This is a genomic window from Agriterribacter sp. (assembly GCF_035497235.1).
Classification (GTDB): Bacteria; Bacteroidota; Bacteroidia; order Chitinophagales; family Chitinophagaceae; genus Agriterribacter.
On the sequence record NZ_DATJEB010000007.1, the window covers coordinates 1 to 52,036 of the forward strand.

General features: G+C 41.8%; 42 protein-coding genes and 1 pseudogene. 35 read left to right on the forward strand and 8 right to left on the reverse strand.

The window, feature by feature from the left end; translation table 11 throughout:
- Positions 1 to 524: 524 nt before the first annotated feature.
- The 4 genes from VL121_RS01935 to VL121_RS21625 all read left to right on the forward strand — a co-directional run bounded on the left by VL121_RS01935 (position 525) and on the right by VL121_RS21625 (position 2,078).
- Complete coding sequence (locus tag VL121_RS01935) at positions 525 to 1,058, forward strand: dihydrofolate reductase family protein (protein WP_325401594.1); 534 nt, start codon at positions 525 to 527, stop codon at positions 1,056 to 1,058.
- Between the two features lie 150 nt (positions 1,059 to 1,208).
- The gene (locus tag VL121_RS01940; RefSeq protein ID WP_325401596.1) at positions 1,209 to 1,502 is read left to right on the forward strand and encodes an RNA polymerase alpha subunit C-terminal domain-containing protein; all 294 of its coding nucleotides are present in this window, start codon (positions 1,209 to 1,211) and stop codon (positions 1,500 to 1,502) included.
- Positions 1,503 to 1,717: 215 nt separating this feature from the next.
- A complete protein-coding gene (locus VL121_RS21620) occupies positions 1,718 to 1,873 on the forward strand; it encodes a hypothetical protein (protein ID WP_414635393.1) in 156 nt (51 codons plus the stop codon).
- Positions 1,839 to 2,078 carry an alpha/beta hydrolase fold domain-containing protein gene (locus VL121_RS21625; protein ID WP_414635394.1) on the forward strand — a complete coding sequence of 80 codons (240 nt, stop codon included), beginning with the start codon at positions 1,839 to 1,841 and terminating at the stop codon, positions 2,076 to 2,078. The genes VL121_RS21620 and VL121_RS21625 overlap by 35 nt, the downstream gene beginning before the upstream one ends.
- A gap of 284 nt (positions 2,079 to 2,362) precedes the next feature.
- Here the strand turns inward: VL121_RS21625 and VL121_RS01945 are convergent, their stop codons facing one another.
- Positions 2,363 to 2,551 carry a hypothetical protein gene (locus VL121_RS01945; RefSeq protein ID WP_325401598.1) on the reverse strand — a complete coding sequence of 63 codons (189 nt, stop codon included), beginning with the start codon at positions 2,549 to 2,551 and terminating at the stop codon, positions 2,363 to 2,365.
- 35 nt (positions 2,552 to 2,586) lie between these two features.
- Here VL121_RS01945 and rimO point away from each other — a divergent pair, with 35 nt between their 5' ends.
- The 6 genes from rimO to VL121_RS01975 all read left to right on the forward strand — a co-directional run bounded on the left by rimO (position 2,587) and on the right by VL121_RS01975 (position 11,294).
- Positions 2,587 to 3,900, forward strand: coding sequence for a 30S ribosomal protein S12 methylthiotransferase RimO (gene rimO, locus VL121_RS01950; protein WP_325401600.1), 1,314 nt, complete (start codon positions 2,587 to 2,589; stop codon positions 3,898 to 3,900).
- A gap of 124 nt (positions 3,901 to 4,024) precedes the next feature.
- Positions 4,025 to 4,627, forward strand: coding sequence for a TetR/AcrR family transcriptional regulator (locus tag VL121_RS01955; RefSeq protein WP_325401602.1), 603 nt, complete (start codon positions 4,025 to 4,027; stop codon positions 4,625 to 4,627).
- A 203-nt stretch (positions 4,628 to 4,830) separates the two neighbouring features.
- Positions 4,831 to 5,445 (forward strand): TetR/AcrR family transcriptional regulator, encoded by a 615-nt coding sequence (locus tag VL121_RS01960; protein ID WP_325401604.1) that lies wholly within the window; start codon positions 4,831 to 4,833, stop codon positions 5,443 to 5,445.
- 46 nt (positions 5,446 to 5,491) lie between these two features.
- Positions 5,492 to 6,931, forward strand: coding sequence for a TolC family protein (locus VL121_RS01965; RefSeq protein ID WP_325401606.1), 1,440 nt, complete (start codon positions 5,492 to 5,494; stop codon positions 6,929 to 6,931).
- Positions 6,932 to 6,947: 16 nt separating this feature from the next.
- Complete coding sequence (locus VL121_RS01970) at positions 6,948 to 8,024, forward strand: efflux RND transporter periplasmic adaptor subunit (protein ID WP_325401608.1); 1,077 nt, start codon at positions 6,948 to 6,950, stop codon at positions 8,022 to 8,024.
- A 75-nt stretch (positions 8,025 to 8,099) separates the two neighbouring features.
- Positions 8,100 to 11,294, forward strand: coding sequence for an efflux RND transporter permease subunit (locus VL121_RS01975; protein WP_325401610.1), 3,195 nt, complete (start codon positions 8,100 to 8,102; stop codon positions 11,292 to 11,294).
- A 107-nt stretch (positions 11,295 to 11,401) separates the two neighbouring features.
- Here the strand turns inward: VL121_RS01975 and cysQ are convergent, their stop codons facing one another.
- The 5 genes from cysQ to VL121_RS02000 all read right to left on the reverse strand — a co-directional run bounded on the left by cysQ (position 11,402) and on the right by VL121_RS02000 (position 18,204).
- Positions 11,402 to 12,169: a 3'(2'),5'-bisphosphate nucleotidase CysQ gene (cysQ, locus tag VL121_RS01980; RefSeq protein WP_325401612.1), complete on the reverse strand. Its 768-nt coding sequence runs from the start codon at positions 12,167 to 12,169 to the stop codon at positions 11,402 to 11,404.
- Between the two features lie 4 nt (positions 12,170 to 12,173).
- Complete coding sequence (locus VL121_RS01985; RefSeq protein ID WP_325401614.1) at positions 12,174 to 13,178, reverse strand: sulfotransferase family protein; 1,005 nt, start codon at positions 13,176 to 13,178, stop codon at positions 12,174 to 12,176.
- Positions 13,179 to 13,184: 6 nt separating this feature from the next.
- Complete coding sequence (chrA, locus tag VL121_RS01990) at positions 13,185 to 14,426, reverse strand: chromate efflux transporter (protein WP_325401616.1); 1,242 nt, start codon at positions 14,424 to 14,426, stop codon at positions 13,185 to 13,187.
- Between the two features lie 120 nt (positions 14,427 to 14,546).
- Positions 14,547 to 15,158 (reverse strand): adenylyl-sulfate kinase, encoded by a 612-nt coding sequence (gene cysC, locus VL121_RS01995; protein ID WP_325401618.1) that lies wholly within the window; start codon positions 15,156 to 15,158, stop codon positions 14,547 to 14,549.
- A 55-nt stretch (positions 15,159 to 15,213) separates the two neighbouring features.
- Positions 15,214 to 18,204: a glycoside hydrolase domain-containing protein gene (locus VL121_RS02000; protein ID WP_325401620.1), complete on the reverse strand. Its 2,991-nt coding sequence runs from the start codon at positions 18,202 to 18,204 to the stop codon at positions 15,214 to 15,216.
- A gap of 187 nt (positions 18,205 to 18,391) precedes the next feature.
- Here VL121_RS02000 and VL121_RS02005 point away from each other — a divergent pair, with 187 nt between their 5' ends.
- The 13 genes and pseudogenes from VL121_RS02005 (at position 18,392) to VL121_RS02065 (ending at position 35,749) form a co-directional block, all read left to right on the forward strand.
- Entirely contained in the window at positions 18,392 to 19,009 is a 618-nt protein-coding gene (locus tag VL121_RS02005) for an RNA polymerase sigma factor (RefSeq protein WP_325401622.1), read from the forward strand.
- Between the two features lie 52 nt (positions 19,010 to 19,061).
- Positions 19,062 to 20,138, forward strand: coding sequence for a FecR family protein (locus VL121_RS02010; RefSeq protein ID WP_325401624.1), 1,077 nt, complete (start codon positions 19,062 to 19,064; stop codon positions 20,136 to 20,138).
- Between the two features lie 101 nt (positions 20,139 to 20,239).
- Complete coding sequence (locus tag VL121_RS02015; protein ID WP_325401626.1) at positions 20,240 to 23,644, forward strand: TonB-dependent receptor; 3,405 nt, start codon at positions 20,240 to 20,242, stop codon at positions 23,642 to 23,644.
- Between the two features lie 36 nt (positions 23,645 to 23,680).
- Entirely contained in the window at positions 23,681 to 25,216 is a 1,536-nt protein-coding gene (locus VL121_RS02020; RefSeq protein ID WP_325401628.1) for a RagB/SusD family nutrient uptake outer membrane protein, read from the forward strand.
- 79 nt (positions 25,217 to 25,295) lie between these two features.
- A complete protein-coding gene (locus VL121_RS02025) occupies positions 25,296 to 26,777 on the forward strand; it encodes an arylsulfotransferase family protein (RefSeq protein ID WP_325401630.1) in 1,482 nt (493 codons plus the stop codon).
- 588 nt (positions 26,778 to 27,365) lie between these two features.
- Positions 27,366 to 27,569 (forward strand): hypothetical protein, encoded by a 204-nt coding sequence (locus tag VL121_RS02030; RefSeq protein ID WP_325401632.1) that lies wholly within the window; start codon positions 27,366 to 27,368, stop codon positions 27,567 to 27,569.
- Positions 27,566 to 28,012: a universal stress protein gene (locus VL121_RS02035; RefSeq protein ID WP_325401634.1), complete on the forward strand. Its 447-nt coding sequence runs from the start codon at positions 27,566 to 27,568 to the stop codon at positions 28,010 to 28,012. Before VL121_RS02030 ends, VL121_RS02035 begins: the two co-directional genes overlap by 4 nt.
- A 142-nt stretch (positions 28,013 to 28,154) precedes the next feature.
- Complete coding sequence (gene glgP, locus VL121_RS02040) at positions 28,155 to 30,695, forward strand: alpha-glucan family phosphorylase (protein WP_325401636.1); 2,541 nt, start codon at positions 28,155 to 28,157, stop codon at positions 30,693 to 30,695.
- Positions 30,696 to 30,891: 196 nt separating this feature from the next.
- Positions 30,892 to 33,285, forward strand: coding sequence for a phosphoenolpyruvate synthase (ppsA, locus tag VL121_RS02045; RefSeq protein WP_325401638.1), 2,394 nt, complete (start codon positions 30,892 to 30,894; stop codon positions 33,283 to 33,285).
- Between the two features lie 10 nt (positions 33,286 to 33,295).
- Positions 33,296 to 34,051 (forward strand): SDR family oxidoreductase, encoded by a 756-nt coding sequence (locus VL121_RS02050; RefSeq protein ID WP_325401640.1) that lies wholly within the window; start codon positions 33,296 to 33,298, stop codon positions 34,049 to 34,051.
- Positions 34,052 to 34,171: 120 nt separating this feature from the next.
- Positions 34,172 to 34,573, forward strand: coding sequence for an ATP-binding cassette domain-containing protein (locus VL121_RS02055; protein WP_325401671.1), 402 nt, complete (start codon positions 34,172 to 34,174; stop codon positions 34,571 to 34,573).
- A 20-nt stretch (positions 34,574 to 34,593) separates the two neighbouring features.
- Positions 34,594 to 34,953 (forward strand): annotated as a pseudogene (locus VL121_RS02060) (ABC transporter permease); the annotation flags it as partial.
- A 211-nt stretch (positions 34,954 to 35,164) separates the two neighbouring features.
- A complete protein-coding gene (locus VL121_RS02065; protein WP_325401642.1) occupies positions 35,165 to 35,749 on the forward strand; it encodes a flavodoxin family protein in 585 nt (194 codons plus the stop codon).
- A gap of 22 nt (positions 35,750 to 35,771) precedes the next feature.
- On the opposite strand, the gene mgtA is transcribed toward VL121_RS02065, so the two are convergent.
- A complete protein-coding gene (mgtA, locus tag VL121_RS02070; protein ID WP_325401644.1) occupies positions 35,772 to 38,282 on the reverse strand; it encodes a magnesium-translocating P-type ATPase in 2,511 nt (836 codons plus the stop codon).
- Between the two features lie 347 nt (positions 38,283 to 38,629).
- Here mgtA and VL121_RS02075 point away from each other — a divergent pair, with 347 nt between their 5' ends.
- The 7 genes from VL121_RS02075 to VL121_RS02105 all read left to right on the forward strand — a co-directional run bounded on the left by VL121_RS02075 (position 38,630) and on the right by VL121_RS02105 (position 44,447).
- Entirely contained in the window at positions 38,630 to 38,782 is a 153-nt protein-coding gene (locus VL121_RS02075) for a hypothetical protein (RefSeq protein WP_325401646.1), read from the forward strand.
- A 47-nt stretch (positions 38,783 to 38,829) separates the two neighbouring features.
- A complete protein-coding gene (locus VL121_RS02080; protein ID WP_325401648.1) occupies positions 38,830 to 39,678 on the forward strand; it encodes a hypothetical protein in 849 nt (282 codons plus the stop codon).
- A gap of 37 nt (positions 39,679 to 39,715) precedes the next feature.
- On the forward strand, positions 39,716 to 40,645 hold the full coding sequence (locus tag VL121_RS02085; protein ID WP_325401650.1) for a 1-phosphofructokinase family hexose kinase: 930 nt from the start codon (positions 39,716 to 39,718) through the stop codon (positions 40,643 to 40,645).
- Positions 40,646 to 40,727: 82 nt separating this feature from the next.
- Positions 40,728 to 41,807 (forward strand): efflux RND transporter periplasmic adaptor subunit, encoded by a 1,080-nt coding sequence (locus VL121_RS02090; protein ID WP_325401652.1) that lies wholly within the window; start codon positions 40,728 to 40,730, stop codon positions 41,805 to 41,807.
- Positions 41,804 to 43,063 (forward strand): ABC transporter permease, encoded by a 1,260-nt coding sequence (locus VL121_RS02095; RefSeq protein ID WP_325401654.1) that lies wholly within the window; start codon positions 41,804 to 41,806, stop codon positions 43,061 to 43,063. Before VL121_RS02090 ends, VL121_RS02095 begins: the two co-directional genes overlap by 4 nt.
- A gap of 3 nt (positions 43,064 to 43,066) precedes the next feature.
- Positions 43,067 to 43,747 (forward strand): ABC transporter ATP-binding protein, encoded by a 681-nt coding sequence (locus VL121_RS02100; protein ID WP_325401656.1) that lies wholly within the window; start codon positions 43,067 to 43,069, stop codon positions 43,745 to 43,747.
- 184 nt (positions 43,748 to 43,931) lie between these two features.
- A complete protein-coding gene (locus VL121_RS02105) occupies positions 43,932 to 44,447 on the forward strand; it encodes an acetate--CoA ligase family protein (protein ID WP_325401658.1) in 516 nt (171 codons plus the stop codon).
- A 388-nt stretch (positions 44,448 to 44,835) separates the two neighbouring features.
- Here the strand turns inward: VL121_RS02105 and VL121_RS02110 are convergent, their stop codons facing one another.
- Positions 44,836 to 45,486 carry a hypothetical protein gene (locus VL121_RS02110; protein WP_325401660.1) on the reverse strand — a complete coding sequence of 217 codons (651 nt, stop codon included), beginning with the start codon at positions 45,484 to 45,486 and terminating at the stop codon, positions 44,836 to 44,838.
- Between the two features lie 527 nt (positions 45,487 to 46,013).
- On the opposite strand from VL121_RS02110, the gene VL121_RS02115 reads away from it, so the two are divergent.
- From VL121_RS02115 to VL121_RS02135, 5 genes are all read left to right on the forward strand, one after another.
- Positions 46,014 to 48,035, forward strand: a complete 2,022-nt coding sequence (locus VL121_RS02115; RefSeq protein WP_325401662.1) for a sensor histidine kinase — start codon at positions 46,014 to 46,016, stop codon at positions 48,033 to 48,035.
- On the forward strand, positions 48,032 to 49,093 hold the full coding sequence (locus tag VL121_RS02120) for a response regulator (protein ID WP_325401664.1): 1,062 nt from the start codon (positions 48,032 to 48,034) through the stop codon (positions 49,091 to 49,093). Before VL121_RS02115 ends, VL121_RS02120 begins: the two co-directional genes overlap by 4 nt.
- A gap of 737 nt (positions 49,094 to 49,830) precedes the next feature.
- On the forward strand, positions 49,831 to 50,505 hold the full coding sequence (locus VL121_RS02125) for a BON domain-containing protein (protein WP_325401666.1): 675 nt from the start codon (positions 49,831 to 49,833) through the stop codon (positions 50,503 to 50,505).
- Between the two features lie 107 nt (positions 50,506 to 50,612).
- A complete protein-coding gene (locus VL121_RS02130) occupies positions 50,613 to 51,650 on the forward strand; it encodes a zinc-dependent alcohol dehydrogenase family protein (RefSeq protein ID WP_325401668.1) in 1,038 nt (345 codons plus the stop codon).
- 44 nt (positions 51,651 to 51,694) lie between these two features.
- Positions 51,695 to 52,036, forward strand: a 342-nt coding sequence (locus tag VL121_RS02135) for a P-loop nucleotide/nucleoside kinase family protein (RefSeq protein WP_325401670.1), incomplete at its 3' end; no start/stop codon positions are given.

Here is a 52,036-nt window from a genome sequence, read left to right on the forward strand (position 1 = left end):
ACTTTAAAGACAATAAAAAGCACGGCAAATGGATTCGGTATGATAAGCAAGGAAATTTAGAATATGAAGAATCATTTGAGAACGGAAAAATTAAAAAATAAACACTCACAATTTCGATAACAACGGACAAAAATAACTACTCAATATGGGGTTTATGCAAGTTGGGATTGACAAACTAAGCTTCAGCAAATTGCAAATCGGGGCAAGACGGATGAGCATTCAGCCCCATATCGCTATCAGGTTCGGTTTCGGCAGACGGCATTCTCGTTGGCGGTCATTGTAAACGAACACCACAGAGCTGATGCAATACAAAGCAATAAAACCCTGTGTAGAATTAGAGTCCTTTATCCAATCCGATCGGGAACTGAAAGGGCCTGAACACGGCAGACAATGGGAACGAAATTTTAAAACATACATGACGGTTTCACCAAAAGAATATTCAAACACAACTTTAATTTGTCGTTTTTCCAAAGCAGAAATGGGTGTTCTGTATTAATTTTGAAAAAAATTAAAATAAAAGACAAATGCGTAAATTATTACTTTTCATTGCCACAAGTTTGGACGGTTACATTGCAAAACCTAATGACGATCTGAGCTTCTTGAAAGTAGTGGAAAAAGAAGGCGAAGATTATGGTTATGCGAAATTTATCTCAACGATTGATACCATTATTATTGGCAGGAAAACATATGATTATGTGCTTAAAGAAATCGGTTCTTCTCATTATGATAATGGAGAAAGAGACGTATACGTGATAACAGGAACCCCAAGGACAGGTGTTGGCAAAATACAGTTCTACACCGGAAATCTAACTGAATTAGTACACAAACTAAAAAGCGAAAACGGAAAGAATATTTATTGTGACGGAGGGGCAGAAATAATAAACGAACTTTTAAAAAATGACTTGATTGATGAATGCACTATTTCGGTTATTCCAATACTGGCAGGTAATGGAACAAGACTGTTTAAAGAAGGAAGACCTGAGCAAATGCTGGAATTTGTGTCTGTAAAAACATTTGATACCGGGTTAACACAATTGCATTACAAACGTAAAAAATAAACAACGAACCTCGAACGCCCGGCTTTCTTCAGGCGGGGCGGTACGTAGTGTAACCGGCTAATTGCAGTTCTGTGAGAACGTAGGGGTGAAAATGCCCTGCGTGACTTGATTAACGGGTATTGTAATAAATGACACCTCAACAAAACAGCCATGCAAATAAAAAAGGGAACTTTAAGAACTTGCGGCAAGGGGCATGAATACTATAAAAGCAGCGACTGCCCAACCTGCCCGGTTTGTGAAGCAGGGAGAAAACCTCAAAACGGATTTTTATCTTTACTTCCGGCGCCTGCAAGAAGAGCATTAGAAAATAACGGAATAACTACATTGAAACAGCTTTCAAAATTCAGCGAAAAAGAATTAATGCAGTTTCACGGTTTCGGAAAGCATTCAATCCCTAAACTTCGGACAGCATTGGAAAAAGAAAATCTGGCCTTTAAGAGATGATAAACGAGTTTCATTTATTTTAGCATTTAAGTATTTCCATACATTCAGCCATACAGGGCAGTGGTAAAGTTTGACAATCATGTCAGAACATGCCAAATGAAAAAAAGTATTCTATTTTTATTTCTCCTGTTTATAATTGTACCCCACGGATTTTCTCAAATCAATCCTGCTATTGATGTTTTTCCCGAAGGCACAGTTTTGAAGGGTAACATACCGTGCAACGCAGATACCCTGCAAAAGGTAAGTTGCCGTTAGTGATTCTGATACATGGGGATGGTTGGTTGGTCAATGATAAATACGCCGGCCTTGGTTATATGAAAAAGACGGTAGCGGAAAATAGTTGGCAGCGGCTTTGCCCTGGCTTCTATTGATTACCGGTTCAGTACACAGTCCGTTTTCCCTGCCCCGATACAGGATTGCAATCGTGCCGTTTCATTTTTATATGATAATGCTGATAAGTACGGGGTTGATAAAAAACGCTTTGCCGTTATGGGTTTTTCGGCAGGCGGACATCTGGCTTTATTGCCGGGATTATTTAAAAACAAAGATGTTGAAGCATTTTTTTATGCCAGGTAGCAGCAAACCGTTTAGCTTCTGATTATTCATGGCCAAAAAGATGAACTGGTTTCTCTAAAACAATCACGGCTGCCGGGTGCATGGTTAAATGTGTACGGCGTACAGAATGAGCTTATTATAGTAAAAGACGCGCCATATTTTGGAAGCATGTTCAATATAAATGAGGTAAGAAATAAGGTCATGCGTTTTCTTAAAGCGCAACTGAGTTAAAAGATATTCGCCTCGTTTAGCGGTTACCCGGGCAAATCAAAGTTCAGCGGAACGGTATATGAAAACATGGCAAACTACCCTGCACGGCAGGAAAGGCTAACAAAACATTTCCTTACGCCATCGCTTTCCTGTTTACCTCGTTGACTATAGTGTTGTATACCACGAATGCACGAATTATTAATTGGGCTCTCCGTTATGGTATATTTCGCAGTGGCAGATGCGTTTCTGTCTATCAGTATAGCAACAATTTGAAATGTAACCATGCGTACAGCCAATATTATGTAATTTCGCCGTTCGTATGAAGACAAAAACACTCCGGAAAGACAAGGTGAACATCATTACCCTTGGTTGCAGTAAAAATGTGGTAGACAGCGAAGTATTGAGCGGGCAACTGATGGCTAATGATATTAATGTGGTACACGAAAGTAAAAAAAGCGACCACAATATTGTGGTGATCAATACCTGCGGGTTTATAGATAAGGCCAAGGAAGAATCCATCAATACCATCCTTGATCACGTAAACCTTAAGAAGAAGGGAAAGTTGGATAAGGTATACGTTACCGGTTGTTTAACCGAACGCTACCGGCAAAACCTGGAAGAAGAGATTCCCGAAGTAGACGCCTGGTTTGGCACCATGGAACTGCCATTGATCTTAAAAAAATTTGAAGCTGATTATAAAGCGGAATTAGTTGGTGAGCGCTTATTAAGCACCCCCGGCCATTACGCCTATATGAAAATATCTGAAGGCTGCAACCGTACCTGCTCTTTTTGCGCTATTCCCTTAATGAGGGGGCTGCACGTTAGTAAGCCGGTGGAGCAATTAGTGGCGGAAGCGGAAGGGCTGGTGCGCAAAGGCGTTAAAGAAATTATGCTGATAGCCCAGGAACTTACTTATTACGGGCTGGATATTTACAAAAAAAGAGAATTGCCGCGCTTATTGCATGCACTGGCAGATGTGAAGGGATTGGAATGGATCCGCCTGCATTATGCCTATCCCTCCAAATTTCCCCTGGAAATTATAGACGCTGTGAAAGAAAGACCCAATATTTGCAATTACCTTGATATGCCTTTGCAGCACAGCAGCAACAAGATGCTGAAGGCCATGCGGCGCCAGATTACGAAAGCCGAAATGGATGATTTAATAGGGGAGATCAGGAGCCGCATTCCGGATATTTGCCTGCGTACTACGCTCATTGCCGGTTTTCCGGGGGAAACGGAAGCCGATGTGGACGATATGAAAGGTTTTTTGCAGCAGCATCGTTTCGACAGGGTAGGCATTTTTACGTATTCGCATGAAGAAGGCACTTCGGCTCATGCGCTGGAAGATAATATTCCTCATGCGGAAAAAGAGCGCCGGGCACAGGAAATAATGGAAGTGCAGCAGGAGATCAGCTACGAAAAAAACCAGGAGAAAATAGATAAGGTTTTTAAAGTACTGGTAGATAAAAAAGAAGCCGGCCGTTATTTGGGCCGTACCGAATTTGATTCGGTTGAAGTAGACAATGAAGTGATTATTACTGCCAGCCGTAAATTAACACCAGGTGAATTCGTGAACGTAAAAATTACCAAAGCATACGATTATGATTTGGAAGGAACCGTAGTAGAAGCTTAGGAAGCATATTTTTTGCAGCGGCTTACGATTTTATGGTAATAGAAGCCTGTTCAAATTCGGGGCAGATATATTTCATAATATAATGTGAATCTCCGGCCAAATGAACAGGCATTGAAACTGAACTATGAACCACGATCAAAAAAGAGAAGCGATTATCCTGGCGGCTGAAAAAAGGTTTGCCCATTTTACCGTAAGTAAAACCACTATGGCCGAAATAGCCCGCGACCTGGGTATTTCCAAGCCATTACTATACTATTATTTCCCCGATAAGCTGAACCTGTACGCGGCCGTTATTAACAATATTATCAGCAGGCAGCAGCAATTGGATGCTAGCGGGTTTGTTCCTGATGAAGACCCGCTGAAACATATCATCGTTTATCTTAAAAAAAGAAAAGACTTTATTCTGCAATATTATAATATTGTTGAGTTTGTTAAAACGGCCATTGAAAAATCGCCCGATGAACTGAAATCTATCTTTAATGCTGCGCGGGTATCCGAGTTTAAAAATGTGAAAACAATTTTTAATAAGGGCAAAAAAAGTGGCGTCCTTACCATGAAGGATGTAACCGCTACTACCGAACTCTTTCTCAACTGCCTGGAAGGCCTCAGGCATATATTACTCCAGCAAAACGGCGGAACCATTTTTCCCGGCAAAGAAGCATTTGAGCTGATTTTTACTAAAGAAAAAGAATTCGCAACTATTTTCCTCAAAGGTTTAATGACTTAAATAAGCAGCCTGGCTGCATAGCTGATTACCAGGGAGTTGCTGTAAAAATAACCCGGAACCATTAGAGAAAGGGGTACTGCTCCCGTTGTTTTACTACAGCAGCTTAACATTTTATTTTTTGAAAAAGTAACCGGGTTCCGGTTTTTATTCTTAATTTTGACTTTTAAATCAAAATAGTCAAATGGTAAAATAGTCAGCTTTAAATGAAAACAGGAATATCCATAAAACAGGAAAGCATTATTGAAGTGGCTTTAAAGCGGTTCATTCATTTTGGATTTGGTAAAACCACTTTTACCGATATCGCCCGTGATTTAGGCGTTTCCCAGCAAAACCTGTATTATTATTTCCCCGATAAAAAAAAGCTGGTTGCGGCTGTAATGAATAGTGTGATAGCGGAATATATGGAGCGGCTGACCCGTATGCTTTCCGAAAAAAAATCGCTGGCAGAAAAAATGAAGGGGCTGGTTGCGGCCAAGGAATTTTTTTTTGAAAAGTACTATATGCTTTCTGCCGACCATGCGCAGGAATTTTTTTATAACCACCAGGAACTGGCGGAACTGATGGAAGACCTCAAAAAAAGACAACAGCAATTAGTTGAAAAGGAACTGGAAGCGGCCATGCATACCAGAGAAATTAAAGCGGTGAACATTCCCCGTACAGCTTCCCTTTTGCTGGATACCCTGGCGGCTATGCAGGATGTATTGCGCTGGCGTATTATGATCCCCGATCATACAGCCATAGCTGAAGTATTTAAAAATCAAAAAGAATTGATTGCCATTTACGTGGCAGGTCTTAAGTCGTGCACATGCGGCAATTAATTATAGGCAAAGCAGAAAACAAACCTGTTATTATTAAATCAAAAAAATGAAACCAAGTAAACGTACCGTAAACATTCCGGTAGCCGGCCATATTGCAGCGGCGTATCCTGGCTACCGGGTAAGCACGCACATAAAACGGGGCTTATTGCTGCTGGTGTTAGTGTTATACTTTTTTAAAGGAGTAAAGGCCCAGGATACCGTTAAAACGCTCAGCCTGAAAGAAGCGCTGCAAATGGCCCTGCAGGCAAATCAAACAGCCCGTAAGGCTAAGCTGGATATTGAAAACAGCGTATACCAAATTGATGAGGTACGCGCCGGCGCTTTACCCCAGGTTAATGGCAGCGGTAATATTACCTATAACCCGCTCCTGCAGCAAAGCGTTCTTCCGGGCGATGTGATTGGCCAACCGGGAAAAGCCCTGCTGGTGAGTTTTGGTCAGAAGTGGGTATCTGCAGCGGGTATCAGTTTAACCCAGAGCTTGTTTGATCAGTCTTTATTTACCGGCTTAAAAGCTGCTAAGGGTGCAAAGGAGTATTATGAGCTTAATGGCCAACTGGCCGAAGAACAGGTTATTGAACTGGTGGCAACAGCATATTACAATGTGCTGGTGCAGCGTCAGAAAATTGGAGTAATTGACAGCACCATCAGCAATATTAAAAAATCGGAGGCTATCATTAAGGGGCAATATGAAAGCGGGCTGGGCAAACAAATTGATGTAGACAGAATTGCAGTAAATATCGCTAACCTGGAAAGTCAAAAACTGCAGTTGCACAATGCCGTTGTTATAATGGAGAATCAACTGAAATATGTAACAGGTATAAATATCCGGCAACCCATTCAGCTTTCGGCTGTTGCATTACACCAGGTACAGCCGGAAGCGCTGGAATTACAGTCAACGCTTGATATTGACGGACGTACCGAATTTCAGGCGCTCAAAAAACAGGAAGAACTACTGCATTACCGGAAAGCGGCATATAAAGCCGAATATTATCCATCTCTTTCTTTATCGGGTAATTACAATTACCAGGGTATGGGCAACAGGTTCCCTGTTTTTAAAGGACCAAACCAGGGTGTAAACTGGTTTGATTACAGTAGCGTGGGCGCATCGCTTAAGATACCCCTTTTTAATGGTGGGGCTACGCGTTCCCGCGTCAGGCAGGCAGATGTAAGCTTAAGAAAATTAAAGGAAGATATGGCGCAAACCAGCCTTGCCCTAAACCTGTCTTTTGAAAATGCAAAAATCCAGATCAATAACAGCGTCATCATCTTAAATAACCAGAAAAAGAATGTGGAACTGGCGCAGAAAGTATATCGCAATACCCAAAATAATTACAACCAGGGCTTAGCCTATTTAACCGACCTGCTTCAGTCGGAAAACGCGGTTACAGAAGCGCAGAACAATTATTCTGCCGCTTTGCTGGATTATAAACTGGCCGAAGTACAATTAATAAAAGCGCAGGGAAAACTTAAAACATTACTCAACTAAATCAATACTATTCTTTATGAGCAGCAAAAAAATTATGCGCACCCTTACCACCCTTGTTATAATCGCGGCGGCATTTGCCGGAATAAGCTGGGTGCTTACTAACAATAAAAAGAAAAACGATGAAAAAACGGCTATCGTGGCCCGGCGCAATACGGAGGTTGCCGTTAAGGTGGCAACTGCTGAACAAAAATCTGTAAATATGGATTTTACAGCCAACGGAAATTTTACGCCGGTTCAGCAATTGAACTTCGCTTCGGAAACTGCGGGCAGGGTTATTCATGTGCTGGTGAAAGAAGGTGAAAAAGTAAAGAAGGGGCAAACGCTTGCCGTAATTAAAACCGATGGGCTGCATGTGGATTTACAAAGCGCGGAAGAGCAGTATCAAAATGCGCTGCGGGATAAAAACCGGTTTGAAAATGCTTTTAAAACAGGTGGTGTAACGCGGCAGCAATTAGACCAGGCAGAGCTAACATTGAAAAATGCGGCGTTTCGTGTAGCGCAGGCTAAAATAAAAATTACAGATGCCAATATACGCGCCTCTATTAACGGAACAATCAATAGGCGGTTTATTGAACCCGGCGCTGTGTTAAACCCGGGTACGCAGTTGTTTGAACTGGTAGATGTTTCGAAGCTTAAATTAAAGGTTCAGGTTAATGAAGCGCAGGTTGCGCAATTGAAAACAGGAGATAGGGTTCAGGTAAAAGTGAGTGTTTTTCCCAACAAGGTTTTTGAAGGTGTGATTGGTTTTATTGCAGCCAAATCAGATGACGCGTTAAACTTTCCTGTGGAAATTGAAATGACCAATACCACAGGCGCCGGGGTAAAAGCCGGGATGTTTGCTACGGCTATGTTTCATTTTCCTGCTGCAGCTACATCGCTTGTTATACCAAGAACCGCGTTTACCGGCAGTGTGAGCAGCAACCAGGTTTTTGTGCTCACTAATGAAGGTACAGCCCGTTTACAGCAGGTTGTTGCGGGCAGAATTACAGGAAACGAAGTGGAAATACTTAGCGGACTGCGTGAAGGAGATAAGGTGATTATTAGCGGACAGGTAAACGTAAGCAACGGGTCTAAAGTTGCAGTAATACAATAATCCGCAGAAATAACTACCTGTTGCGTAAATAATAAATCTATAGGCCACAGCAGGAAACATTTTAAAAATAACAGGATGAAAATTGCAGAAATATCAATAAAACGGCCTTCCCTGGTTATAGTACTGATACTCGTACTAACATTGGGTGGCATATTATCTTATCAGTCGCTGAACTACGAGTTACTGCCCAAATTTTCGCCGGCTGTAGTATCGGTTACTACCATATATCCGGGAGCATCACCGGGAGAAGTGGAGAATACCGTGTCAAAAAAAATTGAAGACGCGGTATCCTCCATGGAGAGCATTAAAAAACTTGAAACGAAGTCATTCGAAAGCCTCTCCATTGTCATCATCACATTAAACAGTGGCGCCGATGTGGATTACGCGTTAAATGACGCGCAACGGAAAGTAAACAGTATTTTAAAGGATTTGCCGGATAATGTAGATCCTCCTTCCCTGAACAAGTTTTCGCTGGATGATTTACCGGTGATGACGCTTTCCGCTTCTTCCACGCTGAATGAAACCGATTTTTTTGACTTGATGGATAAGCGAATTGCTCCCGTTTTATCCAGGGTGCCCGGTGTGGCAAAAATTACTTTAATTGGCGGGCAGGAAAGAGAGATACAGGTTAGTGCAGATGCCGCGAAACTGGAGGCTTATGGTTTATCGTTATTGCAGGTGCAGAACGCGGTGCTTTCCGGCAACCTCGATTTCCCTACCGGTAGCGTACAAACGCGGGAGAGCGATATACTGATCCGCTTATCCGGTAAATACCAATCGGTTGATGAATTAAGAAACCTTGTAGTGGCCACCGGCAAGCAGGGAGCGCAGATCCGTTTAAGCCAGGTGGCGGATGTGCAGGATGCACAAAAGGATGTTGAAAAAATAGCCCGTGTAAACCAGCAGAGCGCCATTGCCCTGCAGGTAATAAAACAATCGGATGCCAATGCCGTAGCCGTTAGCAAATTAATTAAAGAAAACATTTCAAAGCTGCAGACCAATTATAAGCAGTCGGGTTTAACGATGTCGGTTGCCAACGATAGTTCTGACTATACCCTGGAATCAGCCAATGCGGTAATATTCGACCTGGTATTGGCCATTATCCTGGTAGCTTTTGTTATGTTGTTCTTTTTGCATAGTGTAAGAAACGCGTTGATAGTGATGGTGGCCATTCCTGTATCCCTGATCGCAACGTTTATTGGCATGTACCTGCTGGGGTACTCGCTTAACCTGATGTCGCTGCTGGCACTTTCGCTGGTAGTAGGTATATTGGTGGATGATGCTATTGTGGTGCTGGAAAATATATACCGCCACATGGAAATGGGTAAGAACAGGGTAAGGGCAGCGTATGATGCCACAAAGGAGATAGGGTTTACCGTTACCGCCATTACGCTGGTAATTGTAGTGGTGTTTTTGCCTATAGCGCTCAGTTCGGGTTTGGCCGCAGATATCCTGAAAGAATTTTGTATAACCGTGGCAATTGCTACCATGCTTTCCCTGGCCACATCCTTTACCATTGTTCCCTGGTTGTCGTCCCGTTTTGGAAAGCTGGAAAAAATTACCGGGAAGAATTTATTTGGGAGAGTTATACTCGCGTTTGAAAGCGGGTTGGAAAAATTTACCCAATGGGTATCGGGAATATTAAAATGGAGTCTTGCGCATAAAAAAACTACGCTTGTACTGGTGTTTAGTTTGCTCATTGCTTCCTTTGGCCTGGTAGGCGGTGGTTTTATTGGAGCAGAGTTTTTTGCCAAGAGCGACAGGGGTGAATTTTTGGTACAGATAGAACTGCCGAAAGATGCTTCCATTGAACAAACCAATGCCCTGTCGCAAAAGGCGGAGGACTACCTGCGCGGTAAAAAAGAGATTATACGGTTGATTACAACAGTGGGACAATCCAGCGATGGTATGGGGGGCACACAGGCAACTCCTTACAAGTCGGAGATTGCTGTGCAACTGGTACCCAAAAATCAGCGGGCAGACGATGCTAATATTTATGCTGCAAAAATGAAAATGGAGCTGGAGCCCGTGTTAACAGGCGCCAAAGTAAAAACAGTGCCTGTAAGTATACTGGGGTCGGCAGAACGGGCGCCCCTGGCTTTGGTAGTTACTGGTCCCGAACTCGACAGCATTATGGTATATGCCAATGAGGCAATGGATGAGCTGAAGAAGATTAAGGGCGCTACGGAAATGAAATTATCTGTAGAGGCAGGTAATCCTGAAATTGAAGTGCGGGTAGACCGTGATAAGATGGCCGCGCTGGGCCTTACGCTTTCTACAGTAGGCGCTACCATGCAAACCGCTTTTAGCGGTAATACCGATAGCAAGTTCAGGCAGGGAGAATACGAATACGATATTAATATCCGTTACGGAAGTTTTGACCGCAAAAACATCCGGGATGTTAAGCAGTTGCTTTTTATTAATGATAAAGGAAACCAGGTACGCTTAGAGCAGTTTGCCAGTGTAAAAGAAGGATCGGGTCCCAGCCAGTTAGAAAGACGGGATAAAAGTACTTCGGTAACGGTAGAAGCGCAAACGGTGGGTAGGCCAACCGGTACTGTTGCCGCGGAGTGGCAGGCCGCATTGGATAAACTGTCGCGGCCTACAGGTGTGAGTTATGTATGGAGCGGGGATATGGAGAACCAGAGTGAAGGCTTTGGTTCGATGGGCATTGCCCTGATTGCAGCCATATTTTTGGTATATTTTATTATGGTGGTTTTATACAACAGCTTCGTTTATCCGTTAGTGGTATTGTTTTCTATTCCATTAGCCATTATTGGAGCGTTACTGGCACTGGCGCTTACCAATAACTCTTTAAACCTGTTTACCATTTTAGGATTGATCATGCTGATTGGCCTGGTAGCTAAAAACGCTATTATATTAGTTGACTTTACCAACCAGCGTAAGGCGGAAGGCGAAAGCACCTACCAGGCATTGATAGATGCCAACCATGCCAGGTTACGTCCTATTTTAATGACCACCATAGCGATGGTAATAGGAATGATGCCGATAGCCCTGGCCAGCGGTGCCGGTGCGGAATGGAAGAATGGATTGGCATGGGTGATCATAGGCGGTTTACTGAGTTCTCTTTTCTTAACCCTTATTATTGTGCCTGTAATGTATGCTGCATTTGATGGCATTATAAGAAGAGTGAACAAAGGCAAAAAGCCACAGCCTGTTACGGAGCTTATGGTAGCACCCTACGGGGAAGCGCAAATGATTATAGAGAATGATCATGAGCCTCACATAGCTGGTCATGTTACATTATAGGAAACCTATTTTACGTATGCTTATCCCGGTGGTTGTATTACTGCCGGGATTTTTTTGCTTTGTTATTCCAGGGTTTTGGGAGCAAAAGCCTCCTGGCGGTGCTGAACTTACCGCACCTTGCAGATAAAACCCCCGTTCAGCAGCGAAGGCTTGTTATACAGGAACGGTTTCCCGTCAATCGTTGTCATAACAGCGCCGCTGCTTTCGGCAATAGCCTGGCCGGCTGCCGTATCCCATTCCATTGTTGGCCCATGACGGTAATAGATATGCGCTGCGCCTTCAGCAATGCTGCAGAATTTCAGCGAACTGCCGGCAGCTATATGGCTAACAACAGGGTAAGCCCGCAAAGCTTCATCCTCTCCGGCGCTTGCATGCGACCGGCTTCCGATAGCAGTCCATTCGGTAGCCGCTTTGTCTGCACTAAGCTTTGTGGCAGCTTCGCCACCCCTTTTGCTCCAGCTTCCGAAAGCAGCGCATCCGGTATACAATGTTTTATAAACCGGCGCATAGATAATGCCCAATACCGGCCTGTTAATGTGAATCAGCGCGATATTGACAGTAAACTCATCACGCCTGAAAATAAATTCTTTGGTTCCGTCAAGCGGATCTACGCACCAGAAATATTCATAATGCCGCCTTTCTTCATAGGGTATATCAGCACCTTCTTCCGAAACAATGGGCACCGTGTTATCAATGTCAGCTAATCCGTGTACAATAATATCGTGCGCTTGTTTATCCGCAATAGTCAGGGGCGTATGATCGCTCTTTACAGACACTTTAATTTTTTCTCCGGAATGGTATATGTCAAGTATCGCTTCTCCCGCTTTAACCGCAATATCAGACACCTGCTTTATCAGTGTTTCAGTGATGTTCATTATACTATTTTTCCCTGCTTTTAATGGCGTTAATGATCTGCAGTTGGGGCTGCCTTTTTTCAATATCCGATTTTGGCGCCGTTTGCATAAACTGTTTTTTGAGCTGTGTGTTTTCTTTGTCGTACCGCTCTATTGCTGCTTTGCTAACCAGCAATTGGTTAGCAACCGGGCTGTACAGCGGATAGCCAAGTTCCGTGAGCGTATCTTTGGCAATCCATTCAAATAGTTCAATTTCTTCCGCTGTCAGCTCTTTCAAAAACTTTTGTGTATTATCTTTCATAATAGGCTTCTCCAAATTCTTCCACATATCTCCGGATGCGGCAGCCCGTTTTGAAGTATCGGATTCGTAAAATTTCAGCATCTTTTCATGAAACGAAATATCCAGGAAGCTGCACAGCGACCTGATGGAGTCTTCCGGCTTGCTCACCAATGCTTCATAGTTCAGCAGGTATACGCGCTCTTTTCCATAGCTGTGATAAAGATCAAGGCAGATATCCTGCTCTTCCTTCCATTGTTTGGCAAGATGGTATATATGCTTATCGCCTACAATCGCTTTTTTAAAGGATAAAGCTACATCCCTGCCATCCCTGTATAGAAATATATATTTCAGGTTCAGTCCGTACTGTTCCATCGCTTTTGAATAAAAAAGGTTCTGCATGCTTTTGCAGCACCAGTAACGGGCATGCTTGCTTTTGGCCGCCTGTTCATATATCAGCCTGAAGGCTTCGAAGAGGTGGTATTGAGCAGACATTTCAAATAATGCCGCTTTATCAAAAGAAACATTTTCCCAGGGAACAGGGTTCGCGATTGCATAATCAACCATATCACTTATGAGTAAACGGTAACGATCGGCATTTAGCGGCTCATACAATGGCATCAGCGGCATAAACATCATAAGAAAATGCGGCGGATGCGGCGCTGCTATTTCGGGGCTTTGTTCCAGTATCACTCTCAGCAGGTTTGAACCCGAGCGCTGTGTGCCAATAAATTGAATTCCGGGTAACGACATAGTTTATTATTTTGAAAAATACCAGGTAACATATCCTGCTAACGCGGAGGAAAGGATAATATATACCGGGCTTACTTTATACCTGAACGAAGCGATAAAAGAAATAACGGTAATAGCAGCAAGCGGAACACCCCAGGTTACCTGTTGTGCTATTTTTACTGCCGCGCCTATAATTAATCCTATCACAACAGCTTTCACTCCGGCCAATATTTTTTTGGTAAGGACATGATGCTTTAGCCCCCCGTACAGCCTCGACACCAGGATCATTAGTATAGCCGAAGGCGCAAAAATAGCAATGGTAGCCAATACGGCGCCTATAACGCCTGATAATTTATAACCTATAAATGTGGCGCTCACCAGTATGGGGCCGGGTGTTGACTGGCTGAAGGCTATGGCATCAAGGAACTCCTGGTTGGTAAGCCAATGCATTTCAGTAACAAAAAGATTTTGCATAATAGGTATCATCACATAGCCTCCGCCAAAAAGCGTGAGGCTGATGCCACCAAAAACCAGGATCATCTTAACAATGATATTATGGGTATACTGCTGCGCATTGCTTATAAAAAGCAGCATCATACTTCCGAGCCCCGTTAATGCCGCAAGCGAACTTTTGCTGAGCCCGAACACGGGTTTTTGAGCCGGTGTGCTGTTGCTTTCCGCAAGGTTTTTTTTTCCGTCTATATTAAGCCACACCCCCAGCATTCCGCCGGCAGTAATGAAGGCCATAGTGAGCAGGAAGCTGTTGGTGAGTATAATGCCTGCTACACTCAGTATACAAATAATGATTTTGGCCTTGTTGTCTGTAAGCGATTTGGCAAACAACTGGAAACCGGTTGAGGCTATAATTGCGCTCACCGCACCGGTTACATAATACATCACTTCTTTAAACTGCTGGTGGTAGCCGAATTTGAAATACGCCCAGCTAAGCATAAGCATAGCAGTGCAGGCTGGCAATATTACCCCGGTCATGCTCACCACTGCACCCATTCGCTTTCTCAGGTCGTACCCGATATAGGCCACAACATTAACCGCCATAGGGCCCGGTAATAAGCTGGCAATACCTACCGCGTCAAGTATGGTTTCATTCTTAAGCCTTTTGTCCCTGTCTACCATTATATTTTTGATAACAGCTACCAATGCCATATTTCCTCCAAAAGAAACCATGCCTACTTTAAGAAAAGTGAAGAAAAGATAGGTGAGCGATGCAACACCTTCCTGTTTGCTGTTTGGGGATTGTTCAGTTATCATGATACATTTACGGCATGTTATACGCTTGTTGCGGATTCGGGATGCAAAACGCAAGATAGTGCTGTTTTACAAAGTAAGGTAATGCCTGGCTCATACAAGTTCACAGCAAATGAATACCGGTCAGCCAGGTTGTATAAGCGGCAGTATGTGGCTATATACCTTCTCCATACTCAGGTAAGCTGTTTCGTTGTCGGTATGAACGGTCAGTTGCGCATACACAGCAGGTTCGAACGCAGCACCAATGCCGGTAAAATCGCTTATCTCATTGTTACGGGCTTTTTTGTACAGGCCTTTTACATCGCGTTCCTCGCATACCTGCAAAGGACAATCCACAAAAACTTCATAATAGGCATCACCTGTTATTGACGCTGCCAGTGCCCGCAGTTGCTGTAGTGGTGTTATAAAAGAACAAATCACAACAATATTTTTTTGAACAAGCAGGTTGGTGAGTTCTGCTGCGCGGCGAATATTTTCTGTACGGTCGGCCTCGCTATAACCGAGATCTTTATTCAGTGTTTTTCGCAATTCATCACCATCAAGCACTACAACAAAATAATTTTCCTCTGTTAACTTTTTCTCCAGCAAAAGAGCAATCGTGCTTTTACCGGAACCTGAAAGCCCGGTGAGCCAGATTGCCATTCCCTTCTGTTGCAATAAGTTTTCATTTTCCTTCGGGAAAAAAGGATTGGAAGATGCTATATCTTCTATCAATTTCATCGCTGCAAATTCCAATGGTTCCGTTTTTTAATGTTTGAAATTTTTGTGATGCTTTATTCCTTATCACAGTTTATTGCTCCGATATTTCCAGCAGCCACCCTTTTCCTTTTTCTACCGGTATTGTATCCGTTGCATTAAAAGTTCCCGCTTTTTGAAAGTTACTGATATCAGGCGCTATAATTCGCGCTTTTGCTGCATCTATTCCCAGTTTTTTCCAATCAATGTTCAGTGTGATCTTTGTATCAGTACTATCCCAGCTTGCAATGGAAACCAGCGCCGATCTGTCCTTTTGATATACGGTAGCCAGCACATTTATGTTGCTGGTGGTTACGGGGCAGTTGTCGCTCCAGTAACCGATCATCCTGGCGCCGGTCATCCCAAACGAATCCCACAGCTTCCAAATGCCACCGGGGTTGTTACCATCATAAGGCATACGGTTGGTCATTCCATATACCATTCCCCGCCAGGGATTACCACCTTTTTCAAGCATTTCACCCATCAGCCCAAACGGTATGCCGCTAACCTCTGTAAGAAAAAAATCCGGGCCGTTGTTTTCATAATCGAAATACTCGCCAAACCATAACCGGTTGATATAGGGAAAATGTTCAAGATACAGGTTGGCGCTGTTATTATAGCCATCGCGTTCATTGAACTGGTTGGCAGAATGCAGGTCAATAATACCGGGATGATCGCTTTGCGTAAGCACACGTTTCACGCGTTTCATTGTAATGCGGTCAAACGCCACATCATCGAGGTATATACCATCAATACCCACATTGTTCACCAGCCAGTTCATTCCCTCTACATAATAGTTATGCCAGCGGCTCATGCCACTGTTAATAATAGCCGCGTCTTTTATTCCCGGCACAAACCATGCAGCTATATAGTCATCTCCCAGGTGCTCCTGCAGCCAGCTATAACCTCCCCCCTGGCCCGGTGAGTATATTTCATGCCCGAGACTCCGCATAGGGAATGTTTCATAAGCCCTGTTCGACAACTCCCTTACAGTATTGTAGATCTTTACTTTTAATCCTTTGTCATGCGCTTCATCAATATAGGCTTTCATCTTCTTCCATTCAATAAACGGGTAATTGATCCATGGGTTGATGGCATTGGCGTGATGGATATTGATGACCGAGGCGCCTGCCGCTTTAACTTTATCAATGGGATCATATTTATGGTAAAAACGGGTTTGCCACTGAAAATCGGTATTGACAGGATGAAAGGGCGTAATGAGCAAGGTAAAGTTGAAGAAAAGTGAATCGCCTTTCTTCATGAATCGCTCACCGGAGTAATTCTTTACATTTACGCTATTGCCTTCTTCTGTTATATTGATGCCGCCTTTATTGTCGTTACCCCACGATGCCGGCAGGAGCAAAGGCTTTTGTAAATAAAAATTAGTATTTAAAGGACGTGTATATTTTTCATCGCGTAAACTGTATTGAAGCCCCATATTTACGTTGCCGATCCACGTGCCGTCCTGGTTTTTGTGGGCAACATCCCATTTCCATGAAAAGGAACCGGGCCGGTAGCCACCCTTTTGCCCCAATCCCATCATATATTTTGATGCATCTTTGGTAAATGGCAGTACCATTGCTATATTTTTCAGGCTGATGTCGTTCACCGCGGTAAGCTTAACCGTGTACATTACAAAACCATCAAACTCCATTGTGGCGGTAACTTCTTTTTTTAAGTCAGCATTATAACTTTCCGCCTGCCAGCTAACAGTGCCGGGCTCTTTTTTTACAAATTGTAATCCCTTGTCTTTCCATGCCATTGCATTTGAAGCGCCCTGTTTGGTAGCATTAAATTGTACAGGACCCGTGAAAATGCGGGAAGGGTTTGTAGTATACCCGGTCATTTCTTTTGTGAAAAACGATAAAATCTGCAACGGGAACCCATTGTCTCCAATGTATATCCTTCTTCCAAGCAGGTCAATGCTTCTTTTGTTCACCTTTAACGGTATATAGGGCGCTATCACCGCATTTTCCTGTGCCATGGCTGAGTTGAGCCAGTGCAGCCTCGTTTGCAATGCCGGGTTACTGATACCACCGTCTTCCAGGATATTGCCGGAAACTTCAATCTCCAATGAAACGGCTACCGGCGGATTGCCTTTACTGTTAATGATCGCCCTGCCTTTGTATTTACCTGCCGCAGCGGATGGCGGAATATTCACCAGGCACCAGAGTGACTGAATATTGCCTTTAGCAACAGCAGGGTGCAGATTAAAGGACTTGCCATCATAGCGCACGCCCGAAGTATTGAGGCATGAAATATTTTTTGCAGCAATGGTATTACCCTTGCTGTTTTTTAAGTTGGAAAAATTTACAGTAATATTTTCGATGTTTTTTATCGCGAAGAGCGCCAGTTGAAAACTATAATATTCTCCCCGGTCTGCTTTGCCTGAAAAACGATCAGCGGGTCCTTTTTGGATCCAGCGGTAGGGTAGGCTGGTATTCATTCTTACAGGCAGAGACCGGTCTTCCGGGAAAACAATAAATGCTTTGGACTTGTTTTTTTGAACCAGGTCATTGGTCTCTTTTTCTGTGGCCGCCACTTCCATCGGGTAGTTGCTGTTGAATGCATTGATGCTTTGCATTTCAGTTGCCACCGCATTTGCCTGCATATCATATGGAATAGCTGAACGCCAGTTTGCAGATGCTGTTTCTGCAGATGGCAGGTAAACGCCTTTCGGGTAGTTAGCCCGGCCTTCATTTTTGTAGGGCATATAATATACATAGTACTCACCCTTGCCGGATACCGGTTCAAAATACACTTCACCCGATGCGGAAGCAATATTTTTAGTAGTTACGTTTACTATTGCTTTGCCCGATCGTGCGTCTTGAACTATTACTTTTTTATCTGCGGGGTTCTTATCTCTCCTCCGCCAGGGGATTACAACTTTTGCAATATTGCCTTCCCCGGCAAATGCTACCAGTACACGATGATTCCCTAAGGAATCCGGATCCCATGCGTTATTTGAGTTGGTATACTTTAATTCCTGGGCATACAAACCGCACAGTAAGCAACAAAATGAAATGCAGCATATCCATGTTTTCATCTGTAAATACTTGTTATGATTTTTGGCATTGAAGAATAAATATAACAGAATAAAATAACTCAAATGCATCGCAAACGATTGTGTGATTTCTGGTTTGCAGGCATAAAAGTGACGAAGGATATTAACTGATTGATTAACTTTATGCCAATTAATCAGGATGTGATGTGCGGCTGAAAGCGATCTTTTAATGAGAAATGATGTTCCGATAAACTACTGCTGGCAGGATTTCGTTCGCAACGAAAGCCGGGACGCTTATTATGAGCTATACCGGCATTACTATGCTTATCTCAGCTACATAGGACTAAAGAAAGGATTCAGCACGGAGGTGGTGAAAGATACGATCAATGATGTATTTTTATACTTATGGGAGAAGCGCAGGTCGCTTCAGCATATTCATCATCCCCACAATTACCTGCTCACTTTTTTCCACCGCAGTATCATTAATGGCATGCGCCCCGCCAGCGTTTTGCCGGAAGATATTAATGAAGCCTTGCAGGGTGAATACGGGGCATTTGCGGAGCCGTCTTTTGAGCAGAACCTGCTGGATAAGGAAAGCCGGGAAAGGTTGGCTGCCCTGGTGAACAGGCACCTGAACTATCTTCCGCGACAGCAGCGCGAAATTATGTACCAGAAATTTTATCTCGGGCTTTCGTATGCCGAAATAGCCAGTGCTAATAGGCTTTCTGTTAATACGGTTTATAATACCGTGTACGCTGCCATGCAAAAACTCCGGACTTCTATTCCAGCCAGTGCCGTTGCGTCACTTATTTCCCTCTTTGCGATACTTCATTTATTTTTTTCTTAAAAAGACTAGTGAAAATTCCCGGTTCTTAGCTCTATTAAAAAAAGAAGCGATCATGCTGCATCAAAATGATGAAGAGCTGCTGGCTGATGAAAGTTTTATCAATTATTGCCTGGAACGCAATGAAGCGGATATGCACGCGTGGATGCAAATAGTGCGGGATAATCCTGAAACTGCCGCCCGTATAGAAGAATTGCGTACGCTGGTGATCCTGGCCGGCAAAGGCCTGCAAAATATTGAACTGAAAAACCAGATGGCTAAACTGGGAAGGAGGATAGAACTTGCGGAAGAAGCCGTTGCTTCGGCAAAGCCTGTTTCCATAACCCGCTCTGTTAACCGGAAACTGATAGCGGCAGCGGCCTGCTTTTTGCTTATTGCAGCAACCACAACCTATTATTTTGTAAGAAGTGGCAAGTCTCCCGCTTCTTACCGGTCTTCCTATATTACTCAACCTGCGGAAAAAAAATCGCTTGTGCTTTCAGATGGTACCAAAGTGATCCTGAATGCAGACAGTAAACTTTCTATAGCTCCTGGTTTTGGACAGGAGGAACGCCGTGTACAGTTGGATGGTGAGGCGTTTTTTGATGTGGCGCATAATGCTTCAAAGCCGTTTGTTGTTCATACTGCCCGCATGGATGTAAAAGTATTGGGCACCGCTTTTAATGTGAAGGCTTATGCAACTGACGATTTGTTTGAAACGGCGCTGATCAGGGGTAGTGTTGAGCTTTCCCTGAAAAAGGAGAAAAAAACGGTTATGCTCCGGCCTAATGAAAAGTATGTGCTTCGTGAAATACGGCCGGGGGTGGCATTAGCGGAGGAAAGTATTACCGGCAGGAAAACACATAGTGAAGGATTGCTGCCTGTTAAGATTGACAAGGTTGATACTTCTATAGTTGAAGTTTCATGGACAGAAAATAAGATTGCTTTTGCAGATGAACCATTTGCACAGGTAGTAAAAAAATTAGAACGGTGGTACGGGGTGTCCATTATAGTGGATGATGATGTATTGCCGGGAAATCTTTACACAGGATCATTCAGAAATGAATCCATTGAAGATGTGCTGTCTGCCCTTCAGTTTTCCAGGCCCTTTACCTACAAAAAAGAAAACGATGTAATCAGAATTTCCAAATAATAAGGAGGATGCTGACACATCCCCCTCAATAACGGCTGTAAGGACCAAGCCTCTCGCATGAAACAACTGGTCCCTTTTTTTAACCGAAACATATCTAAGGTATGACAAAAAAGGCTATTGATCCCAAACACCCGCCGCGCCCGGTACTAAAGGCGCTGATGCTTATGAACGGTATTACATTATTTCTTCTGACGCTTACCCTGCATGTGTCTGCAAAGGGAATTGCCCAGGATAAGATCAGCCTGGAAGCTAATAATATGCCGCTTGCAGCGGCTTTAAAGCAAATTGAGAACAACACGTTCTTTCGTTTTGTTTACAGCAGCGACTTGCTTCAGAACAAAACAGTAAAAGCCGCGAAATTCAAAAAGGCAACGCTGTCAAGAGTAATGGAATTACTGTTGAGCAATACCATGCTTACTTACAAGATGATAAATGACAGCCTGGTTACGATTGGCGAAAAAAAAGAAGGCATAGCGTACGAAAAAAGTGAAGAATTGGCCAATATAAAAGGGAGGGTTACAGATGAGAAAGGCAATGCGCTTCCCGGTGTTTCGGTTTCGGTAACGGGTAGCAACCGCGGAACCATAGCCGATGAAAATGGAAATTTTTCTATAGATGCAAACCCGGGAGAAACCCTTGAATTCAGTATTGTAGGATATAAGACCTACACTGTAAAGCTGGGTAACGAAACATCATTAAATATTAAACTGGAACCCGATGTTGCCGATTTAAACAGTGTGGTGGTAATAGGGTACGGCACTCAGAAAAAAGGTGATCTTACCGGCGCCATCACCAGCCTTAAGGCCAGCGATCTTACCTCAGGCGGTACCGTTAGTAATGCTGCGCAGGCATTGCAGGGCAGGGCCGCAGGCGTAATGGTATTGCAGAACTCAAAAGCTCCGGGCGGAAGCATGTCGGTTCGTATACGTGGCGCCAACTCTATCAGCAGTACCAACGAGCCATTATATGTGGTGGATGGTTTTGCCACGCTGAATGGCGCAGACCTTAACCCCAACGACATTGAGTCTATGGAAATTCTGAAAGACGCCTCCGCCGCGGCTATTTATGGAGCCCGTGGTGCTAACGGTGTTATCATCATCACCACCAAACGGGGCAAATCTGGCAAAGCCCAAATTACGTACAACGGTTATATTGGTTTGCAAAAAATAAATGACCAGTTCGAAATGCTGAACGGCAAACAGTATATGACACTGGCGAATGACTTATACAAAGAAATTGACGGGCAGGCAAACCAGGAATACGGCGCTTATACGCAATCGCAACTGCAATCCAGCATAAATACAGACTGGATTAAAGAAGCCTCACGCAAGGGTGTGGTACAAAGCCACAACCTGCAGGTGCAGGGAGGTAATGAGAATACAAAGATACTCACCAGCCTTGGTTATTTTAAACAGTCGGGCGTTTTAAAAAATACAGATTATTCAAGAATTTCCGCAAGGGTAAATGTAGATCAGAAGGTTAACGATTTTATCAAATCCGGCGTAACAATTTATGGACAGAGAGCCAATTCAAACATCCAGGATTATGGTGGAAATATCTTGCAGTCGAACGTGCTGCTGGGCATTCTTACTTACGATCCAACCGTGCCGGTATATAACGCTGATGGCAGCTTTGGCAGACCTCCCGGAGGAAGAGGCGATAACCCATTAGCCAACCTTGTAGGAAGGCAAAATGAAGTGGTGCAGGACAGGTTCAACGGAAATGCATACCTCGAAATAAAACCTATACCCGAACTTACGGGTCGTGTTAACGCTGGCGCGGAAATCGCGCAATACCGTACCGGCAAATATTTACCCAAAAGCACTTACCAGGGAGGAATTGATGATGGAGTGGCCAGTTCTTCAGATTATACCTCTACACGACAGTTGTTCGATGCAACGCTTACCTATGCCAAAACGCTTAACGAAGTACATGCTTTCAGTGTGCTGGGAGGATATGCTTACGAAAAGACGGGCTTCGCTTTTAAATCCCTGGCTGTAAAAGGTTTCTCAACCGATCTTTTCAGCTTTAACAATCTGGATGCCGCTTCTACGATCACAGGTGCTAATTATTATAAGCAGGAGAGTATTCTTATTTCCTTTTTTGGGAGGTTGAATTACAGCTTCAACGATAAATATCTTTTTACGTTTACTATGAGGCGTGATGGATCTTCACGCTTTGGCGCCGATCACCGCTGGGGTAATTTTCCATCCGGCGCGTTTGCCTGGAGAATGGATAAAGAGGGATTTATCAGGAACCTTAACCTGTTCTCCACATTGAAATTCCGGCTGGGTTATGGAAAAACCGGAAACGACCAGATTGGTAACTACGCATCATATGCTTTAATGGCAACTACACGTTTAACATTTGATGGCAGCGCTAATACAGCGGGCACTCATTTAAACCAATCGTCTCCCGAAAACAGCTCCTTAAAATGGGAAACCACCACGCAGTACAATGCAGGTATTGATATGGGTTTCTTTAATTCGCGCTTAATGGTAACAGTAGATGGCTATTATAAAAAGACAACTGACCTGCTCATCAGCAAAAGCCTGCCCCTGTATTCGGGCTTTACATCGGGCCAAACCAATCTGGGCGCTGTTGAGAACAAGGGTATTGAATTTGAAATATCTTCCAAAAATATCACAAACCAAAATTTTACCTGGGATACCAAGCTAAACCTTGCAATAAACAGGAACAAAGTGCTTGATATTGGCGGGAAAGATATTTATCTGACATCTTCCAAACCCATGGGAACAGTATCTGAAGAACAGTTTGCAGTAATAAGGGAAGGACAACCCCTGGGTTCCTTGTTTGGTTACGTGTATTTAGGTGTGTTGCAGGCGGGAGAAACGTATGCGCCACAACCTGCTTCTGTAGCCGGGGATCCTAAGTTCCAGGATATTTCAGGGCCGGACGGAAAACCTGATGGCAAAATAGACGCGAGCGACCGCACTATCATCGGCTCAGCTAATCCTAAATTTATATATGGCGTTACCAACACCTTCAACTATAGAAACTTTGATCTGGGTATATTCGTACATGGCTCGGTTGGTAACGATTTGCTGAACATGACCCGTATGAACCTGGAGTGGAACCGAACTACAGATGCTTTAAACAGGTGGACGCCGGGCAATACCAATACCGATATACCCAGGAATGGTTTTTTCTATATGAAGTCTGGCGGGTATATCAACTCTCATTTTATTGAGAATGCTTCTTTTTTAAGGTTGAAGAATATAACATTAGGCTATACGCTGAGAAATGTTTCAAAGGCGTTTAATTCCATACGCCTGTATGCAGCAGTGGAGAACCTGCTCACATTTACTTCATATTCGGGCTGGGATCCGGAAGTAGACACCAAAGGATATGAATCAGGTAATACAGGTACTACGGGCGCAGGATCTGCAGGTGGCGGACAGACCGCCAATGCCGGTGCCGGCATGGATTTTAACGCTTACCCTGCCATGCGCTCTTATACTTTTGGACTGAGTATTAATTTTTAACCCGTATCATTTTCTCTTACATTAAAAATGTATTAAATGAAATATTTGTCAATTATAAGTTTAAGCCTGCTGGTATTGGTTACAGGTTGTTCCAAGCTGGAGCCCAGGCTGTACAGCGACCTTACTACAGCCAATGCTTATTCTACCGAAAGCGATATTAACGCGGCCTTAGTAGGTATTTATGCTGATCTCAATCCATATCCCGGCGATGCCTGGATGTATTATGCCGGTTACCTGGTAATGACTACCGATTACACAACCGATATGGGGTTTTCTACCGCCGCCGGCGACCCTACCAAACTGAGCAATTTTACTTATGATGCCAATAACAGGTACATCAGGTATAACTGGCAGTATATGTATAACATAGTAAGTAATGTTAATTTACTGCTATCCAAAATTGAAGGTGTGCAGATGGATGACGTGAAAAAGAAAAGAATTATTGCCCAGGCTCGTTTTTTAAGGGCGCTGGCCTATAGAGACATTACGGATGCATGGGGTGCCGCTCCTTTGTATACAACGGTGATTCCTCCCGACCAAACCGCCAATGCACCTTTGGCTTCTGTTGCGGAAATTGATGAATTGATTATTGAAGATTGCAAATATGGCTTAGACAACCTTCCTGAAGCATGGGATGAAAGCGAAGGCTTGTCTCGGGCCACAAAGGGCGCATGTGCTACCCTGTTAGGCAATGTATACATCAGGGCGCACGATTATCAGAATGCCAAAACCTACGTTGATATGGTATTGGCGATGAAAGACGCAGGCATTTATCAGTTGAATTCCGACTTTAAAAACGTTTGGTCGGAAAGTAATAAATTTGATAAGGGATTTATTTTCTGCATTCTGCACGAGCCCGGCATGAACGGGGGAGAAATTGCTAACCATTTCGGTCCGGCGGATCACAAAGAAGTGACCGATAGGTGGCAATATTATGCTGTATCGCTTGAATTCTGGCGCAAGTACAGCGATCAGGATCCGCGTAAGCAGTTTTTCTATTATAACTATGAAGGTGCATCGCCCCGCGATGAACACACTACACATGGTTTTTACTATATGGTGCCGGCTCCCGGACAAACCACACCTCCCAGCGATACGGTTAAGCTGCTCAAAAATATAGCAACCAAAAAGTATTCGTATGAGATGGTCTCCAATTCTTACTATGATGGCCGCACGATAGCCATCTTCCGTATTGAAGATGTAATATTGTATAAAGCAGAAATTGAAAATGAACTCAACGGCCCCACCGCCGCCCTGCCTTATATAAACCAGATAAGAGCAAGAGCCGGTGCGCCGGAATATGGCTCGGGCGGAGCGTTTCCTGCACCGGCATCTAAAGAAGAAATGGCGCAAAAGATATTAGATGAACGGGGTTATGAACTGGTGTTTGAATACAAAAGAAGACCCGACCTTATTCGCTTTGGTAAATACGAAGCAATCTGCAACGCCTATCTCACTTCGCGTGGATTAAACCCGGTGGTTACAGCAAACATGAAATATCTTCCATATCCTTTGCTGGATGCACAGCTTAACAGTGGTATGGCAGCAGAAAATTTAAACAGGGTACCCTGATAATCGTATTATAATATTAGTTCTATTTGCCACCTGGTTCATCATCATGCGCCCGGTGGCTTTTCCTTAAAGTATTCAGATGAAAAAAGCCTACCTGCTGATAATATGCATAGTGCTGGTCATTGCCGCTGCGCTTATTTATCTTAATCATTCTGTTTCCATTACAAGCATTGAATTGTCATCGCCCGGCAACATTGCTATGAACGAGGCCGTAAAAATTGTTCTGGATAAAGAAGAACAGGTGTTTGTGCGTTACTGGAAAGATGGCGCGGCTGAAAAGCTGAGAACGCCCTTAACCCCCAAAGCGAAAGAGCATGACGTTCGGTTATTATTACTTGATCCCAATACGGTATATCATTACCAGGTAGTAATTGATAAGCTGATTGATGTGGCATCCAAAGAAATGACTTTCCGAACCCGTGAACAATCACCGTGGTTAGTGCATAACTGGGTAAAAGGAAACGCACCGCACGATGCTGCCGCATTAGATGGCGGTATGGTAATGTTATGCAATGCGAGACTGCCGGGGTATATTGCTATGGTAGACGGAAAAGGATCGGTAAAATGGTACTGGCAGATTGATGATATTGGCGTAAGGGCCGCTACATTAACGCCACGGGGTACCCTGCTCGCCATGTTACGTCCCCCTGTTAGAGATGTAATTGATGATACACCCAAAGCAGAAGCCGATAGTTTGCGTGAAGTGGCAAAACCCATCCGCCGCGGTGCAATGGGTTTTGCGGGAGGAACCGCCATTGCAGAGATAGACCTTACAGGGAAAATGCTGTGGCGTATCAACATGGACACGGTTGATGGCGGTAAACACAAAGTGATCCATCACGATGTAAGGATGGACAGGAATGGAAATATCGTTGTGTTAACACGCAATCAGAAGCCGTTTGATATGGCTACACTTGGCGGTGCGGGAATTGACACGTTAGGTGGCGATGGCATTCTGGTAATGGATAACAAGGGCAAAAAAATATGGGAATGGAATGTATGGGATGAGTGGGATACCGATCATGATCCATTGCTAAAGGAATTTGCATACGATCGTTTTCACATGAATTCACTAAATTTTGATAAGGATAATAATTACCTGGTATCTGTTGCTATTGAAGACCAGATTTGGAAAGTAAATAAGGAAACCGGTAAAATTATGTGGAAGCTGGGTAAGAACGGAAACTTTAAAATGGATACGGCTTATCATTTTTCATTTCAACACTCCGTACACATTAATCCTTACGGCGACCTGATGGTGTTTGATAACTCGCTGTGGAAAAAGCAATCGGGCGCAGTATCGTTTCAGTTAGATACAGTAAAATGGACGGCTACGCCTAAAATTCATGCGATGCTTCCTGCAGCAAAATATACCTCGCGTATGGGCAGTGCTTATGTTTTGCCCAATAACAACCTGTTGCAGTGCAGCTCTAAAACAGGCGCCGTAATGGTAACCGACCAGCAGGGCAAAATAATCTGGGAGCTGAACTGTTACTTTGTTCCCTACCGTGCAGAATATATTAGCCCTTCTGTGTGGACGAAATATTTTGTAAAAGAATAAATAACAGCAGATTTGTGGTACATATGCGTCACCTTACCTGTATTTCCAGTGATAGACTCATGTTGCCCCCGCTGTGTGAAGTCTCCTGACTTCGCATTTATTATATTCTCCGGAGACTTTGTCTCAGCAATACAACAATGTACCTTCACACAAATTACATTTTCTTTACTCCATTTTTTTTCTTCATTTATACTCAGCGCCTGACAAAAATGTGTACGGGGTTGTAAGTTAAAAAAAGTAAGCATCTTTGAAAACCACTTTCAAAAGATGCTTACAAAATTAGAGATGAGTTCCCTTTGTCATAGCATATCGGTTAAGAAGACATGAAGGAAAATACGGGTGGCTGCAGGATGCCGGAAAGCCAGCTTGCGCTTCCGAAGGCGTATTCACCGGGTATATTGTGTCATGCTCTGAAATTCATGATCAGCGAATGATGGGCGGGAACCGGAATTACAAGAAAAGGACCAAACGGCTGTAAGGCACCTCTCGCAATGAGCATAATCAACAATTCTGCTGATGACTGTCAGTGTTTCTAAAAATAATCAAAGGTAGCTTCACTGCATAAAGGTTTTGATAAAAGATGCAGGCGTGGAACTGCATCAAATAAAAGATATTTTAATTATAAGAACCAATGACAAAATAAAAATTGGTAGTGAGATAAGGGAAGGTTCATTTTTCGGGGAATTAAAAATGTTTTGCGAAAAGATAAAACCTTATGCAGTAGTTATGGGCAGCCAGAATACAACAGCTGCGGAACGCGCATTTTTTGGCGGCTACACGATTATGCCATGAAGCATTTGGTGTGGTCATTAATTACCGTACCTCCAAGCGCCAAATTTTCTCAGTTAAAAAAAATCTGCCTTGCCTGCGATTTTGATGAAGTAGTAGATACAACCCCGATAGATGAAATAAAAAGGCTGGTAAATGATTTCTATGCGGAGTTGTATGTAATTAATTCCGGTAAAAAAGAATTATATGAGTCCGATATAGTTTTTGAACCGGGCCTGCTGCAGGAGATGCTGATATCCCTCAATCCTCAGTATCATTTTATTACTGGTGAAAATACGGATGAGAGTATTATTAATTTTGTGGAAAACAATAAAATTGATTTGTTGGTTGCCTTACCAGAGCGGCATGGTTTGTTGAAAAAATTAATTCATAAAAGCGTTTCAAAACAATTATTTCTTAATAGTCATATTCCTGTTATGGTCATGCATTCAATACCTGATGAATGATTAGGAGTGCCTACAAATAATGTTTAAAGAAGCAGGGACTGCAGGTACCTCAATAATATGGTTTTTTGAAAGTGGAGAAAAAAAGTGATTCAAAGAAATAATTATTTGAGATTAATTCCCTTTTGAAAATCCCTTTAACAATATGAACCATGACATGATCAGCAGCAGCCAGGTATATGGTTTTTTGCCTGTTGAAATAGAGGGTGTGGATGCGCTGGCGGCATTAGCGCTTGATATGCGATGGTCGTGGAATCACGAAGCAGACAAATTATGGCAACGCCTTGACCCTTTGCTTTGGGAATTGACCCATAACCCCTGGATTGTATTGCAAACAGTGGCGTATGACCAGCTTGAGCGCCAGATGGCTAACCCGGAATTCAGGGGTATGCTTGATGACCTGATAAAAACAAAACAAACCAAATTAAGCTCACCGGCCTGGTTCCAGGAAAATCATGCTGATGCGCCACTCACCTGTGTTGCTTATTTCAGTATGGAATTTATGCTGAGCGAAGCATTGCCGATTTATGTGGGCGGCCTTGGCAATGTTGCCGGAGACCAGTTGAAGTCCGCCAGCGATTTGGGGGTACCGGTAGCGGCTGTAGGGCTGTTTTACCAGCAAGGTTATTTTCGTCAGCAGATTGATAAATATGGCAATCAACAGGCTTTATTTCCCTATAATGATCCCGGGCAATTACCCGTTACGCCATTGCGATTACCCAACGGGGAATGGCTGCGAATAAAGGTTTCATTATCCGGCTATCCTGTTTGGTTTCGTACCTGGCAGGTGCGGGCGGGCAGGGTAAAGCTATACCTTTTGGACAGTAACGACCCTGTTAATTTACCCGTGCATCGTGGCATCACCAGTGAAATCTATGGTGGTGGCCCTGACCAGCGCATACAGCAGGAAATTTTGCTGGGCATAGGTGGATGGAAATTATTGAATGCGCTTGGCATTAAACCCGAAGTATGTCACATGAACGAAGGTCATGCCGCCTTCCTTGTGCTGGAACGTGCTAATGATTTTATGAAAGAAAACGGAACCACGTTTGAAGAAGCGCTCGCGGTTACCAGGGCCGGCAATTTATTTACGACACATACTGCCGTGGCTGCAGGATTTGACCATTTCAGCCCTTCGCTGATGGAGCAGTTTTTTGGTGATTATGCGGTCAATGAACTTGGTATTAATTTCAATAATTTAATGGCGCTTGGCCGCCAGGATCCCAATAACACTTCTGAAAGTTTTAATACAGCTTATCTCGCCATCCGGGGATGCGGGGCGGTTAACGGAGTCAGTGAATTGCACGGAGCAGTAAGCCGGCGTCTTTTTCAATCGCTTTTTCCGCGCTGGCCTGTAGAAGAAGTGCCTGTTGGGGTGGTAACCAACGGCGTTCATACGCCAAGCTGGGACTCTGAATTTGCTGATGAATTATGGACGGAGGCATCCGGAAAAAGCAGATGGAGAGGCGAATTGAAAACCCTTGAAGAAAATATCAATACTATTCCCAATCAAAAATTATGGGACTTTCGAAATGCTTCAAGAAATAGGCTTGTCAATTATGTTCGCAAAAGACTGGAGAGACAATTAATGCTATTCCCGCAAACGCAGGAAATGATTGATGCCACAAAAAGTGTTTTCGACCCCAACACCTTAACCCTGGGTTTTGCACGCCGGTTTGTGTCCTACAAAAGGCCCAATCTACTGTTGCACGATGAGGAAAGACTGATCCGCATTCTTACTAACCAGGAGCGTCCCGTGCAATTGGTAATTGCGGGGAAAGCGCCGCCGTTTGATGAACCGGGGAAGGCATTGATAAAACAATGGATACAATTCATTCAACAGCATAATTTGTATAAGCGTGTTGTTTTTTTAAGTGATTATGACATGCTGCTCACTGAAAACCTGGTGCAGGGTGTGGATGTATGGATTAATACACCGCGCCGCCCGTGGGAAGCCTGCGGAACCAGCGGTATGAAAGTACTGGTGAACGGCGGCGTCAATTTATCAGAACTGGATGGCTGGTGGGCGGAAGCCTACACACCCGAAGTGGGCTGGGCTTTGGGCGATGTGCAGGAGCATGGTGATGACCCGGGCTGGGATGCCGTAGAAGCCGGAAATTTATATGATTTGCTGGAACAGCAGGTAGTACCCGGTTTTTATTCACGTGATGGCCATGGAATACCCGTAAAATGGATTGAAAAAATGAGGAAAAGTATGGCCACGCTTACGCCGCGTTTTTCGGCCAATCGCGTTGTACGGGAATATACCGAAAAATATTACCTGCCTGCAGCCGCCAATTATAAAAAAAGGGCGGAAGATAAGGGTACGTGGGCGAAAAAAATAATGCATGATATGAATGACATTAAAAATAAATGGCAGCAAATTTATTTTGGTGAAACTACCATTGGAAATGTGGAAGGCGGGTATGAATTTAAAATTTTTATTGGGCTCAATGGCATCCATCCCGAGCAGGTTGCCGTGGAGTTATTTGCCGAAGGAATGAATGGCGCAGGGCCGGAGATAATAAAAATGGAACCAGGTACCAATCAAAAAGAAGGCAACTATTGGTATCATGTTATCATAAAAACAAAAAGAAAAGCGGCAGATTACACAATACGTATAAAACCTTGCTACGAAGGTATTTCAGCGCCTTTGGAAGATAACCGGATTTTATGGCAGCGCTAATCGCAATCAGAAAAAGTTTCAGAATAAAAGTCGTCCGGAATAAAAATCATGAAACCAGTTTCTTAATATTTACCAACCACTTTTCCTGCAACTGACAACGATCAAATTTTTCACTGATGATTGTCAGTATTTCCGGAAGCGAGGAAAAGTAGCTTTAATATTAGCTCATAGCTCACAGCCAATAAAAACAAATCTCATGAATACGTACATAAAAAAGTTTAAAGAAATTGGAATAGCAGACATAGCTAAAGTAGGCGGCAAAAATGCTTCTTTAGGCGAAATGTTTTCAAAACTTTCTTCAAAAAGAATTTCAGTGCCGGATGGATTTGCAACTACTGCTTATGCCTTCGAAGAGTTTCTTACACATAACTCATTGCATTCAAAACTGGATGATTTGATGAGTCAGTTAGACAGCAATAATTATGAGAACCTTAATGAAACCGGTGCAAAAACAAGGGCGTTAATGCTTGCAGGCGAACTTTCTCAAAACCTTCAGTCTTCGATTTTGCAGGCGTATAAAGAATTGTGCGGCGAAAATGATGGTGAAGTGGCCGTGAGAAGCAGCGCTACTGCAGAAGATTTACCGCAGGCCAGTTTTGCGGGGCAACATGAAAGCTACCTGAACATCAGGGGTGGCGCGGCTTTGCTCAATGCCATAAAAAAATGTTACGCTTCGCTTTATACCGACAGGGCGATTAAATACAGGGCGGAAAACGGTTTTGCGCATCAGAAAGTAGCGCTGTCTGTGGGTGTTCAGCAAATGGTGCGTTCAGATAAAGCTTCATCCGGCGTTATTTTTACGCTGGAACCTGAATCGGGTTTTCGTGATATTGTACACCTCAGCGGCGTATGGGGATTGGGTGAAAACATTGTACAGGGAACCGTTACGCCCGATGAATTTCTGGTTTTTAAACCCACTTTACTTCAGGGTAAAAACGCCATCATTCAAAAGAAATTAGGTACCAAAGCAAAAACCATGGTCTATGGTATTGGCGAAAGTGAAGCTATCATCAATACCGATACGCCCAAAGAAAAACAGGAACTTTTTGTTTTGAGCGATGAAGAAATTATGAGGCTGGCTAATTGGGCTTTAATTATTGAAAACCATTACCAGAAACCAATGGATATTGAATGGGCGAAAGACGGTATTACCGGCGAAATCTTTATCATCCAGGCAAGGCCGGAAACGGTTCATTCACAAAGAAATCCTTTACTGGTAAAAGAATATCAATTATTGGATAAAGGAAGGATGCTGGTGCAGGGCGAAGCTATCGGTTCAAAAATAACTACCGGGGTGGCAAGAATTTTACATTCGCCTGATGAAGCTGACAAATTACAAGCAGGTGAAATAATCGTTACCGGCACCACCAGCCCCGACTGGGATCCGATACTGCAAAAAGCTTCGGCAATCATTACCAACAAAGGCGGCAGAACCAGCCACGCTTCCATTGTGGCAAGGGAATTAGGGGTTCCGGCAATCGTGGGTTGTGCCAATGCTACTGATACAATTACTGATGGTGAAGTGATCACCGTTTCCTGCTGCGAAGGAAATACAGGTTTTGTTTACGGGGGGAAGCTGAATTTCAAAGTAACCAACCTTGATTTTTCATCCATTAAAAAACCTGAAACTACTGAAGTGATGCTGATTGTGGGCGATCCGGACAAGGCATTCGAACTATCATTTTACCCAAACGATGGGGTTGGGCTGATGCGTATTGAATTTATTATTACGCATTCCGTACAAATTCACCCGATGGCATTGGTGAAATTCAATGAATTGAAAGACGCGGCAGCCAAACAAAAGATTGAAGAATTAACGCACCATTATCCCGACAAAGAAAAATATTTTGTAGACCGGCTTTCGCAGGGAGTGGCAACTATTGCGGCGGCTTTTTATCCCAAAGACGTTATTGTGCGGATGAGCGATTTTAAAACCAATGAATACGCCAACCTTATTGGTGGTAAGGACTTTGAACCGCATGAAGAAAACCCGATGCTTGGTTTTCGCGGGGCATCCAGGTATTATAACGATTTATACAAAGAAGGTTTCCGGCTGGAATGTGAAGCCATCAGAAAAGTGAGAGAGGATATGGGCCTGGCCAATGTGAAAGTGATGATCCCTTTTTGCAGAACCATCGAAGAAGGAAATAAAGTGATTGCGGTAATGAAAAGATTTGGATTGGAGCAAGGCACAAATAACCTCGAAATTTATGTGATGGCGGAAATACCCAGCAATGTGATATTAGCCGAAAAGTTTGCAAAAATATTTGATGGGTTTTCAATCGGCTCAAACGACCTTACACAGCTTACCCTGGGCATCGACCGCGATTCTGCTATCGTAAGCAATTTGTTCAGCGAGCTAAACGATGCGCCGAAAGAAATGATTGCTGCCATGATTGCCAAATCTAAAAAAGCCGGGAAAAAAATTGGATTGTGCGGACAGGCCCCGAGCGATTTTCCTGAGTTCGCCGGATTTTTGATGGAAGAGGGCATAGATAGTATTTCATTTAACCCTGATGCGATATTGAAAGGAATTGAAAATATCCGGAAAGCGGAGAAGGAGAAAATAAAGGACTTGCAAACAATTTAAATTGATTAATATGGAAAAATTTTTTCAGGATAAAGTAGCCATAGTAACAGGCGGTAGTTTTGGAATTGGAAGAGCCGCCGCTATTGCATTTGCGGAAAGAGGCGCGAAAGTGGCCATTGCAGATTGGGTGGAAGATAACGAAACACTTAATGCCATTAAATCATCGGGTGGCGATGCCATCTTCATCAAATGCGATGTATCCGGTGATGAAAGTGTAAGCGCAATGGTGGATAAAACCATGACACAATACGGAAGGCTGGATTACGCTTTCAACAATGCCGGAGTAGAAGGCCTTTCAGCACCCACACACGAATGTACCAATGAGAATTGGGATAAAACGATTGCTATAAACCTGAAGGGAGTTTGGCTTTGTATGAAATATGAAATTCCCCACATGCTGAAACAGGGTAAAGGCGCTATTGTAAACAATGCATCCATAGCAGGGCTGGTGGGTTTCGTAAATATACCTGCGTATGTGGCTTCAAAGCATGGGATACTTGGACTTACCAAAAATGCGGCGCTTGAATACGCCAAATCAGGTATCCGGGTCAATGCCGTTTGTCCGGGCGTAATCAAAACCGCGATGATTGATCGCTTTACCGGAAAAGATAAAGTAGTAGAGAAGCAATTTCAAAGTATGGAACCGGTAGGAAGAATGGGGCAGCCGGAAGAAGTGGCTCAAGCGGTCATCTGGCTTTGTTCCGATGCCGCATCTTTCGTTACCGCCCATCCAATGGCTGTTGATGGCGGTTGGGTAGCGCAGTAATTAATATGTATTGATAATTGGGGTTAAGCCATATTCATGTAAATATTAAAATATATGGGCTTCATTGGAGAAACACTTGAACTGACTAAGTAATTCGGTCGTTCCACAGCCCTGGATCGTCTGAATATATCGCGGGAAGAAGGTGGGATATTTGCATTGCTTGGATCTAACGGAGCAGGAAAAACAACCGCCATTAAATTGCTTACCACTTTGCCGGAGCCTGCTTCAGGAGATACGCTTATAGATGGCATCAGCATTATAAAATATCTTTTTAAAGTGCGAAGATTGATTGGCTACGTGCCGCAGATGATTTCCGTTGATTGTACGCTTACGGGTTATGGAAACCTGTTACTTTTCACGAAATTATATGACATCCCATCCAAAGAGGCAAAACGCCGTGTATGGGAATCGCTGGAATTTATGAACCTTACAGACCATGCCCGCAAAGCGGTCAAAACCTATTTCGGCAGAATGATAAGGAAATTAAAGATTGCCCAATCCATGTTGCATCGTTCTAATTAAATGTAAAATTAAACCGGAATCCATTATCCATATTTACCGTATGGCTGATAGTTATATTGGGTTCCATCCTGTTTTCAGCTTTTTCACTTATCATAGCTTGCCTCGTCAAAACCAGGGAAAGATTTATGGGGATAGGACAGCTATTGACGATGCCTTTATTTTTTGCCAGCAATGCCATATACCCGATTGATGTAATGCCGGGATGGCTGCAGGTGCTTTCCCGCATGAATCCGCTAACCTATATGGTGAATGTGTTGCGTATTTGTATGCTAAATACTGAGTTACCGGTAAACCTGGTATATAATAACGGGGTTTTGATAGTTGTGCCGGCAGTGATGGTTATGATTGGCAGAGTGTTGTATAAAAGGGTTATTGTCTGATATCTGCTATTCAACATTTTTTGGATAATTTCTTTTTTTGTTACCTTGGTTCTTGTACCACATGAAGCAAAGCAATGCGGCAATTTGGTTTTATTAAAAACCCTATTACCTTATGCTCTTTAGTTTCCACTATTTTTAGCGAAGAACCTTTTTTAGTGAACAGAAAATTCTACTTCTTCTTTTAATAAAACCAAAGGCTAAAAATATACCAATGAAAAAGTATTTGATATTGTATTATTCAAAAACCGGCAACAGCAAATTTATTGCTGAAAAACTGTCTAAGGAATTAGGGTGTGATTCGAAAAAAATAATCCCTGTAATAGATAGCCTGGCAGTGCTGTTTTTACTATCGTTAATGAAAACAGGCATCCCGACAAATATTTCAAAAAAAGAAATTGAGAATTATAGCGAGGTTATAATTGTAGGTCCTGTTTGGGGCGGACTTTTAATTTCCCCATTAAGAAACACGCTTAAAAAATGTATCAGAGCCTCGAAAAATATTCACTTTGCGGTTACTTGTGAAACTAAGGATGAGGAAAAGAATAATAAGTATGGTTATGCAAAAGTATTGAACAAGGCCAAAGGTTTGGGAGCCAAGTTCGTTCAAACTACAGAAGCCTTCTCAACTTCCCTGGTAAATGTTGATAATAAAGCATGGAGTCCAAAACGCTCTGAAAAGATAAAAATAACGGAAGAGAATTTTAATGCGGTATTAAAATCAAGATTAAGCGATTTTGCTATTAAAATAAAGTCATTTGAGGAACAACAAATCAATTTTTCGGGTAATAAGCATTGATTTTCATTTTAGTGATCTTTTCTTAAAGATCATTTATGGCAATTTTTCTATAAATAAACCGCTTTACAAATTCCGCACTAAAAAGATAAACCAATACCAATACCACAATAAAAATAACTATCTCAACCGGCAATACTTCAAAGCCAATCCTTTCTGCAAAAGGAAGGTAAGGCAGTGTCCACCCTATAAAAAGACAAACAACAACGCTGAAAACAAGTTTCCATGAAGGCGTGCTTTTATAAAAAGGCGTGTGTTGCGTGCGAATAATAAACACGACCAAAATCTGCGTAGCCAGCGATTCCATAAACCAGCCTGTACGAAATTGCGCTTCATTTACCGCGAAAACTTTATACAAAAGCCAGAAAGTAATTATGTCAAAAACGGAACTGGTAATGCCATAGATGAACATGTAGCGGTAGATTATTTTCAGGTTCCATCGTTGGGGTCGTTTTGTATATGCATCGTCTACATTATCAGATGGAATGGTAATTTGCGAAGTGTCGTACAAAAAATTATTGATTAGGATTTGAACAGGAAGCATGGGCAAAAAAGGCAAAAACAAAGTAGCGGCGGCTACCGAAAACATATTGCCAAAATTGGAACTAAGCCCCATCAGGATATACTTCATCGTATTACCAAAAGTTTTTCTTCCCTCCATAATTCCTTCTTTCAGCACCAGTAAACTTTTTTCGGTAAGAATGATGTCGGCAGATTCTTTGGCCACATCGGTGGCACTATTTACAGAAATACCGATGTCGGCAGCCTTTAAGGAAGGCGCGTCATTAATGCCATCGCCCATGTATCCTACGGCATGATGGTGCGCTTTGAGCGCATTAATAATGCGGTTCTTTTGGTCTGGTGAAAAACGGGTGAATATCGTTGTATTTATTACTCTCTTCCTAAGCGCATCATCGGTGAGCGTATCCATTTCATAACCCTGCATCATACCTTTTATAGGCAGGTTAATTTCCCTGCATATTTTTTTCGTTACAAGGTGATTATCGCCTGTAATAATTTTTACTTCCACCCCAATACCGGCAAGCGCCTGAATTACTTCATCTGCATCTTCTTTGGGCGGATCCAGGAAGGCTACAAAACCTTCAAATGAAAGCAACGCTTCATCATGCTTTGAAAATTGTTGCTGCCCGGTAACATTTTTTACGGCGATAGCCAGCACGCAAAACCCGTCAGCGCTCAGCAATTCATATTGCTTTACCGCCGCTGCTATAAAATCTTTATCCTGAACACATACTTTCAATATTTCTTCCGGCGCACCTTTGCAAATGAGCGTTACCTGTTTATTCTGCTCTGTTACCACACTCATGCGTTTCCGGTAAAAATCAAAAGGTATTTCATCTGTTTTATGCCAGGAAGAAATGTCCAGTTTTTGAAAGTTGAGAATGGCATCGTCTAATGGATTTGTTATGCCGGTCTGAAAAGAACTATTGAGATATGCCAGCTGAAAAACATGGTCTGAATGATTGCCTGAAACATCCACGCATCTTATCAGTTTTATTTTATCTTCCGTTAAGGTTCCGGTTTTATCGGTACATAAAACTTCCATGCTGCCAAAATTGGGAATGGCAGATAAATGTTTTACAATAACGCCCTTTTTTGCCATTTGCAAAGCACCTTTAGACATTGTAAGCGACATGATCATCGGAAGCAATTCGGGCGTTAGCCCAACAGCAATTGCGATAGCAAACATGAAAGATTCCAGAATGTTTTCCTTCATCATCGCATTGATAAAGAAAATAAACAACACCAGCGCGATGGTTATTTTCATAATCAGGTAGCCAAACTTACGCATGCCATGGCCGAAATCAGTTTCTTCTTCGCGTCCGATTAATTTTTCGGCTATTTTTCCAAACTCAGTACCGGCACCGGTTTTCACCACTACCGCTTTTGCCGTTCCGCTGATAACACTGGAACCCATAAAGGCCATATTATCCATTGTACTCAAATCGCTGGTGGCACCGGCAATGGCATCAGCATGTTTTTCCCCGGGAAAAGATTCACCGGTAAGGGATGACTGATTGATGAAAAAATCTTTCGCCGTCAGAATTCTTACATCAGCCGGAACAATTTTTCCTGCATTTAATAGTACAATATCGCCGGAACATAAATCCTGTGCTAAAGCATCTTCTTCTGTTCCGTTGCGAATCACGGTAACTTTGCTTTTTACAGTTTGCTTCAATTTTTCCGCTGCATTTCTGGCGTCTCTTTCCTGGAAAAAATCAGTTAGTACACTCGCTATCACAATGAGGATGATAATTGAAGCATTGATGTTTTCCGAAATAGAAAATGAAATGCCTGCGGCAATTAATAAAAGTATGACCAAAGGACTTTTGAAATGTTGCAGCAGGTTTTGCCACCAGGCTTCTTTTTTATGAGAGGCAATGGTATTGGGGCCATTCTTTTTCAGCCGGCTGCCGGCCTCTTTTGAAGTAAGGCCCTCATCCATATTCGTTTGCAGCGTTAGTAAAACCTGTTCTTTGGTTTGCGATGCAATTGTTTTTAAGTCATCATTCATGTAAGGAAACATTTCAGATTTACCTGGCGAAGCTGATTTTTAATAAACTAAGGAATTGTGCTGAAAATGAAGCTAAAATTATTCCAAAGTTTCGAAAAAAAACTCACAGAGATCATTGCTGTATTTGATAGTTATCATACATGCAATCCTGTTCTTATGGAGCAACAGGGGAATGCCTCCATTCTGCAATACCTTAAAATATTTTTTGCTAATTTGATTATACAGCGCAAGGCTATTTTATACCTACTCTTTTTATTTAAAAAAATACGTATCACCCTTTTCAATGACCATAATCATTGCGGCCATTATATGGTATTGCTAATTTGGGCCGGGTAAATTTGAATGATATGAAAATATTTAATTATGATGGTAATTCGTTCAATATTGGGGAGCAATTAGTTTGGCTGATAACTGTATTATTATTGATAGCCGGTTTGCCTTTACTTAAAAATATCATTGTTTTTATTCTTGTAAAACTGTATGAGATATTCATTCAGTAAACCATTGGAACATACAACAGCCATTTATCCACGTTTAAAATCATTTTATGAAAAAAGAAGAAATAGATGGATGTATTGAAGATAAGTTTAAAAAAATTGCCAGGTATTTCCATAAAGCCGTTGACAATTTTGAAACGGAAGATATCAATGACTTTAGAATTGAAATCAAAAAACTAAAAGTTTTTCTTCATTTAATTAATATGGAATCAGGCGATGAACTGTTGTACCGGATAACCAAACGGATGAAAACGATATATGGGTATCTCGGCGTCATCCGCAATCTGCAACTACAATTGAAAAAGATGAATGAATATGTAAAAAAAACTTCCGGTAATATACCTGTTCGTTATGTGCATATGTTAGAAAAGGAATTAGAATTCTGGAAAAAAATCAGTAAAGACTTTATAGTTGCAGACTATGATTTTTTTAATGATAAAAAAGAGATAATTAACACACTTCCGGATAAACTGACCAAAAGATCTATCCGGAAATTTATTCATTATACGCTTTACGAACTGCAGACCATATCCGGTCATCCGGACGATTATAGTTTGGATAATACGCGAAAATTCATAGAAGACATTTATTATAATTACGCGTTCATTAAGCCTTTTGTTACTGAGCGCCAAACCAACTTGTTTGATGAAGAAAAAGTAGGTGCATGCCTGGAATTATTCAATAATTTCCGGGATACATGTATGGTTATTGTTCTTTTGCAAACCTATGGCGCAAATGAATTCAATGAGTCTGAAAAGAAATTATTAAAGGAAATGGAAAATGACTGGATGCATGAAAAAAAAGAACTGAAGGATCAGTTGTTTGCTAAACTGGATTCTTTGCACATTACAGCTAATAATATAAATGAATTTGCTTTTGAAGATGCGTTAAGTGAATAGTTTTTCTTCTAAAAAATTTCACAAAAAAATGAATGCTATGCCAGACATTATCACCATTACGTTTAATCCGTGTATTGACAAAAGCACATCGGTGATTGCGCTTAAGCCTGAAAAAAAACTCAGGTGTTCGGCGCCGGTCTTTGAACCCGGCGGCCGTGGAATTAATGTGGCAAGGGCCATTAAAAAAATAGGGGGTGAAGCTATCGCTATTTATCCATCCGGTGGCTATTCAGGTAAATTCTTAAACCTTCTTTTAGAACAAGAGGGTCTTTCGTTACTTACTGTGGAAACAAATCAGCAAACCAGGGAAAATATGATTGTATTGGATAAGGCTACAAATCAACAATACCGGTTTGATATGCCCGGCCCGAAATTAGTTGAAAAGGAATGGCAGGAATGTTTGCAGATGGCAGAAAAGAATGACTCTAAATTTATAATTGCCAGCGGAAGTTTGCCGCCCGGTGTTCCTGCAGACATTTTTGCAAGAATCTCAAGAATAGCTAAAAAAAGAAACAGAAAACTGGTTGTTGACAGCACAGAAGAAGCGCTGAAACCCGCCCTGGAAGAAGGCGTTTACATGATAAAGCCAAACATAGGCGAATTAACCACCCTGGCTGGAAAAGAGGAACTGCAATCTGATGAAATTGAACCGGCAGCAAGGGATTTAATCAATAGAGGGAGATGTGAAATAGTTGTAGTATCGCTGGGCGCTTTGGGCGCCATGCTGGTTTCAAGGAAGCAGGTATTTAAAATTCCTGCGCCTGCAGTAAAAATAAAGAGTACTGTTGGTGCGGGCGACAGTATGGTAGCAGGAATTGTTTTTTCTATTTCGAAGCAAAGAGATTTGTATGAGGCCATTCAATATGGTGTAGCCTGTGGCACCGCAGCCACTTTAAATAATGGTACCGGATTGTGCAGAAAAGAGGATGTAGAAAGGCTGTTTGAGCAAATCAGAAATGAGAAATAATGATTGGAAGTTAAAGAAAGGAGAACCAGGAATAATTTTGCTCTGGCAAAAAAAGTGGATATTGTGAAACCAATGACTTGTAATGAATAGATTAAATTATCTCATTTTTGCAGCCCTCTTTTTTTCCTGCAATAAAAGCTGGGAAACAACAAAGCCTGCCGCTGAAAATATAACCGAATCCGTTTATGCTTCAGGGGTTATCAAAACAAAAAATCAATACCAGGTTTTCTCAACGGTTAGCGGCAACATCAGTAAAATATTCGTCACCGAAAACGATTTGGTAAAAGCCGGCTCGCCGTTGATGACTATTGCTGATGAAACCTCAAAACTCAATCTCAGGAATGCGTCCCTGGCATCCGGTTATGCGGATATTAATGCAAACTGGGAAAAACTGCTGGATTTAAAAAACAACATTGCCCTTGCGCAAAGTAAATGCAGCAATGATTCTTTACTTTATATAAGGCAGCAAAATTTGTGGAACCAAAATATAGGCGCCCGGTTTGAACTGGAACAGAAAGAGCTGGCGTATCAAAATTCAAAAACGGCGTTACAGTCGGCCAAAATAAAATACAATGATCTTTTGAAGCAGTTGGAACTAAATGATGCGCAATCAAAAAACAATCTTGCTATCAGCAGGTATAAAGAAAATGATTTAACCATTAAAAGTGAAATGGATGGCAAAGTATATTCGCTCAATAAGAAACGCGGGGAAATGGTAAACCCGCAAACTGCATTGGCCACAATAGGCGATGCCACTCATTTTTTGCTGGAACTTCAAATAGATGAATACGATATTGTAAAAATAAAACCGGGACAAAAAATACTGGTAGCAATGGATAGTTATAAAGGCCGGATTTTTGAAGCCGCCATTTCAAAAATCAACCCGCTGATGGATGCACGCAGTAAATCTTTTTTAGTAGAAGCTGAATTTGTAACTCAGCCGCCGGTTTTGTATCCCAATCTTACTGCAGAAGCCAATATTATTATAGCCACTAAAGAAAATGCGCTTACCATACCGCGTAATTACCTGGTAAATGACTCTTTGGTTTTGATTGCAAAAGATAAAATGAAGGCGGTAGTCACCGGACTGAAAGATTACCAGAAAGTGGAAATTATAAAAGGCATTACGGCCAATGACATCATTTCCAAACCTCGGCAATGAACTTTACACTTTTATTGAATATTGCGAAAGCCTTATTGCTGGCCCGGTGGCGGCAAACATTGGTAGCAGCCATCGGGGTTACGTTTGGTATTGCCATGTTTGTAACCATGCAAAGTTTTATGACAGGTTTGAACAAATTGCTCGATGGGCTTATTCTAAACCGGACACCGGATGTACGCCTTTATCATGAAATAAAACCCCGAAATCGGCAGCCTGTTAATGAATCGCCGCTCTATAAAAACAATTACAATTTTATCAGTTCCCCGAAATCGGCAAACGCACGCCTGGAAATTTACAACAGCGGCTCTGTTATGCAATCGCTTTCTAAGGATGAACGGGTGCGTGGATTTGCGCCAAGAATTTCCACACAGGTATTTTTTAACAATGGAAATAACGATATAAATGGGGTCATTAATGGCATAGATGTACAAAAAGAAAGCTTACTTTATTCGTTCACAGATTATGTGGTGAATGGTAAAGCATCCGACTTGAAAAACGTTTCAAACAGTATTATATTGGGTAAAGGGCTTGCCGGAAGATTGCAGGTAAATATTGGTGATGTGGTTTCAGTAACTACAGCAAAAGGCGATCAGTATTCTTTAAAAACCGTAGGTTTCTTCCAGTCAGGAATCAATGAAATTGACAATGTGCAAAGCTATGCATCCCTGTCCACCACTCAGAAAATATTGGGCAGGCCCGGCAATTACATTACCGACATTAATGTCAAATTAAAGGACCTGACTATTGCACCAGCCGTGGCTAAAGAATATGCGCAACTCTATGGCACAGATGCCGAAGATATTCAAACCGCTAATGCACAATTTGAAACAGGAAGCAGGGTACGCAGCATCATTTCCTATTCTGTAGGCATTACGCTGTTAATTGTGGCGGGGTTTGGCATTTATAATATTCTCAACATGATGATTTATGAAAAAATGGATTCCATTGCCATATTAAAAGCAACCGGCTTTTCAGGAAGCGATGTAAAAAAAATATTCCTGGTTATCTCTGTGGGCATTGGTTTGTTTGGCGGGTTACTTGGATTGCTTTTGGGTTATTTATTGTCAAAAGGCATTAACCAAATCCCGTTCAACACAAGCGCATTGCCCACCGTAAAAACGTATCCTATTAATTACAATCCCTTGTTTTATGTGATCGGAATTTTATTTTCATTGATCACTACCTATCTTGCAGGGTTGTTTCCGGCGCGCAAAGCGAGCAAGGTAGATCCTGTCATCATCATTCGTGGAAAATAAGCTATGAATACAACCATTTTAGAAGCTAGGCATATTTCAAAAAATTTTCACGATCCGGTAACCGTAAAGGTTTTGAACGATATTACTTTTTCAATCAACAAAGGCGAATTTGTTTCAGTAATTGGAAAATCGGGATGCGGAAAATCAACACTTTTGTATGTGCTTTCTACCCTGGATACCGATTATGAAGGCGATTTGCTGATAGAGAATGAAAATATGCGCGGCAAAAAAGAAAAACAACTGGCTAAAATCAGGAACGAAAAAATTGGTTTCGTATTTCAGTTCCATTATTTGCTCAATGAATTTAGTGTGCTGCGTAATGTGATGCTGCCGGCTTTAAAGCTAAATAAATACGCAGAGCAGGAAATAGAGCAAATGGCTTTGGAAAAACTGGAAACTCTTGGTATGGCTAACCTGGCCAATAAAAAGCCCAATCAACTCTCTGGCGGCGAAAAGCAAAGAGTAGCCATTGCAAGGGCATTGATCAATAACCCGCAAATTATTATGTGCGATGAACCAACAGGCAACCTCGATAAAAAAAATTCTGAAATTGTATTCGCTATTTTTGACCGGTTAACAAAAGAATTAAATCAAACTTTCCTGGTAGTAACTCACGATACAGGCTTTGCCGGGAAAACTCAAAGAATTATTGAGATGGAAGATGGCAGGGTTATACGCCAGTAAACAAAGCAGAGAATTTAAAAGAACGCTATTCACATCAATCATTATTATGTACATACCGTGAAATTGTGTTCGCGTATTTCAATTGCACAAAAGAGGATTCCTGCAAATTTTTCACTCTTTTTGGTTTGGGAGAAAAGCCGTTTTGTGGTTTTTTGATTTTTTTGGCGCGGCAATTCATAAACCGGTGAAGAAAAAATCTGCCTCGGCAAACGAACAAATCATGATTTTTTTTCTTTTTAAAAAACTGAAGGTTCTTTTAAAACCTTATCACCATAGTAATATTGATGAACAGAATAAATTTATAGTGAGTAAAAGGTATGCGGGCATTGAGTTGTTTTCTGGAATAGTAAATGATGCTGTTTTCGGAAAAGTGATTGTGTTTGGTGCAGGCGGAATTTTTACTGAAATTTCCAGAGACAGCTGTTTTATTGGCAGCGAAGCCGGTGATGATGAGATTAAAAATGCCATTGTGCAAACCAGAATGCCAGTCAGTTCAAAACAAATACAATACCTGCCCGAATTATTTTTTTCTGAACAGGTTGCCGTTATTGGTGTTAGTGAACATGAAGAAAAAATTGGTTACGCGCTTGCAAAAAATACTGCTGATAATGAAAGTGTTTATTATGTAAACCCGCATTTAAAGAAGTGGTTTAATAAAAGAGTTTACAATACAATTGACGAACTTCCTTATAGCGGGTAATTATGAAATGTTTTTTGGTTTACTGAAAGCAGCGGGCGTTGAAATGCTGAATGATGTGAACGGGTTTTTATATCCTTACGATTTTAAAAAATATTGATTATTACCAATGCAGGCGGCGCGGGAACCGTTATGGGCGATTTAATCAGTAATAGGCTGTATGCATTAACCGAAAATGAAATAGATTAGCTGAGTGAAATATTGCCACCACACTGGTCAAAAAATAATCCTGTTGATATTATTGCCGATACATCGGACGGGAGATATTTTAAAACAATAAAAGTTGCAGATGATTTTAATGCAGATGCGACATATGTGATCATCACGCCGCAATGCATGACCAGTTCCGAAGCTGTTTGTAAGCTGTTTGTGGAGCAGCGTTTCAAACTGTTTAATTCGCCTTGGTACTCTGCTGCTGCAATACATTTTGTTTCGTCATGTTTTTTATGATTAGCTTACTGTATTCATGCCCCAGTACATCTGCATTGTCCGGATTAAAAGATTGGGTTTGTGCAGAATAGACTAATTGTTGGGTGGCCATGTCATATAAATTACTTTCCCAGAAATATTTGGTATCGGAAACATAATATCCCGGAGTGTATATCCGGCGGTACAATGTACTCCCGTATCCCCAAAAACGGTTGTAGTAATATCCGTAAGGCGAATAAAATATGCTGCCTGCTACATATTTTCTTTCTTTTTGTTTATCTAATAGAACAATAGTAAGTACGGCATCAACGCCACTGTTCTTTAATTCATGGATAGCAGCTTCCTCTGTCATATTATCGAAGGTCTTTGGATTAAATTCTTCGCATGCGCAAACGGCATTATATCCCAGTATTTTTAAATCCCCTACCAGGTGTTCTTCCATTTTTTCACGGATAGTACGGTCAGGTACATTCATAAGTCCTAAGACCAGGATTTTATTGTAATTTCTGGACTGAATGTTTTCCGCCTTCCAGGATGAGGTGATTTTTGAACTTGAAGTGCAACCGGTAGCCATGATTAACATGACAAACCCAATCCAGGTTATCTTTTTCATATTTTTAAATTTACGTGCAAATTATTGATGACACTTTGGATGATCAATGATGGTGATTAATGGAAAAGAGAGTTGTAATCAGTGTTTCGTTTGCAAAAGACGCAGGTATATCATCCGAAGAACCTTATGGAACCAGATTGATTTTAACGTAAGCCAAATTAAGAAAGCATACATCCACTAAGAATGGTTGCAAAAAAAGGGCCGGATAAAAATCCACCCTTTTTTTAAATCCAATATCCTATGAAAAACCGGTGTAAAAGTAATTGCTGATTTGTTGATAAAGAATGCTCTTCGTTTCCGCTTTCACTGATTGAAATCAGCATTAATAACTCCAAAAACCATGATGTAAATAAGCAGACGCTATGACTAAAGTCATACTGCCCGTAAAACCTGCATGTTATCTTGTTTTAATGTGTTTTTACTATTTGTTTGTAATAAACTAAATTAATTTCCAGGTGACTACAATTTTGTAAATTCGGTATCGCATCTTCAAAAATCCTCAATAGGTAAACGCAGAACCTTAAAAAATGTCGTACAACCTCTCCAATAATACTGAAAATTTTAACCATTTTGAAGCTTTTTTTGAGTATGCTACAATGGGCATTCTGGTTGCTGATGGCAATGGCCAAATCATCGCTATCAACCCTTTTGCCTTAAAAGAATTTGGGTATGCAGAAGAAGAGCTGGTTGGAAAAAAGATTGAAATATTAATTCCTCAAAGATTTCATGACAATCATATTCATCACCGGGAAGAATATACTGAAAATCCTCAAACCCGGCCAATGGGCCTGGGAATGGATTTATTTGGACTAAGGAAGGATGGCACCGAATTTCCCGTAGAGGTAAGCCTCGGCCATTATACAAGCAATGGAGGTAAATGTATTGTAGCTTTTATTACCAATATTTCTGTTCGCAAATCCGCTGAAGCTGAAATTGAAAAATTAAATATTGAGCTGGAAAATACAGTAACGCACCGCACCAGGGACTTGCAGGAAGCCATGCAGCAATTGGAAAAAACAAATGAAAGGCTTGAAAATGTGTTGTCATTTCAAAAAACATTACTGGATACTGCGGGCGCCATGATTATCGCCACTGATGGAAATGGGATAATCAAACTGTTTAATCCGGAAGCGGCCTGCAAGCTGGGGTATAGCGAACCGGAAGTTATTAATAAAGAAACACCGCTATTATTTCATAGTAAAAAAGATGTAGAAAGGAGACGAAAGGAATTGATGAAAGAGTTTGGCATCAACCTAAAAAACAACTTTGATGTATTGGTAGAAAAAGCCAGGCAAAATATCCATGAAGAAGAAGAATACATTTATGTTGGAAAAAATGGCAATTCATTTCCCGTGTCATTAACCATAACGGCATTAAGGGATGCCAAAGGAAATATCACCGGGTATATAGGCATTGCCATTGATATATCTGAAAGATTAAAGGTTGAAAAAGAATTGAAAAATGTAAAACAGTTATTTCTTCAACTATTGCATAACTATCCCGATGGAACAATCAGTATTATTGACAAAAACTACCATTTCGTTTATACAGGTGGCGAGCTGCATAAACGGCTTCATTCCGATATCGGGCAATTGATAGGCAAGGAAATGTATCCGCGGTTTCCGGAAGCTTTGCGCCGGATTATTTTTGTAATGCTGGAAAGTGTATTCCGGGATAAGGCGTTTATTTCCGATTTCGAGCTTCCTTATCCTATTGTGGACCGTACTTATGTAATGGATGCCTTCCCCTTGATGGAAGAAGATGGTTCGGTAAATAATATTGGTGTTATTATCAAAAATATTTCCAAATTAAAAAAGGCGGAAGAAGGTTTACGCGAAGCGCTTAAAATAGAAAGAAATTTAGGTGAATTAAAATCCCGGTTCGTGTCTATGGCTTCGCATGAATTCCGCACGCCGCTTAGCACAGTACTTTCTTCAGCCTATTTGATAGAAAAATATGTCTCTGGCGAGGACCAGCCAAAACGCGAAAAGCACCTGCAGCGTATTGTTTCATCGGTAAATATGCTTACCGATATTTTAAATGATTTCCTTAGCCTGGGCAAGATGGAAGAAGGGAAATTACAGGCGAAATTTTCGGCATTCAACATCGGGGAAATGATTTTTGCTACAATCGATGAAATAAAAAACAATTTGAAAAAGGAACAACATATCCATTATCAGCATGAAGGAAACCCCAATGTTTTTTTAGATAATTCATTGCTGAAACACATCGTTATGAATTTGGTTTCCAATGCGAGCAAATTCTCTTCCGATACATCCGCAATAGACATAAAAACCAGCAATCAGGATGAACATATTGTTTTATCCGTAAAAGACGATGGAATAGGCATTTCACAAGAAGACCAGCAACATTTGACGGAACGTTTTTTTCGCGGAAGCAATGCGGGAAACATACAGGGTACCGGGCTTGGACTGCATATTGTTTCCAAATACGCCGAAATGATGCATGGAAATATTGAATGCAAAAGCCAACTTGAAAAAGGGACTGAGTTTGTAGTAACATTTAACGCTAAAAAACAATCATCATGAAAAAAATACTTTTGATAGAAGACAATAGCGATGTGCGCAACAATACCGCGGAAATACTCGAATTGTCGAACTATGAAGTGATAGTAGCGGAAAATGGGAAAGCCGGTGTTGAAAAAGCCCTTGAATACTCGCCGGATTTGATTATTTGCGATATTATGATGCCGGTACTGGATGGCTACGGGGTGCTTCATGCCGTTCATAAAAACGATACGATAAAAAATACACCTTTCATCTTCCTCACTGCCAAAACCGAACGCGATGATTTTCGTAAGGGAATGGAACTGGGCGCCGATGATTATATCACGAAACCTTTCAGTGGTACAGAATTATTAAATGCAGTGGACAGCAGGTTAAAAAAAGTGGAATTATTAAAACAGGAATTATCACCCGATATAGAAGGGCTGCAATATTTAATGCAAACCTCTATTGGTAAAGACCATTTGAAACTGCTTACCGAAGACCGGAATAACAATAAGTATAAGAAAAAAGACATCATTTATTCGGAAGGAAATCATCCTAACCGGCTTTATTATGTATTAAAGGGAAAAGCAAAAACTTATAAAAGTAATGATAATGGCAAAGAACTGGTTACAGAACTTTATTCCACAGGCGACTTTCTGGGTTACGTTGCTATGCTGGAAGGCACTGTTTATAAAGATTCTGCGGCAGCATTGGAAGAAACTGAACTGGCTATAATTCCACGGGAAGACTTTGACAAACTAATCAATAACAATAAAGAAGTAGCTCAGAAATTTATCCGGCTGCTGGCAAAAAATATTTCTGAAAAAGAAAATCAGTTGTTAAATATCGCTTACAATTCATTACGCAAAAAAGTGGCTGATGCGCTCTTAATGCTGTATAAAAAATACCACCAAACTACAGAAGGTACTGATGCCATGATGATAAGCCGCGGAAGTCTCGCTACGATCGCCGGCACAGCCAAAGAATCACTTATACGAACCCTCAGTGATTTTAGGAATGAAAAACTTATTGATATAAAAAATGACGGAAGCATTCTTATTCTTAACCTGAAGAAACTGGAGTTCTTGCTGAATTAGGGGACATGAGCAATGAAATTTCTTTTGTATCTTTTTTAGGAAATCCCGAACGATTTTTTCTTTTCGTTTTCGTTATGTTTTTTTTAGTAACAGGTAGTAAAATGAATCTGGTCAGCATCCCGGGGGATTACATTTGATAGGAAACGGGAAGTCAATAGTTGTTTTTAATAAAATTACATTGACCTTTCTTTCAGTAAATAAATCAGAATCTACTCATTTACGATGGCTGATGTGCAGGGCAATAGCCGTTCCCCAACAAGGCAATATTGCTTTACATATTTCTTTATAAATGGTAGTATTGCCGCTTATTCAGGACTTAATATTTCTGGATGCATATTTTAAAAAACAAAGGCTGAAATAATTCCGCGAGGGATGCATTCCAAATTGTCGCCGGCCGGGCGGCCCGCCGTGGGGGGTGTCTTCACCACCCACATGAAGCAATGTAATGCGACAATTTGGAGTGCACCCTTCCGTGAGAGCGGGTTGTAATTATTTGCTGATTTCCGTATAAGCGCCTTTAATTCAGGACTGTTTTCCATGTTACAAAGGTAATATATGCTGAACGCTAAAATTGCATTGTTAGGGGCAGATAAATCTCGGGTGATGCAGATTTGTACAACCCACTATTAGATGCAAATTACTGTCACCGGAGCCAGTGACGGCGCTCATTGATTACCGGAATAGTTCATCGTTCATTTGTATTATAAAATAAACTGATCATTATAAAACTTTTAATTATGAAAAGCGATTATCAAATTCAGGAAGACGTTATGGAAGAACTCAAATGGCAGCCTTTTTTAAAAGCATCAGAAATTGGTGTGGCAGTTAAAAATGGTATTGTAACACTTTCCGGCCATGTAGATTCCTATTCAAAAAAATTAGCAGCAGAAAACGCAGCTAAAAAAGTAGCAGGGGTAAAAATTGTTGCCGAAGAGATAGAAGTAGGCATTTCCCCAGGCTATCGTAAAACAGATGCTGAAATAGCAGAAGCCGTACTCAATGCCCTGAAATGGCATAATGCCGTTCAGGAAGAAAAGATTAAGATCAAAGTAGAAGATGGCTATGTAAAACTGGAAGGTGAAGTAGAGTGGGATTACCAGCGTACTATGGCAAAAAGGGCTATTGAAAACCTGTCAGGTGTACGCTTTGTTACCAATTTAATTAAGGTAAAGCCCGAAATTTCATCTTCCGACATTCAGAAAAAAATCAATGCTGCCTTTCACAGAAGTGCCGCCGTTGATTCAGGTAAAATTGAAGTAAACGTAGATGGAAGCAGGGTTACTCTTAGTGGCACAGTACGATCCATAGCCGAAAAAGAAGATGCGGAAAATGCCGCCTGGTTTGCGCCCGGTGTTACCACTGTGGTAAATAAAATTGAAATTGAAGTGCCTGAATATGAATTTGAAGAGTAAAAATGAATTTTTTCATAAAGTAGCGCCTTCTTCAATCTTAAAATACCTGCCCAATCATTCATTGATTGGACAGGTATTTTGTAATTAATAATTAGAAAATATTTTTCATGCAATCAACCGGCAACAGCACAACCATACCCAAAACCATGCAGGCTATGGTATTAGAGGCAATTGGCCGGCCATTGGTTATGAAAATACTTCCTGTTCCGGTGCCTGCTGAGGGCCAGGTATTGGTGAAAATAATTGCCTGTGGAGTATGCCGCACCGATTTGCATATTATTGACGGTGAACTTACTGCGCCAAAATTGCCCCTTGTTCCGGGGCATGAGATAGTGGCAAGGGTAATAAAAACAGGCAAGGAAACATCGCCTGTAAAAGCGGGGCAAATAATTGGTATTCCCTGGCTTGGGTACACCTGCGGCGAATGTAGATATTGCCGGAGGGACCAGGAAAATTTATGTAAAAAAGCCTTATTCACCGGTTATACTATTGATGGCGGCTATGCCGAATATGCGGTAGCTGATGAACGCTATTGCTTTCCGCTTCCGGCGCAATATGCAAATGCATCCGGGGCGCCGCTTTTATGTGCCGGGCTTATTGGTTACCGCTCTTATACCATGACCGGTGAACGGGTGAAAAATATTGGTATTTACGGGTTTGGTGCCGCCGCGCATATCCTCGCTCAACTGGCAATTCACCAGGGTAAAAAAATATTTGCTTTTACAAAGGATGGGGATATTGAAGCGCAGAAATTTGCAATGGAACTGGGCGCTGTATGGGCGGGTAATGCTTCGCAATCGCCTGCGGAAAAAATGGATGCCGCTATTATCTTCGCGCCTGTGGGCAACCTCGTGCCAAAGGCATTAAGTGATACCAATAAAGGTGGCATTGTAGTATGTGGAGGCATACACATGAGTGATATTCCATCTTTTCCTTACAGGCTGTTGTGGGAAGAAAGAGTACTTCGTTCGGTAGCTAATCTTACCCGGAAAGATGGCGAAGATTTTTTAAAACAGGCTTCGCAGGTTCCTATTCATACACAAATAAAAACATATTCTTTGCATCAGGCAAACGATACTTTAAATGACCTTAGATGCGGAAGGGTTCATGGGGCAGCGGTATTGATAATGGATAGTAATGATTGAAAGATACCGGAAAAAATAATAAGATTAAATAATATTGATTCAAAATGATAGTAATTGTTTTTGGTTTACCCGGTTCAGGTAAAAGTTACTTTGCTTCCAGGTTTGCTAAAGTGATCAATGCCGCATATGTCAATAGCGACAAGGTGAGAAAAGAAACCTTTGAGAAAAGCGTATATTCTGACCTGCAAAAAAAAGCAGTATATGATAAAATGTTGGAACAGATGAAGCTGTCTGTAAAGCAAAATAAAAATGTAGTACTGGATGCCACTTTTCATAAAGAGAATACAAGGAAAACCTTTGTTGAAGAAATGAAAGATAAGGGCGGGATTTCCTTTATTGAAATACAGGCTGATGAAAATACAATCAGGGAACGATTAAAAAGGCCC

What these genes read in the sequence shown, in the direction of transcription:
- VL121_RS01935 (WP_325401594.1), top strand. Translation starts at nt 525, where the DNA reads ATGCGTAAATTATTACTTTTCATTGCCACAAGTTTGGACGGTTACATT.
- VL121_RS01940 (WP_325401596.1), top strand. Translation starts at nt 1,209, where the DNA reads ATGCAAATAAAAAAGGGAACTTTAAGAACTTGCGGCAAGGGGCATGAA.
- VL121_RS01945 (WP_325401598.1), bottom strand. Translation starts at nt 2,551, where the DNA reads ATGGTTACATTTCAAATTGTTGCTATACTGATAGACAGAAACGCATCT.
- rimO (WP_325401600.1), top strand. Translation starts at nt 2,587, where the DNA reads ATGAAGACAAAAACACTCCGGAAAGACAAGGTGAACATCATTACCCTT.
- VL121_RS01955 (WP_325401602.1), top strand. Translation starts at nt 4,025, where the DNA reads ATGAACCACGATCAAAAAAGAGAAGCGATTATCCTGGCGGCTGAAAAA.
- VL121_RS01960 (WP_325401604.1), top strand. Translation starts at nt 4,831, where the DNA reads ATGAAAACAGGAATATCCATAAAACAGGAAAGCATTATTGAAGTGGCT.
- VL121_RS01965 (WP_325401606.1), top strand. Translation starts at nt 5,492, where the DNA reads ATGAAACCAAGTAAACGTACCGTAAACATTCCGGTAGCCGGCCATATT.
- VL121_RS01970 (WP_325401608.1), top strand. Translation starts at nt 6,948, where the DNA reads ATGAGCAGCAAAAAAATTATGCGCACCCTTACCACCCTTGTTATAATC.
- VL121_RS01975 (WP_325401610.1), top strand. Translation starts at nt 8,100, where the DNA reads ATGAAAATTGCAGAAATATCAATAAAACGGCCTTCCCTGGTTATAGTA.
- cysQ (WP_325401612.1), bottom strand. Translation starts at nt 12,169, where the DNA reads ATGAACATCACTGAAACACTGATAAAGCAGGTGTCTGATATTGCGGTT.
- VL121_RS01985 (WP_325401614.1), bottom strand. Translation starts at nt 13,178, where the DNA reads ATGTCGTTACCCGGAATTCAATTTATTGGCACACAGCGCTCGGGTTCA.
- chrA (WP_325401616.1), bottom strand. Translation starts at nt 14,426, where the DNA reads ATGATAACTGAACAATCCCCAAACAGCAAACAGGAAGGTGTTGCATCG.
- VL121_RS02000 (WP_325401620.1), bottom strand. Translation starts at nt 18,204, where the DNA reads ATGAAAACATGGATATGCTGCATTTCATTTTGTTGCTTACTGTGCGGT.
- VL121_RS02005 (WP_325401622.1), top strand. Translation starts at nt 18,392, where the DNA reads ATGAGAAATGATGTTCCGATAAACTACTGCTGGCAGGATTTCGTTCGC.
- VL121_RS02010 (WP_325401624.1), top strand. Translation starts at nt 19,062, where the DNA reads ATGCTGCATCAAAATGATGAAGAGCTGCTGGCTGATGAAAGTTTTATC.
- VL121_RS02015 (WP_325401626.1), top strand. Translation starts at nt 20,240, where the DNA reads ATGACAAAAAAGGCTATTGATCCCAAACACCCGCCGCGCCCGGTACTA.
- VL121_RS02020 (WP_325401628.1), top strand. Translation starts at nt 23,681, where the DNA reads ATGAAATATTTGTCAATTATAAGTTTAAGCCTGCTGGTATTGGTTACA.
- VL121_RS02025 (WP_325401630.1), top strand. Translation starts at nt 25,296, where the DNA reads ATGAAAAAAGCCTACCTGCTGATAATATGCATAGTGCTGGTCATTGCC.
- VL121_RS02035 (WP_325401634.1), top strand. Translation starts at nt 27,566, where the DNA reads ATGAAGCATTTGGTGTGGTCATTAATTACCGTACCTCCAAGCGCCAAA.
- glgP (WP_325401636.1), top strand. Translation starts at nt 28,155, where the DNA reads ATGAACCATGACATGATCAGCAGCAGCCAGGTATATGGTTTTTTGCCT.
- ppsA (WP_325401638.1), top strand. Translation starts at nt 30,892, where the DNA reads ATGAATACGTACATAAAAAAGTTTAAAGAAATTGGAATAGCAGACATA.
- VL121_RS02050 (WP_325401640.1), top strand. Translation starts at nt 33,296, where the DNA reads ATGGAAAAATTTTTTCAGGATAAAGTAGCCATAGTAACAGGCGGTAGT.
- VL121_RS02065 (WP_325401642.1), top strand. Translation starts at nt 35,165, where the DNA reads ATGAAAAAGTATTTGATATTGTATTATTCAAAAACCGGCAACAGCAAA.
- mgtA (WP_325401644.1), bottom strand. Translation starts at nt 38,282, where the DNA reads ATGAATGATGACTTAAAAACAATTGCATCGCAAACCAAAGAACAGGTT.
- VL121_RS02075 (WP_325401646.1), top strand. Translation starts at nt 38,630, where the DNA reads ATGAAAATATTTAATTATGATGGTAATTCGTTCAATATTGGGGAGCAA.
- VL121_RS02080 (WP_325401648.1), top strand. Translation starts at nt 38,830, where the DNA reads ATGAAAAAAGAAGAAATAGATGGATGTATTGAAGATAAGTTTAAAAAA.
- VL121_RS02085 (WP_325401650.1), top strand. Translation starts at nt 39,716, where the DNA reads ATGCCAGACATTATCACCATTACGTTTAATCCGTGTATTGACAAAAGC.
- VL121_RS02090 (WP_325401652.1), top strand. Translation starts at nt 40,728, where the DNA reads ATGAATAGATTAAATTATCTCATTTTTGCAGCCCTCTTTTTTTCCTGC.
- VL121_RS02095 (WP_325401654.1), top strand. Translation starts at nt 41,804, where the DNA reads ATGAACTTTACACTTTTATTGAATATTGCGAAAGCCTTATTGCTGGCC.
- VL121_RS02100 (WP_325401656.1), top strand. Translation starts at nt 43,067, where the DNA reads ATGAATACAACCATTTTAGAAGCTAGGCATATTTCAAAAAATTTTCAC.
- VL121_RS02110 (WP_325401660.1), bottom strand. Translation starts at nt 45,486, where the DNA reads ATGAAAAAGATAACCTGGATTGGGTTTGTCATGTTAATCATGGCTACC.
- VL121_RS02115 (WP_325401662.1), top strand. Translation starts at nt 46,014, where the DNA reads ATGTCGTACAACCTCTCCAATAATACTGAAAATTTTAACCATTTTGAA.
- VL121_RS02120 (WP_325401664.1), top strand. Translation starts at nt 48,032, where the DNA reads ATGAAAAAAATACTTTTGATAGAAGACAATAGCGATGTGCGCAACAAT.
- VL121_RS02125 (WP_325401666.1), top strand. Translation starts at nt 49,831, where the DNA reads ATGAAAAGCGATTATCAAATTCAGGAAGACGTTATGGAAGAACTCAAA.
- VL121_RS02130 (WP_325401668.1), top strand. Translation starts at nt 50,613, where the DNA reads ATGCAATCAACCGGCAACAGCACAACCATACCCAAAACCATGCAGGCT.